The sequence below is a fragment of the Parvularcula maris genome (assembly GCF_024505085.1).
GTDB classification, from domain to species: domain Bacteria; phylum Pseudomonadota; class Alphaproteobacteria; order Caulobacterales; family Parvularculaceae; genus Parvularcula; species Parvularcula maris.
On record NZ_JANIBC010000004.1, the window covers coordinates 77,612 to 134,661 of the forward strand.

General features: G+C 65.3%; 50 protein-coding genes and 1 tRNA gene (2 of these 51 running past the window's edge). 34 read left to right on the forward strand and 17 right to left on the reverse strand.

The window, feature by feature from the left end; translation table 11 throughout:
• Nucleotides 1–1,653, forward strand: partial view of a S9 family peptidase gene (locus NOG11_RS07380; protein WP_256619080.1) — the 3' portion only. Its footprint begins 243 nt before the window's first position; the window shows 1,653 of its 1,896 coding nt (coding positions 244–1,896); its start codon lies beyond the left edge, outside the window; its stop codon occupies nucleotides 1,651–1,653.
• Between the two features lie 20 nt (nucleotides 1,654–1,673).
• Nucleotides 1,674–2,633 (forward strand): NAD-dependent epimerase/dehydratase family protein, encoded by a 960-nt coding sequence (locus tag NOG11_RS07385; protein WP_256619081.1) that lies wholly within the window; start codon nucleotides 1,674–1,676, stop codon nucleotides 2,631–2,633.
• A 217-nt stretch (nucleotides 2,634–2,850) separates the two neighbouring features.
• Here the strand turns inward: NOG11_RS07385 and NOG11_RS07390 are convergent, their stop codons facing one another.
• A complete protein-coding gene (locus NOG11_RS07390; RefSeq protein ID WP_256619082.1) occupies nucleotides 2,851–4,626 on the reverse strand; it encodes an ATP-binding protein in 1,776 nt (591 codons plus the stop codon).
• Nucleotides 4,627–4,810: 184 nt separating this feature from the next.
• On the opposite strand from NOG11_RS07390, the gene clpS reads away from it, so the two are divergent.
• From clpS to clpA, 3 genes are all read left to right on the forward strand, one after another.
• Nucleotides 4,811–5,140: an ATP-dependent Clp protease adapter ClpS gene (gene clpS / locus NOG11_RS07395; RefSeq protein WP_256619083.1), complete on the forward strand. Its 330-nt coding sequence runs from the start codon at nucleotides 4,811–4,813 to the stop codon at nucleotides 5,138–5,140.
• A gap of 2 nt (nucleotides 5,141–5,142) precedes the next feature.
• Complete coding sequence (locus NOG11_RS07400; protein WP_256619084.1) at nucleotides 5,143–5,346, forward strand: hypothetical protein; 204 nt, start codon at nucleotides 5,143–5,145, stop codon at nucleotides 5,344–5,346.
• A gap of 103 nt (nucleotides 5,347–5,449) precedes the next feature.
• A complete protein-coding gene (gene clpA, locus NOG11_RS07405) occupies nucleotides 5,450–7,771 on the forward strand; it encodes an ATP-dependent Clp protease ATP-binding subunit ClpA (RefSeq protein WP_256619085.1) in 2,322 nt (773 codons plus the stop codon).
• On the opposite strand, the gene NOG11_RS07410 is transcribed toward clpA, so the two are convergent.
• Nucleotides 7,768–8,910, reverse strand: coding sequence for a TIR domain-containing protein (locus NOG11_RS07410; protein ID WP_256619086.1), 1,143 nt, complete (start codon nucleotides 8,908–8,910; stop codon nucleotides 7,768–7,770). The genes clpA and NOG11_RS07410 overlap by 4 nt on opposite strands.
• A gap of 466 nt (nucleotides 8,911–9,376) precedes the next feature.
• Between NOG11_RS07410 and NOG11_RS07415 the strand changes: the two genes are divergently transcribed.
• The 6 genes from NOG11_RS07415 to NOG11_RS07440 all read left to right on the forward strand — a co-directional run bounded on the left by NOG11_RS07415 (nucleotide 9,377) and on the right by NOG11_RS07440 (nucleotide 15,033).
• Nucleotides 9,377–9,847, forward strand: a complete 471-nt coding sequence (locus NOG11_RS07415) for an REP-associated tyrosine transposase (RefSeq protein ID WP_256619087.1) — start codon at nucleotides 9,377–9,379, stop codon at nucleotides 9,845–9,847.
• Nucleotides 9,848–10,107: 260 nt separating this feature from the next.
• On the forward strand, nucleotides 10,108–10,557 hold the full coding sequence (gene nrdR / locus NOG11_RS07420) for a transcriptional regulator NrdR (RefSeq protein WP_256619088.1): 450 nt from the start codon (nucleotides 10,108–10,110) through the stop codon (nucleotides 10,555–10,557).
• A complete protein-coding gene (gene nusB / locus NOG11_RS07425) occupies nucleotides 10,554–11,039 on the forward strand; it encodes a transcription antitermination factor NusB (RefSeq protein ID WP_256619089.1) in 486 nt (161 codons plus the stop codon). The genes nrdR and nusB overlap by 4 nt, the downstream gene beginning before the upstream one ends.
• Nucleotides 11,040–11,049: 10 nt before the next feature.
• Nucleotides 11,050–11,970, forward strand: coding sequence for a thiamine-phosphate kinase (thiL, locus tag NOG11_RS07430; protein ID WP_256619090.1), 921 nt, complete (start codon nucleotides 11,050–11,052; stop codon nucleotides 11,968–11,970).
• 45 nt (nucleotides 11,971–12,015) lie between these two features.
• Nucleotides 12,016–12,092 (forward strand) — tRNA-Arg (locus tag NOG11_RS07435).
• Between the two features lie 187 nt (nucleotides 12,093–12,279).
• Complete coding sequence (locus tag NOG11_RS07440) at nucleotides 12,280–15,033, forward strand: phosphoenolpyruvate carboxylase (protein ID WP_256619091.1); 2,754 nt, start codon at nucleotides 12,280–12,282, stop codon at nucleotides 15,031–15,033.
• Between the two features lie 137 nt (nucleotides 15,034–15,170).
• On the opposite strand, the gene cobS is transcribed toward NOG11_RS07440, so the two are convergent.
• Nucleotides 15,171–16,151 (reverse strand): cobaltochelatase subunit CobS, encoded by a 981-nt coding sequence (gene cobS, locus NOG11_RS07445; protein WP_256619092.1) that lies wholly within the window; start codon nucleotides 16,149–16,151, stop codon nucleotides 15,171–15,173.
• An 86-nt stretch (nucleotides 16,152–16,237) separates the two neighbouring features.
• Nucleotides 16,238–17,953: a M28 family metallopeptidase gene (locus tag NOG11_RS07450; protein ID WP_256619093.1), complete on the reverse strand. Its 1,716-nt coding sequence runs from the start codon at nucleotides 17,951–17,953 to the stop codon at nucleotides 16,238–16,240.
• Nucleotides 17,954–18,045: 92 nt separating this feature from the next.
• Between NOG11_RS07450 and NOG11_RS07455 the strand changes: the two genes are divergently transcribed.
• The 5 genes from NOG11_RS07455 to NOG11_RS07475 all read left to right on the forward strand — a co-directional run bounded on the left by NOG11_RS07455 (nucleotide 18,046) and on the right by NOG11_RS07475 (nucleotide 22,832).
• Nucleotides 18,046–19,539 carry a flavin-containing monooxygenase gene (locus NOG11_RS07455; RefSeq protein WP_256619094.1) on the forward strand — a complete coding sequence of 498 codons (1,494 nt, stop codon included), beginning with the start codon at nucleotides 18,046–18,048 and terminating at the stop codon, nucleotides 19,537–19,539.
• Nucleotides 19,536–20,369 (forward strand): SDR family NAD(P)-dependent oxidoreductase, encoded by an 834-nt coding sequence (locus NOG11_RS07460; RefSeq protein ID WP_256619095.1) that lies wholly within the window; start codon nucleotides 19,536–19,538, stop codon nucleotides 20,367–20,369. The genes NOG11_RS07455 and NOG11_RS07460 overlap by 4 nt, the downstream gene beginning before the upstream one ends.
• A 90-nt stretch (nucleotides 20,370–20,459) precedes the next feature.
• A complete protein-coding gene (locus tag NOG11_RS07465; protein WP_256619096.1) occupies nucleotides 20,460–20,888 on the forward strand; it encodes a hypothetical protein in 429 nt (142 codons plus the stop codon).
• A gap of 194 nt (nucleotides 20,889–21,082) precedes the next feature.
• Entirely contained in the window at nucleotides 21,083–21,844 is a 762-nt protein-coding gene (locus NOG11_RS07470; protein WP_256619097.1) for a hypothetical protein, read from the forward strand.
• Between the two features lie 124 nt (nucleotides 21,845–21,968).
• Nucleotides 21,969–22,832, forward strand: coding sequence for a hypothetical protein (locus NOG11_RS07475; protein ID WP_256619098.1), 864 nt, complete (start codon nucleotides 21,969–21,971; stop codon nucleotides 22,830–22,832).
• A gap of 15 nt (nucleotides 22,833–22,847) precedes the next feature.
• Here NOG11_RS07475 and NOG11_RS07480 read toward each other — a convergent pair whose 3' ends face one another.
• The gene (locus NOG11_RS07480) at nucleotides 22,848–25,178 is read right to left on the reverse strand and encodes an ATP-dependent helicase (protein WP_256619099.1); all 2,331 of its coding nucleotides are present in this window, start codon (nucleotides 25,176–25,178) and stop codon (nucleotides 22,848–22,850) included.
• Nucleotides 25,179–25,564: 386 nt separating this feature from the next.
• Here NOG11_RS07480 and dnaE point away from each other — a divergent pair, with 386 nt between their 5' ends.
• Both dnaE and NOG11_RS07490 read left to right on the forward strand, forming a co-directional pair.
• Nucleotides 25,565–29,020, forward strand: a complete 3,456-nt coding sequence (gene dnaE / locus NOG11_RS07485; RefSeq protein WP_256619100.1) for a DNA polymerase III subunit alpha — start codon at nucleotides 25,565–25,567, stop codon at nucleotides 29,018–29,020.
• 75 nt (nucleotides 29,021–29,095) lie between these two features.
• Complete coding sequence (locus tag NOG11_RS07490) at nucleotides 29,096–29,671, forward strand: fasciclin domain-containing protein (protein WP_256619101.1); 576 nt, start codon at nucleotides 29,096–29,098, stop codon at nucleotides 29,669–29,671.
• Between the two features lie 187 nt (nucleotides 29,672–29,858).
• Here the strand turns inward: NOG11_RS07490 and purN are convergent, their stop codons facing one another.
• Nucleotides 29,859–30,470: a phosphoribosylglycinamide formyltransferase gene (purN, locus tag NOG11_RS07495; protein WP_256619102.1), complete on the reverse strand. Its 612-nt coding sequence runs from the start codon at nucleotides 30,468–30,470 to the stop codon at nucleotides 29,859–29,861.
• Nucleotides 30,467–31,459: a phosphoribosylformylglycinamidine cyclo-ligase gene (purM, locus tag NOG11_RS07500; RefSeq protein ID WP_256619103.1), complete on the reverse strand. Its 993-nt coding sequence runs from the start codon at nucleotides 31,457–31,459 to the stop codon at nucleotides 30,467–30,469. The genes purN and purM overlap by 4 nt, the downstream gene beginning before the upstream one ends.
• 297 nt (nucleotides 31,460–31,756) lie before the next feature.
• On the opposite strand from purM, the gene NOG11_RS07505 reads away from it, so the two are divergent.
• The 4 genes from NOG11_RS07505 to NOG11_RS07520 are packed head-to-tail and all read left to right on the forward strand — an operon-like array spanning nucleotide 31,757 to nucleotide 37,539.
• On the forward strand, nucleotides 31,757–33,181 hold the full coding sequence (locus tag NOG11_RS07505) for a DUF2066 domain-containing protein (RefSeq protein WP_256619104.1): 1,425 nt from the start codon (nucleotides 31,757–31,759) through the stop codon (nucleotides 33,179–33,181).
• Nucleotide 33,182: 1 nt separating this feature from the next.
• On the forward strand, nucleotides 33,183–33,818 hold the full coding sequence (locus NOG11_RS07510; RefSeq protein ID WP_256619105.1) for a P-loop NTPase family protein: 636 nt from the start codon (nucleotides 33,183–33,185) through the stop codon (nucleotides 33,816–33,818).
• 36 nt (nucleotides 33,819–33,854) lie between these two features.
• Nucleotides 33,855–36,038 carry an RNA degradosome polyphosphate kinase gene (locus NOG11_RS07515; protein WP_370468246.1) on the forward strand — a complete coding sequence of 728 codons (2,184 nt, stop codon included), beginning with the start codon at nucleotides 33,855–33,857 and terminating at the stop codon, nucleotides 36,036–36,038.
• Between the two features lies 1 nt (nucleotide 36,039).
• Nucleotides 36,040–37,539: a Ppx/GppA family phosphatase gene (locus NOG11_RS07520; protein ID WP_256619107.1), complete on the forward strand. Its 1,500-nt coding sequence runs from the start codon at nucleotides 36,040–36,042 to the stop codon at nucleotides 37,537–37,539.
• On the opposite strand, the gene rnd is transcribed toward NOG11_RS07520, so the two are convergent.
• The 5 genes from rnd to secA form a co-directional block, all read right to left on the reverse strand.
• A complete protein-coding gene (gene rnd / locus NOG11_RS07525; RefSeq protein WP_256619108.1) occupies nucleotides 37,520–38,671 on the reverse strand; it encodes a ribonuclease D in 1,152 nt (383 codons plus the stop codon). The two genes, NOG11_RS07520 and rnd, sit on opposite strands and share 20 nt — an antisense overlap.
• Entirely contained in the window at nucleotides 38,668–39,546 is an 879-nt protein-coding gene (locus NOG11_RS07530) for a 50S ribosomal protein L11 methyltransferase (protein ID WP_256619109.1), read from the reverse strand. Before NOG11_RS07530 ends, rnd begins: the two co-directional genes overlap by 4 nt.
• Nucleotides 39,543–40,811: a tyrosine--tRNA ligase gene (gene tyrS / locus NOG11_RS07535; protein ID WP_256619110.1), complete on the reverse strand. Its 1,269-nt coding sequence runs from the start codon at nucleotides 40,809–40,811 to the stop codon at nucleotides 39,543–39,545. Before tyrS ends, NOG11_RS07530 begins: the two co-directional genes overlap by 4 nt.
• An 89-nt stretch (nucleotides 40,812–40,900) precedes the next feature.
• On the reverse strand, nucleotides 40,901–41,989 hold the full coding sequence (locus tag NOG11_RS07540; RefSeq protein WP_256619111.1) for a hypothetical protein: 1,089 nt from the start codon (nucleotides 41,987–41,989) through the stop codon (nucleotides 40,901–40,903).
• Between the two features lie 92 nt (nucleotides 41,990–42,081).
• Entirely contained in the window at nucleotides 42,082–45,039 is a 2,958-nt protein-coding gene (gene secA, locus NOG11_RS07545; protein WP_256619112.1) for a preprotein translocase subunit SecA, read from the reverse strand.
• Nucleotides 45,040–45,388: 349 nt separating this feature from the next.
• On the opposite strand from secA, the gene NOG11_RS07550 reads away from it, so the two are divergent.
• The gene (locus NOG11_RS07550) at nucleotides 45,389–46,411 is read left to right on the forward strand and encodes a peptidylprolyl isomerase (RefSeq protein ID WP_256619114.1); all 1,023 of its coding nucleotides are present in this window, start codon (nucleotides 45,389–45,391) and stop codon (nucleotides 46,409–46,411) included.
• Nucleotides 46,412–46,424: 13 nt separating this feature from the next.
• A complete protein-coding gene (locus NOG11_RS07555; RefSeq protein ID WP_256619115.1) occupies nucleotides 46,425–46,808 on the forward strand; it encodes a (deoxy)nucleoside triphosphate pyrophosphohydrolase in 384 nt (127 codons plus the stop codon).
• A gap of 219 nt (nucleotides 46,809–47,027) precedes the next feature.
• On the opposite strand, the gene NOG11_RS07560 is transcribed toward NOG11_RS07555, so the two are convergent.
• Nucleotides 47,028–47,891, reverse strand: a complete 864-nt coding sequence (locus NOG11_RS07560) for a class I SAM-dependent methyltransferase (protein ID WP_256619116.1) — start codon at nucleotides 47,889–47,891, stop codon at nucleotides 47,028–47,030.
• An 87-nt stretch (nucleotides 47,892–47,978) separates the two neighbouring features.
• Between NOG11_RS07560 and NOG11_RS07565 the strand changes: the two genes are divergently transcribed.
• The 4 genes from NOG11_RS07565 to NOG11_RS07580 all read left to right on the forward strand — a co-directional run bounded on the left by NOG11_RS07565 (nucleotide 47,979) and on the right by NOG11_RS07580 (nucleotide 50,525).
• Entirely contained in the window at nucleotides 47,979–48,707 is a 729-nt protein-coding gene (locus tag NOG11_RS07565; RefSeq protein WP_256619117.1) for a ComF family protein, read from the forward strand.
• 285 nt (nucleotides 48,708–48,992) lie between these two features.
• Nucleotides 48,993–49,250 carry a glutaredoxin 3 gene (gene grxC, locus NOG11_RS07570; protein WP_256619118.1) on the forward strand — a complete coding sequence of 86 codons (258 nt, stop codon included), beginning with the start codon at nucleotides 48,993–48,995 and terminating at the stop codon, nucleotides 49,248–49,250.
• A 4-nt stretch (nucleotides 49,251–49,254) separates the two neighbouring features.
• The gene (locus NOG11_RS07575; protein ID WP_256619119.1) at nucleotides 49,255–50,079 is read left to right on the forward strand and encodes a carbon-nitrogen hydrolase family protein; all 825 of its coding nucleotides are present in this window, start codon (nucleotides 49,255–49,257) and stop codon (nucleotides 50,077–50,079) included.
• Entirely contained in the window at nucleotides 50,076–50,525 is a 450-nt protein-coding gene (locus NOG11_RS07580; protein WP_256619120.1) for a DUF1178 family protein, read from the forward strand. Before NOG11_RS07575 ends, NOG11_RS07580 begins: the two co-directional genes overlap by 4 nt.
• A gap of 10 nt (nucleotides 50,526–50,535) precedes the next feature.
• Here the strand turns inward: NOG11_RS07580 and NOG11_RS07585 are convergent, their stop codons facing one another.
• Nucleotides 50,536–50,973 (reverse strand): tRNA (cytidine(34)-2'-O)-methyltransferase, encoded by a 438-nt coding sequence (locus NOG11_RS07585; RefSeq protein WP_256619121.1) that lies wholly within the window; start codon nucleotides 50,971–50,973, stop codon nucleotides 50,536–50,538.
• 118 nt (nucleotides 50,974–51,091) lie between these two features.
• On the opposite strand from NOG11_RS07585, the gene petA reads away from it, so the two are divergent.
• Genes petA through NOG11_RS07600 form a run of 3 tightly spaced genes read left to right on the forward strand, consistent with a single transcriptional unit; the run spans nucleotide 51,092 to nucleotide 54,005 of the window.
• Nucleotides 51,092–51,724: a ubiquinol-cytochrome c reductase iron-sulfur subunit gene (gene petA / locus NOG11_RS07590; protein WP_256619122.1), complete on the forward strand. Its 633-nt coding sequence runs from the start codon at nucleotides 51,092–51,094 to the stop codon at nucleotides 51,722–51,724.
• Nucleotides 51,725–51,729: 5 nt separating this feature from the next.
• Nucleotides 51,730–53,046 (forward strand): cytochrome b, encoded by a 1,317-nt coding sequence (locus tag NOG11_RS07595; protein WP_256619123.1) that lies wholly within the window; start codon nucleotides 51,730–51,732, stop codon nucleotides 53,044–53,046.
• 5 nt (nucleotides 53,047–53,051) lie between these two features.
• Nucleotides 53,052–54,005: a cytochrome c1 gene (locus NOG11_RS07600; protein ID WP_256619124.1), complete on the forward strand. Its 954-nt coding sequence runs from the start codon at nucleotides 53,052–53,054 to the stop codon at nucleotides 54,003–54,005.
• Nucleotides 54,006–54,258: 253 nt separating this feature from the next.
• On the opposite strand, the gene NOG11_RS07605 is transcribed toward NOG11_RS07600, so the two are convergent.
• Nucleotides 54,259–54,813 carry a hypothetical protein gene (locus tag NOG11_RS07605; RefSeq protein WP_256619126.1) on the reverse strand — a complete coding sequence of 185 codons (555 nt, stop codon included), beginning with the start codon at nucleotides 54,811–54,813 and terminating at the stop codon, nucleotides 54,259–54,261.
• 73 nt (nucleotides 54,814–54,886) lie between these two features.
• A complete protein-coding gene (locus NOG11_RS07610) occupies nucleotides 54,887–55,402 on the reverse strand; it encodes a phosphoribosyltransferase (RefSeq protein ID WP_256619127.1) in 516 nt (171 codons plus the stop codon).
• 114 nt (nucleotides 55,403–55,516) lie between these two features.
• Here NOG11_RS07610 and NOG11_RS07615 point away from each other — a divergent pair, with 114 nt between their 5' ends.
• On the forward strand, nucleotides 55,517–55,921 hold the full coding sequence (locus NOG11_RS07615; protein WP_256619128.1) for a hypothetical protein: 405 nt from the start codon (nucleotides 55,517–55,519) through the stop codon (nucleotides 55,919–55,921).
• A gap of 28 nt (nucleotides 55,922–55,949) precedes the next feature.
• Here the strand turns inward: NOG11_RS07615 and NOG11_RS07620 are convergent, their stop codons facing one another.
• Nucleotides 55,950–56,165, reverse strand: a complete 216-nt coding sequence (locus NOG11_RS07620) for a hypothetical protein (RefSeq protein WP_256619129.1) — start codon at nucleotides 56,163–56,165, stop codon at nucleotides 55,950–55,952.
• A 69-nt stretch (nucleotides 56,166–56,234) separates the two neighbouring features.
• Between NOG11_RS07620 and NOG11_RS07625 the strand changes: the two genes are divergently transcribed.
• Both NOG11_RS07625 and guaA read left to right on the forward strand, forming a co-directional pair.
• Nucleotides 56,235–56,621, forward strand: a complete 387-nt coding sequence (locus NOG11_RS07625; protein WP_256619130.1) for a VOC family protein — start codon at nucleotides 56,235–56,237, stop codon at nucleotides 56,619–56,621.
• 30 nt (nucleotides 56,622–56,651) lie between these two features.
• On the forward strand, nucleotides 56,652–57,050 hold the start of the coding sequence (gene guaA / locus NOG11_RS07630) for a glutamine-hydrolyzing GMP synthase (RefSeq protein ID WP_256619131.1). Its footprint extends 1,173 nt past the window's final position; the window shows 399 of its 1,572 coding nt (coding positions 1–399); the start codon lies at nucleotides 56,652–56,654; its stop codon lies beyond the right edge, outside the window.

A 57,050-nucleotide genomic window follows, 5' to 3' on the forward strand; every position in this document is an offset into this window, starting at 1 on the left:
TCGGAGACGAACGCCGCCTTCGCGGTGGGTTTCATGCCCGATGGCGAGGGCTTCCTCTATACCGCCGATGAGGGCGGGGACGAGCTCAACCACCTTTATCTCGGCAGCCCTGAGGGTGAGCCCACGGACCTGACGCCGGGGGGGAACCTCAAGGCCTCCTTCGCCGGTTGGACGGGCGAGCAGGATGCCTTCTTCGTCACCACCAACGAGCGCGACCCCCAGGCCTTCGATCTCTACCGCTACGATGCGGAGAGCCTGGAGCGGGAGCTCGTCTTCACCAATGAGGGCGGCTATGGCATCGCCGCCATCAGCCGCGACGGCTCAATGGCGGCCCTGACCAAGGACCGCAGCTCCGCCGATAACGACATCTTCCTCGTCGAGCTCGGCGAGGGGGCGGAGCCCCGGCTCGTCACCGAGCACGAGGGCAACGTCGCCCACCAGGTCTACGACTTCACGCCGGAAGGGGACGGCCTCGTCTTCGGCTCGGACGAGCGCAGGGAGTACACCGCCGCCTACACTTACGACATCGCCTCCGGTGAGACGGCGCCCCTTATCGAGGCGGAGTGGGACGTCTCCTACCTCTTCTACTCGCCCAGCGGCCGCTACCGGGTGCACGGCGTCAATGCCGACGCCTCCACCGAGGTCACCGTCTACGACCGCGAGCGTGACCGCGAGGTGCGGATGCCGAGGGGGCTGCCCCAAGGCGACCTCGCTCAGCTCCGCTTCTCCCCCGACGAGAAGAAGCTCGCGCTGATGGTCGCGGGCAGCACCTCGCCGTCCAACCTCTACGTCGCCCCCTTCGGCAGGCGCCGGGCCTCCTTCGACCAGCTCACCGATGCCCTCGGCGGCAAGATCGAGCCCGAGCATCTGGTCGAGGCGGAGGTGATCCGCTTCGAGAGCTATGATGGCCTCGAGATCCCCTCGATCCAGTACAAGCCCAAGGGCGCGAGCGCCGAGAACCCCGTCCCGGCTGCGGTCCTGGTCCATGGCGGGCCAGGCGGGCAGAGCCGCACCGGCTACTCGGCGATGGTGCAGCATATGGTCAATAACGGCTACGCCGTCCTCGCCGTGAACAACCGCGGCTCCTCGGGCTACGGCAAGACCTTCTTCCACCTGGACGACCAGAAGCACGGCGATGTGGACCTCAAGGATATCGTCGCCTCGCGCGGCTACCTCGAAAGCCTCGACTGGATCGACGGAGAGAACATCGCTGTCGTGGGCGGCTCCTATGGCGGCTACATGACCATGGCCGCGCTGGCCTTCGAGCCGGAAGCCTTCGACGCTGGCATCAACATCTTCGGCGTGACCAACTGGGTGAGGACGCTGGAGAGCATTCCGCCCTGGTGGGGCAGCTTCCGCGACGCGCTCTATGACGAGATGGGCGACCCCGCGACCGATGCCGAGCGCCACCGCGCGATCTCGCCCCTCTTCCACGCCGATAAAGTGACCAAGCCGGTCCTCATCGTCCAGGGCGCCAACGACCCCCGCGTGCTGCAGGTCGAGAGTGACGAGATGTTCGAGGAGCTGCGCAAGAACGACGTGCCCGTCGAATACGTACTCTTCGACGATGAGGGCCACGGTTTCAGGAAGCGCGAGAACCGGATCGAGGCATCGAACGCCTATGTCAGCTTCCTGGACGAGTACCTGAAATAGCCGCCGGTAAGGGCCTGCCCGTGAAGCTCCTCGTCACCGGCTCGTCGGGCTGGCTCTGCCGCTATCTGATCCCTCAGCTCCGCGCCGCGGGGCACGAGACGATTGGCCTCGACCCGGCACCGGGGCCGCTGACCGATGTCGAGGGTAGCGCTGCGGACCGCCCGCTCGTGGCGCGGCTCTTCGAGGAGCAACGCTTCGGCGGCGTTATCCATACCGGTGCGCTGCACAAGCCCGACATCGCCCGCTATCCGCAGCAGGGCTTCATCGACACCAACATCACCGGCACACTGAACCTTCTCGAGGAGGCCACGGCCCGCCCCGGCTGCCGATTCGTCTTCACCTCCACCACGTCTCTGATGATCAGCCGCGCCATCCGCGAGGAGCGGGGGGAGGGGGCGGTCTGGCTCAACGAGACCCATGGGCCGCTGGAGCCGCGTAACATCTACGGCGTCACCAAGCTCGCGGCCGAGCACCTCTGCCGCCAGCACCATGAGGAGCGGGGCCTGCCCGTCATCATCCTGCGCACCTCGCGCTTCTTCCCCGAGGACGACGACACGCTCGGGCAGCTCGACCAGGAGAACCTCAAAGCCAACGAGATGCTGCACCGGCGGGCCACGGTCGAAGATATGGCGCGGGCGCATCTCGCCGCACTCGACAAAGCAGAGGAGCGGGGCTTCGGCCTCTACCTCGTCACCGCCCCGCCCCCCTTCGAACGCGGTGAGGCTAGCGAGCTGAAGCGCGATGCGGAGGCGGTCATCGCCCGGCACTTCCCCGACGCCCAAACGCTCTACCGGGGCAGGGGCTGGTCGCTGCCGCGCAGCATTGGCCGCGTCTATGACGGCAGCCTGATCGAGCGGGAGCTGGGCTTTACCTACGAGACCCGCTTCGAGGACGTGCTGGAGGCGCTGCGAGAGGGAAGGCCGAGTCCGGTGGCGAACGATCCGAGCTATGTGTCGCCTCTGGTAGATGGTGATGTCTAGGTTCGAATTGAGGGCTGAGGTTGGTTCAGCGCTCACCTCTCCCGTTCACGGGAGAGGTCAAAGGCTTGCTCAGCAAGGCTTTGGGTGAGGGTCTCGGCGAAGCCGTTCTTCAACGCTTACTATCAAGACCTGCGCTCAGAACCCCCTCACCCTCGGTCCCTCTCCCGCGGGCGGGAGAGGGAGGCGGTACTTGCCAAACCTGCGAACTGAAACGCCCTTATGAAACCCGCTGCCCCGCCAAACCATCTTCCCGCGTCGCCAGCGCCCTGCCGATCACCTCGGCTAGCCTGTCCGCCCGGACGGGTTTCGAGACGAAGCCGTTCATCCCGGCGGCCAGAAGCGCTGCCTCCTCGCCCTCCATCGCGTCGGCGGTGGCGGCGATGATGGGCACCTCCGCCCACGGCTCGCCGCTGGCACGGATGGCGGCGGCGGCTTCGATGCCGTTCATCTCCGGCATGTGCTTGTCCATCAGCACCACATCGGCGCCGAAGGCCCGAAGGGCAGCCAATGCCTCACGGCCGTTCTCGGCGAAGCGGGTCCGCGCGCCCATCAGCTTCAGCATCTCGCCGATGACCAGGCGGTTGACCTCGTTGTCCTCCACCACCAGCACGTCGAGACCCCTTAGCGCTTCTCGGTCGAAACCGGCGCCGCTTCTCTTCGCCTCGGGCTCGGTCTCGCTGAGCGGCAGCATGAGGACGAAGGTGCTCCCTTCCGGACCGGTACGTTTGAGGTGGATCTCCCCGCCCAGAAGATTGGCGAGCTGGCGCGAGATCGGCAGCCCGAGCCCTGTGCCGCCGAAGCGCCGCTCGACGCCGCGTTCGGCCTGCTCGAAGGGCTCGAAGATCGCCTCGGCCCGTTCGGGCGGGATGCCGCAGCCGCAATCCCTCACCTCGATCCAGACCCAGCCGGGGCGGGCCTCCAGACCATCGGCGCGGATGCTGACCTCGCCTACCTCGGAGAACTTGACGGCGTTGGAGACGAGGTTGGTCACGATCTGGCGGATGCGCAGCTCGTCACCCGTCACCCAGTCCGGCAGGTGCTCGCCCAGCGTCACGCCCAGGCGCAGGCGCTTGGCGACGGCGTTGCCCGCGAAGGTCTCCCGCACCCCGCGCAGCAGGGCGTGAAGCGAGAGGGGACGGCTCTCCGCCGTCACCCGGTTCGCCTCGAGCTTGGAGAGGTTCAGGATGTCGTCGACAATGCCGAGAAGATGGCTTCCCGCATCGTCGATGGTGGTCAGAAGCTCGCGCTGCCTCGGGCTCAGCGGCTCGCTTCCCTCGCGCAGCAGCACCTCGGTCAGGCCCAGGACGCCGTTCATGGGCGTGCGCAGCTCGTGGCTCATGGCGGCGAGGAAGTCGGACTTCGCCGCCTCGGCCCGCTTGGCCCGGCGGTTGGCCGCTTCGGACTGCTCCAGCGCGGTCTTCGCGGCGAGGCTGACGGCGCAGGCGACGAAGGTGGCCAAGAGGAGCGCGAACACCGCCTGGGTCACCCGCAGCTCCTGCAGCATGCTGAGGCCTGAAAGGAGGCCCGGACTGCCCGGCACGGCGTTCTCGGCCAGGATGAAGATGGCCAGGAGGTTGAAGGGGAGGAGGAAGATGCCTGCCCGCCAGCCGCCGATGAAGCAGATGATCATCGGGCTGATGACGATGTAGGGCAGGAGAGACGTATCGATGCCCGTATTGTCGGGAAGGGCCGGACCGACAATGCCCGCCAGCATGATGAAGGCGAAGAAGACGGCGTAGGACCGATGGCTGCGCAGCCAGCGCAGGCTCACCACCCCGGCTATGCAGATACCGCTGAGGACGAAGCTCGGCAGGTGGTAGAACGACCAGCCGCCGAAGGTGTAGAAGCTCATCGCGACGTTCATCGCCTGCAGCACGGCGAAGCATCCGACGACGCTGTAGCTCGCCCTGAGCTGCAGCACCTCCCAGCCCGTCTTTCGGTCCTCGATGCGCATGAAGCGCTCGAAGGCCCGCCATGCCCTGACGATCGTCACCTTGCCCTGTCCCTCTTTTGTGGGACGCTAGGCGAAAAGGCCTCCTAGGCCGTTAAGAGCGGCTCACTGCCGGAAGATGTGTCGTGCGACCACGTTACCCCATAGGCGACTTGCGCTAAGCGGCTAAAAACCCATCTACTACCATCCAACCGACAATCTGGCATCGAAGAAGACGCGCGCATCCATGAGTACAGAACGCGACGACGAACGCGGGGGCGGCCCCGGCATCGGCACGATCACCAAGGCCGAGCCGAAGACGAAGAAGCCGAACCTCTACAAGGTGATCCTGCTGAACGACGACTACACCCCGCAGGAGTTCGTGGTGTGGCTGCTGGAGGCTGTGTTCCAGAAGGACCGAGAGGCGGCGACCCGCATCATGCTGCATGTCCACCAGACGGGCGTCGGCATCTGCGGCGTCTACACCTTCGAGGTTGCCGAAACGAAAGTGGCGCAGGTGCTTGAACTCGCCCGCCGCAACGAACACCCTCTTCAATGCACGATGGAGAAGGAGTGAGCGTGAAGTCGCTGGACGAACGGGTTGGAGACTATGCGGAGAAGCTGTCCTTGGGCCTGCTGCTCGCAGCCTTTGTCAGTCCCGTTCCGGCTTACGCGCGGGCGATCTTCCTGATCGCCTCTCTTTTTGCGGCCTGCGCGATGGTGGTGATCACGCAGAACCAGGCCGTCAGCAGCACTACAGGAGGTAGTCATGACAGGACCTGAAGCCGTCTTCCTCGTCGCGCTGGCTATGGCCGGAAACGCGGCGCTCTACCTCTACGTCCGGCGCTGGCAGCGCCGCCAGCAACACGAACCGAAGGAGTAGCCCATGGCCAGTTTTGCATCAGGTCTCGAACGGGCCATCCATCAGGCGATCGCCATGGCGACCGAGCGCCGTCAGGAGCTTGCCACCCTCGAACACCTCCTCTTTGCCCTCACCGAGGACGATGACGCGAAGGCGCTTCTCTCCGCCTGCGCGGTGGACATCGCCGAGCTGCGCGAGACGTTGACCGAATATATCGAGGACGACCTCGCAAACCTGGTGGTCGAGGAGCTGGAGGAGGCCAAGCCGACCACCTCCTTCCACCGGGTCGTGCAGCGTGCCCTCATCCACGTCGAGACGAGCGGCCGCGCGGAAGTCACCGGCGCCAACATCATCGTCGCCATCTTCGCCGAGCGCGAGAGCCATGCCGCCTACTTCCTGCAGCAGCAGGGCATGACCCGCTACGACGCGGTCAACTACATCTCCCACGGCCTCTCCAAGAACGGCCAGTCCGCCCCCAAGACCCCCCGCGGCACGGATGAGGACGACGACGCCCAGGCCAAGCAAGGCCCCGAGGCGCTGGAGGCCTACTGCGTCAACCTCAACGACAAGGCGCGGAAGGGCGATGTCGATCCCCTGATCGGCCGCCACAAGGAGGTCGAGCGGGCGATCCAGATCCTCTGCCGCAGGCGGAAGAACAACCCGCTCTTCGTCGGTGACCCCGGCGTCGGCAAGACCGCCATCGCCGAAGGGCTCGCCCGTCAGATCGTCGATGAGGAAGTGCCCGAGGTCCTGGCCGAGGCGACCATCTTCTCCCTCGACATGGGCGCGCTTCTCGCCGGCACCCGCTACCGGGGCGACTTCGAAGAGCGGCTCAAGGCCGTCATCAAGGAGTGCGAGGCGCACCACCACGCCATCCTCTTCATCGACGAGATCCACACCATCATCGGCGCCGGTGCCACCTCGGGCGGCGCCATGGATGCATCGAACCTCCTCAAGCCCGCCCTCCAGCAGGGCACGCTCAAATGCATGGGCTCGACCACCTTCAAGGAGTACAAGCAGCACTTCGAGAAGGACCGCGCCCTCTCCCGCCGCTTCCAGAAGATCGACGTGATGGAGCCCTCCGTGCCCGACACGATCGAGATCCTGCGCGGCCTCAGGCCCGCCTTCGAGAAGCACCACGGCCTCACCTACTCCGACGAGGCGATCAAGACCGCCGTGGAGCTGGCCGCGAAATACATGACCGACCGCAAGCTGCCGGACAAGGCCATCGACGTCATCGACGAGGCGGGCGCGCGGCAGATGCTGTTCGCGGAAGAAGACCGCGCCAAGGAGATCGGCGTCGCTCAGGTCGAGGAGATCGTCGCCGTCATGGCTCGCATCCCGCCCAAATCCGTCTCCAAGTCGGACACGGAGCGTCTCAGGAACCTCGGCGGCGACATCAAGCGTGTGGTCTTTGGCCAGGACGATGCCATCGACGCGCTGTCGGCGGCCATCAAGCTCAGCCGCGCAGGGCTCCGCGAGCCCGACAAGCCCATCGGCAACTACCTCTTCGCTGGCCCCACGGGCGTCGGCAAAACGGAAGTCGCCAAGCAGCTCGCCAAGATGATGGGCGTGGAGCTTCTCCGCTTCGACATGTCCGAATATATGGAGCGGCACACCGTCAGCCGTCTGATCGGTGCGCCTCCCGGCTATGTCGGCTTCGACCAGGGCGGCGGGCTTCTCACCGACGCGGTGGACCAGAACCCTCACGCCGTGGTGCTGCTCGACGAGATCGAGAAGGCCCACCCGGAGATCTTCAACATCCTCCTCCAGGTGATGGACAACGGTCAGCTCACGGACAGCCACGGCAAGAAGATCGACTTCCGCAACGTGGTCCTCATCATGACCACCAACGCGGGCGCCGCCGATGCGGGCCGTCAGGAGATCGGCTTCGGCCGGGGGCGGGCCAACTCCGAGCAGGAGACGGCCATCAACCGCCTCTTCACGCCGGAGTTCAGGAACCGTCTGGACGCGGTCATTCCGTTTGCGGGGCTTTCCAAGCCGATCATCGACCGCATCGTGGCCAAGTTCGTCCTCCAGCTCGAAGCGCAGCTTGCGGACAGAAACGTCACCTTCGAGCTCACCGACGAGGCCACACGCTGGCTCTCCGAACGCGGCTTCGACGAGGACATGGGCGCCCGCCCCCTGGCCCGCACCATCCAGGAACACGTCAAGAAACCCATCGCCGACGAGATCCTCTTCGGCTCCCTACGCTTCGGCGGCGTGGTCAGGGTGTCGCTCGAAGGCGAGAAGCTCGCCTTCGAATACATCCCCGAAGACCCGGCACGGGTCGAGCCCGGTGCGGAGGGTCAGGAAGAGGATGGTGAGAAGGAGCGGGTTGGTTAGCTTTGTTCTTCGACAGAGAAGAGAGCCTCTTCGGGGTTTTGTAGCGCGGAGAGGACGTTCTCTGTCACCTTATCGATGAGTTTCTCCCCCCAGAACGGGTCCTTCATGTCATAATGGATGCAGCGTATATGTTTGAGATCAAAAGGCACGTCTTCGTCATTCGAGGAAACTAGTACCACTGGCTTTCGAAGCGCATGTGCTAGCCCTAGTTCATAAAACACATTTGGATTTCGTGAAGTGAGTTCAGCGATCAAAACTTTCGATTCCACAATTCCACGGTAAATTTGATCAATGATCTTGCCGGTGCCAAAGATATCTGCGTCAGCTCTAATCGGAGTCAGCCCTGCCTGTTTAACGGCAGGTTTATATACAGCTTCATAGTATGTGCCTAAATGACCTCCAAAAGGCATCATTACAAAACAAGTATCGGAACTATTTGGGGTTACTGCCTTTCGAAGCCGGCGTTCCTCCTTCGATGCTACATGTGTTGTGCTGGTTCGATTTTCGCTGACGTCTAGAAGTCGTATTTTTCCGCCAGTCTCGTCCAATAGCTCAGCTAACCGGAGAGTGGAGAAGAATATTTCTGAAAATTCTTCTGTTTTATGCTCTAGTATACCGTACGTATCCATCAGCTTGTTGGCGAAGAACTTGCGTTCAGGAATAAGCTCACCGCGATAGTGCGAGTAGACGTCGGAGATTTCTGGAGCTGTTTGAACAGATGTTCGCAGTCCACTGATCTCATCTTCTCGAGTCTGAGGTCGAAGTATCTGACGAGCGAGATCTGTTAGAGCAACAATACCGGGTCCATCTTCTTTCAGTAAGCCGTACTTTTTTGCCGATCCGACAAGTACCTTAAATGGTCCGTTGCAGCCAACTCCCATATACCGCGCAGCATCCTCTACCGAGCAAGGCTGACCGGCATTCTGTTCTAAAATTGATCGAGGTATTCGAAGTGCCTGTTCGAGGGTATCCCTCGGATATTTGGATGGGTTCTTCTTAGTCACTCGTTTGGAATCGGATGCTGGCTTCTTTCTCGTCGCGGTTTTCCGTTCGCTCTTGCCAGAATCAATTTCAAGTTCGTCTCGGAGCTGTTCATTCTTTTTTTGTTCGTCATCCATCTCGGTAAACAAGTCCATCATTCTGGTTCCGCGAATCGGTCACTCGCTTGGCTTATGCCGAAGCCGCTCGAAGGTCTTCGCTGTTGTATTTACTGGTGTTCGGTGGGCGCTACAACCTGCCGTAGCAAACCTAAGGCGCGAGGAGCGCAATACACCGCTGTCCTGGTTGATGGTGCATGGCGGCATCGCCTTCATGCACCTGACGGTCCGCCTTTCCGCGTAGGGCGGTCAGCCCCGTAGGAACTGGCCGCGTTGCTGCGGTGGCGGCTTGGCGCTGGTAGCCTTTCGGTTTCGCGGCGGAGGGTCTGGTTCCGTAGGGTGGACGCTGGCAGGCGGCCACCCTGCGGCGGTGGTGCTTGGTGAGGTGGCCGCTGCTCGCGTCCACCCTACGGGTTGGCGCCTTTGGCTAGGTGGCCGCCTCCTGCGTCCACCCTACGGGCTGCGTTCTTTGTTTGTTCGTTGGGTGCCGGTCAGCTACGCCCCTCCCATGCAACGCTACAGGCGCATCTTTGCCGAGGGCGGGACCTTTGCCTTCACGGTCTGCCTGAAGGACCGCCGCTCCGGCCTCCTGACTGAACGGATGGATGATCTGCGCGCGGCCTTCCGGGCCATGCTGTCGGTTCATCCCGTCCGGATCGAGGCGATGTGCGTCATGCCGGACCATCTGCATACGGTGTGGCGGCTGCCGGAGGGCGATGCGGACTACCCGCTTCGCTGGCAGCTTATCAAACGCCGCTTCGCGGGCCGTATCGGCGCGAAGGTTTGGCAACGCCGCTACTGGGAGCACACCATCCGCTCGGAGAAGGACCTGACGAACCACATCAATTACGTCCACTACAACCCGGTGAAGCATGGGCACGCGCGCGACATGGACGACTGGCCGCACTCCTCCTGGCACCGATGGAAGGTGGAGAGCGGTCACACCTGGGAGATGCCGCCGGAGGGGTTGCACCTGTAGGGTGGACGCGAGCAGCGGCCACCTTGCGGCGGCCGGTCCAGGGAAGGTGGCCGCCTGCCGGCGTCCACCCTACGAACTTATCCCCCGGCCTCCACGCTCTAGGGGCCACGGCCGACCTTAGAATAGACAAACACCCGAGCCGTGGCCACGCCCGCGCGCTTCCTGCCCTTTTGAGCCGCCTTCCCGCCGGGGAAGCGCGGGTTCTCGTGCTGGCTCCGCCGCACCTTTCCAATTCCCCCCCGCTCCCCTATCTGCCCTCCATGAGGTGCCCATTCTGCCAGAGCGACGACACGCAAGTGAAGGACAGCCGCCCCGCCGATGACGGCACGGCCATCCGGCGCAGGCGTCTCTGCGGCTCCTGCGAGGCGCGCTTCACCACCTTCGAGCGGGTGCAGCTTCGCGAGCTGACCGTGCTGAAAAGCTCGGGCCGCAAGGCGGCCTTCGACCGGGACAAGGTGACCCGCTCGATCCAGATCGCCACCCGCAAGCGCGACATCGACCAGGACACGATCGAGCGCACGGTCAGCCAGATCGTGCGCAGCCTCGAGCAGTCCGGCGAGACGGAGATCGAGAGCCGCGCCATCGGCGCCGCCGTCATGTCCGCCCTCAGGGATATCGATGACGTGGCCTTCGTCCGCTACGCCAGCGTCTACAAGAACTTCACCGAGGCCTCCGACTTCGAAGGCTTCCTACGCGAACTGAGCAAGTGAACCAGAAAACCGATACCTACGCCAAAAGCCGCCGTGAGCAGCGCACCCTCGCCCGCCTCGGCGCGGTGCAGGCCCTCTACCAGATGGAGCATTCGGGCCAGGGGGTCGACGCGATCGTGCGCGAGTTCCAGCACCACCGCCTGGGCTCCGAGCTCGACGGCGAGGCGATCCGCGAGGCCGATGACGAGTTCTTCGCCGACCTCGTGCGCGGGGTGATCGACGCGCAAAAGCCGATCGATCCGCTCATCAACCGGAACCTGCGCGAGGGCTGGAGCCTCAAGCGCCTGGACGCCACCGCCCGCGCCGTGCTGCGCTGCGCCGCCTATGAGCTTGTGCGCCGCCCGGACATCCCCGCGCCCGTGGTGATCGACGAGTATGTGGAGATCGCCAACGACTTCTTCGGTGAGGGCGAGCAGGAGCCGCGCTTCATCAACGCCGTGCTCGAAGCCTCGGCAAGGCAGGCGCGGCCCGACGAGTTCTAGGCCCCGGCTCGTGGACGAGTTCGGCCTCATCGCCCGCTACTTCGCCCCGCTTGCGGGGGAGGGGGCGGAGGGCCTGACCGACGACGCGGCCGAGCTAGGCGGCATGCTGATGACCAAGGACGTGCTGGTCGAGGGCGTGCACTTCCTGAAGACCGACCCGTTGGACCTCGTCGCGCGGAAGGCTCTGCGGGTGAACCGCTCGGACCTCATCGCCAAAGGCGCGCGGCCCGAAACCTATGCCCTCGGCCTGGTCTGGCCCCAGGATACGCAGGAGAGCGACATCGCCGCCTTCTCAACGGGCCTGTGGGCGGAGCAGAAGGAGTGCGGCCTCGCCCTCCTCGGCGGCGACACGACCAGGGGCGCGCAGACGGTCGTCAGTGTCACGATGTTCGGCAGGCCCCTAGGACCGCGCATCACGCGCGCAGGGGGCGAGCCGGGGCAGGGCCTCTACGTCACCGGCAACATCGGCGACGGCCTTCTAGGACTGGAAGCCGCAAAGGGTAGTCCGTCAGCGGATGATGAAGAAGCCATGCCCTACCGCCTGCCGTCCGTTCCTTCGGGGGCGGAGGAGCTGGTAGCCCGCTTCGCCAGCGCCAGCCTGGACGTCTCCGACGGGCTGGTCGCGGATGCCAGACACATGGCTGAGGCTTCGAAGCTACGGCTGGTCATCGACGTCGACCGCGTGCCTTTCTCCGCAGCCGGAATGGAGGCACGCCGCGCGGGCAGGCTCGCCGAGCTCCTAGGCGGCGGGGACGACTACCAGACCCTGTTCCTCAGCGGGGCTGAGGAGAAGGAGCTGCAGCAGGAGGCCCATCGGCTCGGGCTGCGTCTCAGCCATATCGGCCGGGCTGAAGAAGGAGAGGGTGTGGGTCTCCTCATGCGCGGCACTCCCTGGAAGGCCGACATCAAGGGGTACAACCACTTCGCCTGACCCCCTTGTTGCGCCTGACCGAAAGCTCGCTAAAAGAACCCCAGCGGTCCCGTAGCTCATCAGGATAGAGCGACAGATTCCTAATCTGTAGGTAGTAGGTTCGAGTCCTACCGGGATCACCATTTTCTTTGGCACTACCGCTCGCTCGCGCTCGCTACTTGAGTGCGTGTTCCGGCTCGGGGTTGCCCCCCTCGCCTTCACCGTCCGATCCCTTTCGGCAGCATGGCCGCCTCACGCAGAACTGACCCCGCCCCCCTCCCTTATGCTATCATGGCGCGGCACAAGGTTCTCTGACCGAAGGGGACCCCTATGACCGAACGTGCCGACAAGCTGCTCCGCCCGCTACGCACGGAGCTGGAGCGCCTGCGCAGCAAGCTCGACCGCGACCCGCTGGCGAACCCCGTGCGGCGCCTGTCCTTCGAGCTGAGCCAGGACATCGAGGCGGGCAAGCTGTCCCTGGACGACACCCAGGCCATGATCGAGGCGCTGGCCTGCGAGGCGGCGTCGGCGCGCAAGGACCGGGGGGTAGCCTACCTCGCCGAGGCGGGATCGCTGGGAGAGGTCGCTGCCCGGATCGCCGGTGCCGCTTCATCGGCCGAGGAGCTGGAGAAGCAGCTAGCAAGACCGGTCGAGACCATCGTCTTCACCGGCCACCCCACCTTCGCCATGAGGCGGAAGGGGGGCAGGGCGCTGCGCGGCGAGGCCCCTATCGAAGAGGCGACCGGCATCCGTGCCGGGATCACCCTGGCCGAAGAGCATGAGGAGGCGCGCAACACCCTCAGCCGGGCTGCTGATGCTGTAGTGGCCTGCGGCGAGGCCATTGTCGAAGCCGCCGAGCAGAAGTTCGGCAGCGCCGACTTTATCCCCGCGCCGCTTGGGCTGGCTACATGGGTGGGGTACGACCTCGACGGGCGGCAGGACATTGGCTGGCCACAGATCATCCGCCACCGCCTGACCGAGAAGGTGGAGGCGCTGGAGGACTACGAACGAAGGCTCTCGGCCCTGGACGGCAAGGCCGATCTGAGTGGCCCGCTCGCGACGTTGCGCGGCGCGGTCGCGCGGGCGAAGGTCGAGCTGGCACTATTCTCCGACGACGAGATGCTCCGTACGCCCGAAGGGCTTGCCGGGGCCGCCAACCAGCTGACCGGGGAGAGCGAGGGAAGGCTGACCAGCACGGCGTCCTTGATCGAGGAGCTCCGCCGTATCGCCAGCGCGGCAGAGGGTACGGGCAAACGTAAGCTCCTCGCCATTGCGGGGCTGATGAAAGTGCGCGGCCTCGGGCTGGGCGAGATACACTTCCGCCTCAATGCCTCGCAGATCAGAAACGCCTCCCGCGCCCTCATCCCGATCAGCCGCGATGCGGATCTTTTCGGCCATGCGGCTCTCGGGCAGGTGGGCGAGGCGATCGCCGACGTATCGCCGCTCTCGGTGAATTTCGGCACGCTGGCGTCGGAGACATCCTCCGCCCGCCGCATCGCGATCCTCGCCAAGCAGATCCTCAAGCATATCGACGAGGATACACCCATCCGCCTGCTGATCGCCGAGTGCGAGAACCCCGTCACCGTGCTGACGGCCATCTGGCTGGCCAAGCGCTACGGCGCGGAAGACCGGCTCGACATCTGCCCGCTGTTTGAGACGGCGAGGAGCTTCGAGCGCTCCCGCCGCATCCTCTCGGTCCTTTTCGCCCAAGAGGCTTACCGCGACCAGGTACGGAATCGGGGCCGCATCTCCATCGAGGCCGGTTTCTCCGATGCCGGACGGTTCATGGGGCAGCTCCCCGCCACCCTCGCCATTGAGAGGCTGCAGATCCAGCTTGCCGAAGAGATGCAGCACCACGGCCTGGAAGGGCTGGAGGCGGTCATCTTCAACACCCACGGCGAGAGCATGGGGCGGGGCGGACACCCCGCCTCGATCATCGACCGTAGCCGCTACGCCATGACGCCCTTCGCCCGCCACCGCTTTGCCGAGGCCGGCATCCCACTCTCGCACGAGATCAGCTTCCAGGGCGGCGACGGCTATGCCTGGTTCGCCTCGCCCGAGGCGGCGGAGGCGGTCGTGGCGGGGCTTCTGGCGGGACGCGAGGTGCCGGGCGGCGCTGCGGATGATCCGTTCTATGACAATTACGAGGCAAGCCTCGACTTCTACAACACCATTCGTTCGGAGCAGATGGACCTCTTCGGTGAGGAGGCCATGGTGGCCGTTGCGATGGGTCCGGGCCTCTCGCTCCTACCTCCTGCGGGCTCGCGCAAGACCAAGCGCCAGTTTGAGCGCTCTGGCGAGGAGGAGCGCAGCCTGCGCCAGATCAGGGCCATCTCCCACAATGGCAGCCTGCAGCAGATCGGCTACACGGCGAACATCCATGGCGGAGTCGGCGAGGCCATCGGCATGGAGCCTGAAGCCTATACGGAGCTTTTTCGAAACTCTGACCGCTTCCGTAGGCTGATGAGCCTCGTGGCTCGCTCCGCCGAGCTGTCGGACATGAAGACGCTGATCGCCTATATGAAGCTCTATGACGGCAGCTTATGGGCGACGCGGCCGATCTCCGGGCTCGAGCCGCAGCTCGAGAAGGCCTGCGGCGATCTGGCGGCGCATCTCGTCGGTGACCGGCGCTATTTCGCCGCGCTGGAGCTCGCCGCCCGCCTGCGACCCGGCGCCATCGCGCTGAAGCGGGGCCTCAAGGAGATGGGCTTCGAGCGGACGGGCCCGGCGCCCCTCAATCTCGATCTTCTTCACGCGCTGCGGTTGGCGTTGATGCAGCACATGTTCCTCCTCGGTGCACGCTTGCCGGTGTTCGCCAGGGCAGGGGGTTTCTCCCGTCGGGAGGTCCTGGCTGAGATCCTGGCCCTCGACGTGCCCCGCGCCGTGGCGCAGCTCCGCGAGGGTTTCCCTCAGCGTACCGACCGTGACTATGCGGATCTTTTCGAGGAACAGGCCGACCACGACGACGGCGAGACTGGCTACGCCGCCATCGAGCTGGACACCATCGCGCCGCTCGAGCGGGCCTTCCAGCAGTGCCGGGAGATCAGCCTGGCGGTGGCCCACCACTTTGGGGCGCATGGGTAGATGCTGGCTCCCCCTCCCCCTTCCATGGGGAGGTGCCCGAAGGGCGGAGGGGGACTTTCAAGAAGCGCCTTCGCCAGTTGCTGCTCCCCTCTGACCCCTACGGGGCCACCTCCCCTGAAGGGGAGGAAGCGGCAGCCTCACGCCACATCAATCAGATGGCTGGCCTCGGGCAGGTCCTCACCGAATGCACGCTGGTAGAACTCCGCGACGAGGGGCCGCTCCAGCTCGTCGCACTTGTTGAGGAACGTGACCCTGAAAGCATAGCCGATATCGCCGAAGATTTCCGCGTTCTGAGCCCAGGTGATCACCGTCCGGGGGCTCATCACAGTGGAGATGTCGCCCGCCATCAGCGCGTTTCGGGTCATGTCGGCGACGCGGACCATGGCATCCAGCGTCCTGCGGCCCTCCGCGGACTGATAGCCCTCGAGCTTGGCGGCGACGATCTCGGTCTCCTCGTCGTGGTCGAGATAGTTCAGCGTGGTGACGATCGACCAGCGGTCCATCTGGCCCTGGTTGATCTGCTGGGTGCCGTGATAGAGGCCGGTGGTGTCGCCGAGGCCGATCGTGTTGGTGGTGGCGAACAAGCGGAAGCTCGGATGAGGCTTCAGCACCTTGTTCTGGTCGAGCAGCGTCAGCTTGCCTTCGGCCTCGAGCACCCGCTGGATGACGAACATCACGTCCGGGCGGCCCGCATCGTACTCGTCGAACACCAGGGCGACCGGACGCTGGAAGGCCCAGGGCAAAATGCCCTCTTTGAAGGAGGTGATCTGCTTGCCGTCCTCGACCACGATGGCGTCCTTGCCGATCATGTCGATGCGGCTGACATGGCTGTCGAGGTTGATCCGCACACAGGGCCAGTTGAGCCGCGCGGCCACCTGCTCGATATGGGTGGACTTGCCCGTGCCGTGATAGCCCTGGACCATCACCCGGCGGTTATGCGCGAAGCCCGCCAGGATCGAGAGCGTGGTCTGCGGGTCGAAGCGGTAGGTGGGGTCCACCTCCGGCACGTGCTCCCCGCCCTCGCGAAAGGCGGGAACCACCATGTTGGACTTGATGCCAAAGACTTCCGCCGCGGAAACCTCGGTGTCCGGCTGGCGGGCGGGATCGACGTCGCTCATGCGCACTCCTTCGTTACGCCCCGTCTTTCAGGCCCGCACCGGAATGTCCAGTGCGGCAGAAAGAGCGGGGCGGGAGGGGCGGGAAGCTACCGCCCGGCGGCTGCGAGCTGCTCGTCCCGGATGGAGCGGAACTCGTTGCCCTCGTACCAGTTGGGATCGTCACCCGACTGGTCGAGGTCGAAGCCTACGGCCGCGAGAATTTCCAGAAGCTGCACCATGCCGGAGAGGTCCCAGTCCTCCGAGTACTCGTCCGAGGGGTTGTGGTAGGGACCGGTGGTGTAGGCGCTGGCGAGCTGCTCGCCTGCCTGGATACCGCCTTCCTTCAGGTCCGTGCCGCCGTCCACATAGAGCATCGGCACGCCGCGCTTGGCGAACTCGATATGGTCTGAGCGGTAGAAATAGCCGTTCTGCGGCGAGGGGTCGGGGGAGAGGGTCACGCCCTCCCGGCCCGCGACCTCGGTAAGCACGTCCTCCAGCTCCGAAGCGCCGAAGCCCACCACGGTGAGATCGTTGCTCTCACCCGCGGGCAGCACGGCGTCGATATTGAGACCGCCCACCATGCTGGCGAGGGGCACGGGCGGCGAGGAGGCGAAGGCTTTGGAGCCGAGGAGCCCGGACTCCTCCGCCGTGACGGCTAGGAACAGGTGCGAGCGCTTCGGCTGAACGCCGCTATTCGCCCAGGCCTCAGCGATGGCGAGAAGCGCCGCCGTGCCGGTCGCGTTGTCCACCGCGCCGTTATAGATGCCGTCCTCGCCTGCGTCGATCAGGGCCTGATCCATGCCGAGATGGTCCCAGTGGGCGGTGTAGAGGATGTACTCGTCCGGCGCCTCGGTGCCGCGCAGCACGCCTGCGACATTGGCGCTTTCGGTCTCCTCCAGGGTTTGGGCGAGATCGGCAGAGAAGGTGACGCCCTCCATGGCGACGGGCTCGAACCCCGCCTGGGTGGCGGCTTCCTCAAGCTCCGCGAAGTCGAGACCCGCCTCGTCGAACATGGCCTCAGCCACCTCGAGCGTCACCCAGCCTTCGAGCGCCACGGGCTGGGTCTCGTCGGGGTTTCTCGGCAGGTTAAGCTGCGGGCCTGACCAGGAGCCCTCGACCACGCCCCAGCCGTAAGCGGCTGGCTCGGTCTGGTGGATGATGATGGCGGCCTCGGCGCCCTGGCGGGCGGCCTCCTCATATTTGTAGGTCCAGCGGCCGTAATAGGTCATGGCGTTGCCGCCGAAATCCTCGCCTTGCTGGCGGAAGCCGGGGTCGTTGATGAGCATCACCACGGTCTTGCCCGCAGCGTCGATGCCCTCGTAGTCGTTCCAGCCATACTCGGGCGCGACGACGCCGTGACCGACAAAGACCACCTCGCTGCCTTCGATGGAGAGGGAGGTGTCGTCGCGCTTGGTCCAGAAGACGGCCTCCGGGCCGTACTCCAGCGGGCGCTCGCCGCTCGGCAAGGTGAAGCCGACCGACGAGGCTTCAGGGTCCAGGGTGCGGCTGACCAGGGTCACCATATGCTCGTAGCTGCCCTCCAGGGGCTCGAGCCCGGCCTCGGCCATCGCTTCGGCGAGGTAGCTGCGGGTCTTCATGCCGCCGGGGGTGCCGGGCGCACGGCCCTCGAAGCTGTCGTCGGAGAGCGTCGCGATATGCTCGCGCAGCACGGCCTCCTCGATGACCAGGGGCGAAGCAGCGGCTTCAACGGCAGTCTCCGGCGCCGCCTCATCGGCAGGGCGCTCGTCTGTCGCCGCTTCGTTCTCGCTACCGCACGCGGCCAGCGCCATAATCGTTATGCCTAGAAGCAGCTTTGTCTTCATCGTGATTCCTGCTGATATACTTCGCTGAGAAGGCTGATAATCGCGTGCGCGGGCTCAACGCAAGCCGGGCGCACCGTCCCAGGGAGGCAGGCATGGAAGAACAAGCGCTCACCGACGTCGTGGTCATCGGCGCCGGGCTTTCCGGCATCGGCGCCGCGAGCCGCCTCAAGATCCACCTGCCCCACCTCTCGGTCCGTATTCTCGAGGCGAGGGACGCGATCGGCGGGACCTGGGACCTCTTCCGCTACCCCGGCATCCGCTCGGACAGCGACATGTACACCCTCGGCTACCCCTTCAGGCCCTGGCACCTGCCCAAGGCGCTGACCGACGGCCCCTCGATCAAGAGCTACATCGAGGGCACCGCCGAGGAGTACGGCCTGACGGACAAAATCGAGTTCCGCTCGAAAGTGACCGAGATCAGCTTCAACTCCGAAGAAGCGCTCTGGACTGCCAAGGTCAAGCGCGAGGACGGCAGCACCGACATTGTCCGCTCCCGCTTCATCGTCTCGGGCGTCGGCTATTACGACTATGAGCGCGGCCACGTGCCGATGATGGGCGGCGAGGAGGATTTCGCGGGTGAGATCTTGGAGCCCCAGTTCTGGCCCGAAGACCTCGACTATACCGGCAAGAAGGTCGCCGTGATCGGCTCGGGCGCCACCGCCGTCACCATCGTGCCCGCCATGGCCGAGGGCGGGGCGGAGATGGTGACGATGATCCAGCGCTCGCCCACCTATATCGCCTCGCTACCCGCCAAGGACCCGTGGTTCGACACGGTCAGCAAGGTGCTGCCCCAGAAGGCCACATACAAGTTCTTCCGCCTCAAGCGCCTCGCCATGGGCACGCTCACCTACCAGCTCTCGCGCCGCTACCCCCAGTGGATGAAGAAGCAGATCCGTAAGGCCACGGAAGAAGCGCTAGGCGGCAAGCTGCCGGTCGAGCCGCACTTCACCCCTGCGTACAACCCCTGGGACCAGCGCTTCTGTCTCGTGCCGGACAACGACCTCTTCGAGGCGATCAAAGAAGACAAGGCTACCGTCGTCACCGGCGGCATCGACCGCTTCGTGCCCGATGGCATCCGTATGGAGAGCGGCGAGGTGATCGAGGCCGACATCGTGGTCAAGGCTACCGGCCTGAAACTCAAGCCGCTGTCGGGCATGAAGGTGTTCGTGGACGGGGAGAGCCGTCCGTTCTCGGAGAGCTTCATCTATAAGGGCTTCATGTTCACCGGCATGCCGAACTTTGCTGGCATGTTCGGCTACACCAATGCCTCCTGGACCCTGAAGACCGATCTTGCCGCTCGCTACTTCTGTAGGCTGATCAAACTGATGGAGGAGAAGGGCGCGGACATCATCGTGCCCGATTACGGCACGCGCCGTCCCGAAGAGTTTCCCGCCATCGACCTCAACTCCGGCTATGTGAACCGGGGCATCGAGCTCTTTCCCAAGCAGGGCGGGGCGAGACCCTGGCGCAACCATCAGAGCTACTTCTCCGACTATGTCGACACCAAGTTCGCGAGGCTCGATGACGGGGTCATGCAGTTCAAGGAGAAAGAGGTTCGTCCGGCGCTTCTGGAAGCCGCCGAATGAGCTCTCGAGGCGCTGCCGTCATCACCGGGGCGGGCAGCGGCATCGGCCGCGCCCTAGCCCAGCTCTGCGCGAGCCGCGGCTACGACCTCGTGCTCTACGACATCAACGGCGAGGAGCTCGAGACGTGCGCTGAAGAAGCCAGGCGCCAGGGCGGCAGGGTCTCCTCCCGCGTGCTCGACGTTCGCGACGAAAGCGCCATCGCGCAAGCCGCCGAGGAGGTGTCGCAGGAGCACGGCTCGGTCGCGCTCCTCTTCAACAATGCAGGCGTGGCGCTCGGCGGACGGTTCGAGGACACGACCCCCGAGGACTATCGGTGGCTGATGGAGATCAACCTCTTCGGCGTCGTCAACATGACCAGGAGCTTCCTGCCGCTTCTTCGAAAGCATCAGCCCAGCGCCAGGATCGTCAATATCAGCTCCATCTTCGGCATCATCGCACCGGCAGGCCAGACGGCTTATTCTGCGGCGAAGTTCGGTGTGCGGGGCTTCTCCGAAGCGCTGCGGCACGAGCTCGAAGATACCTCCGTGGGCGTCACGGTGGTTCATCCCGGCGGGGTCGCCACCAACATCGCCAAGCGCGCCAAGCTCTCACCAGGCATCACCGAGGCGGAGCACAAAGAGGCGTTAAAGCGTGCGGAGAAGTCCCTCGTCATGCCGCCGCCCCGCGCCGCCGAGATCATCCTGGACGGTGCGGAAGCAGGTAAGAAGCGGGTGCTGGTGGGCAACGACGCTCGCTTCGCGGCGCTGGTGCAGCAGCTTCTGCCGGTGGGCTACTGGGACGTTCTCAAGCGGAATGCGGGTTTGAGGCTACCTAAAAGGGAGGAGAGCTGAGCTCCGACCCTCAGCCTTTCCCAGAACTCATCCGCGGGCTGAGACTATATACCGGCCCGGCGCGAACAGAAGGGTGAAAGGAGTTCAGCCATGAACCTCAAGACCTTCTCCGCCCTCATCGCCCTAGGTGCCGGTGCGGCTTTCCTGCCGCAGACCGCATCCGCCCAACTCGCGACACCCGCCGCCCCTGCGAACCAGCTCGCCGGCGGCGACCTGATCATCGAGACGCTGGTGGACGACAAGGGCCGCGCCTTCGCGGTCTACAAGGCAGACGGCAAGATCCTTGGGAAGGAGCGGATCGGGAGCGTCAAAGGCGACCGCTTCTTCCCCCGCCGGAACTCGCGTTTCTATGGTAGCGTGCACGGCTTCGACCACGGTTTCATCGGTGCCAAGGGCCTCCACGGGCGCAAGTTCTACGGCCATCGCGGCTTCTACGGCCACCGCGGTTTCAGCCGACGCGGGTTTCGAAGCCGAGGCTTCGGAGGCAGAGGTTTCGGGGGTCGCGGCTTCAGGCACTAACCTGAAGTCCTCGGATCCAAGTAACCGCAAGCATCGGCGGGGCCGAACCCATCGAGTTCGGCCCCATCGGCAGTCCGCGTCGAGCAACTACCTATGATTGCAACGGCTTATGCTGTGACGTTACCAGTTCCTCATGGTTCCCTTTTGCGATAGGTGCTAGGGTTTGATGCACAGGGGGATGGAAGGAGGTCGCTATGACCATGAAGACTGTCCTGATCCTTGCCTGTGCGGCGGCGATGTCGCTCGGGGCGTTCTCTGGGTCCGCCGAGGCCCGTCACCGTGACGGCGGTGTCGATCTCGTGCTTCGCATCGGCTCCGGCACGATCGTTCCGAGCCTCTGGTACAATAACGGCTACGGCTACTACCACCAACGCTACCACCCGCGCTCGCGCTTCAGGCACGGCTTGCAGACCCGCACACGGATCACCCGCGGCGGCTTCGTCGAGAGGATCTATATCAGCCGAGGACGGATCATCGATACCGAGATCGTCGGCAGGGTGGACCGCTACGGTAACAGCCGCTTTTTCCGCAACGACCGCCGCTTCGCAGGGCACCGCGGCAGAAACCTCTGGTACTACAATGATTGGTACGATGACAGTTTCCGCAGGTCCGGGCGCCATAGCCGTGACCGCTGGGCCTATGACGACCGCCGTGACCGCCGCCGCGACCGCTACGATGACCGGCGCGACCGCCGGGACGACCGTTGGGACAGGCGCGACGACCGTAGAGACGATCGCTGGGACAATCGCGACGATCGCCGTGATGACCGCAGGGACAGCCGCCGCGACCGTAGAGACGGCGAGGTAAGGGGCCGGGTCATGCCTTCGGACGACACGCTCGACCGGCGCCTCGAAGGAGGCCGAAGGGGCCGAGCCGAAATCCTCGAGAACGAGGAAGACTTCCGGGCAAGGAACAAAGGCGACGGCGTCACCGGTCGTGTTGTGTACCCCGACTAGAAACGTCTTCGCCTTTAAGGGGAGCGGCGGCGCGGAAGGGTCTCCCCGCGCCGCCGCCTCTTGAGCCTTTGCGGAACCATCATCCTACGAGACCGTTGGCCTTCCAGAAACGACGGAGATTGCCGTGCTGGAAGTCCTGTTCCTTCTGATAGGCGGCAACCCAAGGGGTTTGTGCGGGTTGGCTGACCTTCTTCCCAGCGCCGAACAGGCGCCGTTCGTTCAGACGTTCTCTATAGGAAATCTAATAGACGGCTCGCCCAGCCCTTATATCCGTGCGGAGATCGACGGGCAACCTGCGTTCTTCCTCCTTGACACGGCAGAGCATATCTCCTTCGTCTATCCCGAGGCGGTAAGTCGCTCGCAGGATGAACCGCTGCCCTCGCGCGATGATGTTGACTACTGCTCCGTGGTCAGTAGCCAGCGAGCAGAAGTAAGTTTTGCCGGAGACGAAGCGAGAGAGCTACCGATCGCCGTCGAAGGGTGCGGCACCGAACAACGCTATCAGCACGGCATTTCCGGCCACTACTCCGTAGGCAGTCTCGGGGTTTGTGGGTGTGCAGTGCTGAACCTGAAAGCGCAGACCCTGACCCGGATGAGCGAGCCTGACGCCTGCTCCGCATGGGAGCCGTTTCACGCGATGCAGATGTCGCAGTTCAACGAGGGGTCGGAAGCTGTTCACATCGACGCCTCGTTCGGCGGCCATACTGTAACGACGGTCGCCGCCACCGGGCTTATCTATCAGCAGATTCCGACAGAGCTGTTCGACCTGTTGTTGAGCGAAGGCAAGCTAAACAGCGTTCGAGTTCGCGAAAACGGTCTTCGATCAGCGAAGGGACCCATCGAGTTCAAACTCGGTAGCTATACCACGACGCTGCCTGGGGTCAGGGAGTCAGACGACGAGATGGCGAAGATCGGCATGGAGATCCTCCAAGGCAGCACCATCATGTTCCGCCACGACGGCATGGTCGGTATCCGGTTTGCAGACTGAGGGTCAGTGCTCAACCTATGCCGCGCTGAGGAAGCTGGCGATCACCTTCTTGTTGCCGACCTCGTCGAACTCCACCTCGAGCTTGTTACCCTCGGATCGCATGACCGTCCCTAGGCCGAACTTCTTGTGGCTGACGCGCTCGCCCTTGCAGAAGGTCTCGTCGCCGGGGGCGGAGGAGGCGACCAGGCGCGCTGTCCCTTCGATGGACGGATCGGCGTTGCGCTTGCGTCCATGCTGGCGGGCGCGCTTCCAGCCGGGGGTCTCGTAGCGCGAGGAGGTCTCCTCGAGCACGAGGTCGGCAAAGCGCGACTGGGCGGGCATTTCTTTCGCCGAGACGCCGTAAAGGCCGGGTTCGGAAAGAACGTCAACCTGATCCTCCGGCAGCTCGTCGACGAAGCGGGAGGGGAGGGCGTTCTGCCATCGTCCGTAGACCTGCCTGTTGGCAGCAAAAGAGATCCGGCAGCTCTCCCGCGCGCGGGTGATGCCGACATAGGCGAGGCGCCGCTCCTCCTCGAGCCCCGCATTACCGCTTTCATCGAGGCTGCGTTTGGAAGGGAAGATCTCCTCCTCCCAGCCGGGCAGGAAGACCACCGGGAACTCCAGGCCCTTGGCGGCATGAAGCGTCATCAGCCAGACCTGTCCGTCCTCGGAGTCGCTCGTCCGCTCGGCCACGAGGCTGACATGGTCGAGATAGCCCTCCAGCGTCTCGAACTCGGAGGCCGCGTTGACGAGCTCTTTCAAGTTTTCGAGCTTCGAAGGAGCGGAGACATTCTTCGAGTTCTTCCAGTAGTCCGTATAGCCTGACTCCTCCAGCACCATCTCGGCGAGGGGGGCGGGGGCAGTCTTCTCCGCCTCCTCACGCCAGCGCTCCAGGCTTGCGAGGAAAGCCATCATGGCGGTCTTCGCCTTGCCCTTCAGCTCGTTCGTCTCCAGCATGAGCTGGCCGGCGGCTGCGAGCGACATGCCGTTCTGGCGTGCGATGACGCTGAGCTGGGTCAGGGTCTTGTCGCCGAAACCACGGCGCGGCTTGTTGATGATGCGGCTGAAGCTGAGATCGTCGGCGACGTTCCGCACCAGGCGCAAATAAGCGAGCGCGTCCCGCGTCTCCTCCCGCTCATAGAAGCGAGGCCCCCCGACCACCTGGTAGGGGATGCCGTTGGTGTTGAAGCGCTCCTCGAAGGCGCGCATCTGGAACGAGGCGCGCACCAGGATCGCCATATGCGAGAGAGAGCGGCCCTTCATCTGCTCCGCCTCGATGTCCTCGGCAATGGTCCGGGCCTCTTCTTCGCCGTCCCAGACGCCGCGCAGCTTGATCAGCTCGCCGCCGTCCTGATCGGTGAACAGCGTCTTGCCCAGGCGGCCCTGATTGTTGTCGATGACGGCGCTGGCCGCCGCCAGGATCGGCGCGGTGGAGCGGTAGTTCTGCTCCAGGCGGATCACTTTCGCGCCGGGGAAATCCTTCTCGAAGCGGAGGATGTTCTCGACCTCCGCGCCGCGCCAGCCATAGATCGACTGGTCGTCATCCCCCACCACGCAGAGGTTCGGCACCTCGCCGTCACCGCCCTTGGCGAGAAGCCTGAGCCAGAGATACTGCGCCACGTTCGTGTCCTGATACTCGTCCACCAGCATGTATCGGAAGCGGCGGTGGTACTCCGCCTGCACCTCTGGCTCGCGCCGGAAGATCGAGATGTTGTGCACCAGGAGGTCGCCGAAATCGGCGGCGTTGAGGGTCATCAGCCGCTCCTGGTACTCCCGGTAGAGAGCAATGCCCTTGCCGTCGGCGAACAGGTCCGCCTCGTGCGGGGGCAGGTCCGAGGGCGTCTGCCCCTTGTTCTTCCAGCCGTCGATGACGGCGGCAAGGCCGCGCCCGGTCCAGCGCTTCTCGTCGAGGCCCGCCGCCTCGATCACCTGCTTGCAGAGACGGATCTGATCGTCCGTGTCGATGATGGTGAAGCTCGGCTTGAGCCCGACGATCTCGGCGTGACGGCGGAGGATGTTGGCCGCGACTGAGTGGAAGGTGCCGGTCCAGCGCAGGCCCTCCAACTCCCCGCCGACGAGCTTGCCGATCCGCTCCTTCATCTCGCGCGCGGCCTTGTTGGTGAAGGTGACGGCGAGGATCTCCCAGGGCTTGGCCCGCTGGGACGCAAGGATATGAGCGATGCGCGTCGTTAGCGCCTTGGTCTTGCCCGTACCGGCCCCCGCCAGCATCAGGACAGGTCCTTCGGTGGTCAGCACCGCCTCGCGCTGCGCCTCGTTCAGCCCTTCGAGGTAGCTCTCCTCGCTGACATCGATCCGGTGCTCTTTCGGGGCGGCGCCGCTCATGGCGCGCTGGGATAGGGAAGCCATGGTGCTCCTATAACGGATTCAGAACGCTTCGGGAACGCAGCATCGGCAAACTTCCGCTCCTGTCCCAGGCTGAACCAGGCGTTGTGGATAACTTCCCACACGACCGGAACACCGCAAGAACACTGGTGGTTTGCCCTTGCTGAGAAGCATCGAGCCAGCCTCGGGAGGGCCTGTTCTGCTGTTTGCTCTTGTTTTGTTCTCGTGTGTCTGCGAACGAGGGGAGAACAAAGAGGGTTTGAACGATGAATATGATCAAGGACTGCGCTGGTTTTGCAACGCTTCTCGTGCTCCTCGCCGCGGCCGTAGCGGTGGTCGGCTAGAACCATCTCTCGGGTGTGGAGAAGGAGCCTGCCACGCGAGGGAGGGAATCGCCTAGCGTCTGGGCGATGCCTGCTTCCTTCATCCATCTCCACACCCACTCCGCCTACTCCCTCGCCGAGGGGGCGATCCCGACGAAGGAGCTGACCAAGCTCTGCGAGCGGACGCAGATGCCTGCTCTGGCCGTCACCGATACGAACAACCTCTTCGGCGCGCTGGAGGCGGCGGAGCTGCTCTCGGCGGGCGGGGTGCAGGCGATCACCGGGATCGAGCTGGCGCTCTGCGACGAGGAGGGACCGCTCGACCCCCGCGGCAAGCAGCGCGAGCCTTCGAAGCTGGTCCTGCTTGCTCAGAACGAGGTCGGCTATCTGAGGCTGATGGAGCTGGCTTCCGACAGCTTCACCAAGCCCGCCATCGACAGCACCCCCTGCGTGGCGCTGAGCGAGGTTTGCAAGAGGACGGACGGCATCATCTGCCTCACCGGCGGACCTGAGGGGCCGATCGACCAGGGTTTACGCCGAGGCGACGAGAAGGGTGCCGACGAGGTGCTTCGCATGCTGATGGAGGCGTTCGAGGGGCGCCTCTATATCGAGCTTCAGCGCCACCCTAGCGCCAGCCGCACGGACCGGGAAGGTCGCTACCCGGAGGAGGACACGCTGCTCGAAAGAGCGTATGCGAACGACCTTCCTATCGTTGCTACCAACAACGTCTATTTCGGCGCGGCGGGCGACCATAAGGCTCACGAGGCGCTGCTCTGTATCGCCGAAGGCAGCTATATCAGCCAGGACGACCGGCGCTCCGTTCCGGCCGACTGCTGGTTCAAGCCGGAGGACGAGATGCTCGCCCTCTTCGCCGATCTGCCGGAAGCCACGGCCAACACGGTGGAGATCGCCCGGCGCTGCGCCTACCGCCCGCGCATGCGCGACCCGCTGCTCCCTTCCTTCGCAGGCGACTTCGACGGCGAGGTGGCGGCGCTTGAGAAGATGGCCACGGAGGGGCTGGAGAAGCGCCTATCGGTCATCGAACCGGCTGCTCCGCGCGAGGACTACGAGAAGCGCCTCCGCCACGAGCTCGACGTCATCAAGGGCATGGGCTTTCCCGGCTACTTCCTGATCGTCGCCGACTTCATTCAGTGGGCGAAGGCTGAGGACATTCCCGTGGGGCCGGGCAGGGGCTCGGGCGCGGGCAGTCTCGTGGCCTATGCGCTGACGATCACCGACCTTGACCCGCTTCGCTACAACCTCCTCTTCGAGCGGTTCCTCAACCCCGAGCGTGTGTCGATGCCGGACTTCGACATCGATTTCTGCCAGGACCGTCGCGACGAAGTGATCCGCTACGTTCAGCGCAAGTACGGTCACGACCGCGTCGCGCAGATCATCACCTTCGGTAAGCTTCAGGCGCGCGCCGTCCTGCGCGATGTGGGCCGGGTGCTGCAGATGCCGTTCGGCCAGGTGGACCGGCTCTGCAAGATGGTGCCGAACAACCCGGCGAACCCTGTGACCCTGAAGGAGGCGATCGACGGTGACCCCCGCTTCGCCGAGGAGCGCAAGGGCGACCCGCAGGTGGGCACGCTGCTCGACACGGCACTTAAGCTTGAGGGCCTCTACCGCCACGCCTCGACCCACGCGGCGGGGGTCGTGATCGGCGACCGGCCGCTGCAGGAGATCGTCCCCCTCTATCTCGATCCGCGCGCGGACATGCCCGCGACCCAGTTCAACATGAAGTGGGTCGAGCCCGCGGGCCTCGTGAAGTTCGACTTCCTCGGCCTGAAGACCCTGACGGTCATCCGCCGGGCGCTCGATAACCTCGGCCGAGAGGGGTGCGAACTCGACATCGACCGTATCGACCTCAGGGACGAAGCGACCTTCGCCATGCTCACCCGCGGCGAGGCGACCGGCGTGTTCCAGCTTGAAAGCTCAGGCATGCGCTCGGCGCTCAAGGGCATGAAGCCGGACAGCATCGAGGACATCATCGCCCTCGTCTCGCTCTACCGGCCGGGGCCGATGGACAACATCCCCACCTACAACGCCCGGAAGGCGGGAGAGGAGGAGCCCGACTACCTCCACCCCAAGCTCGAGGGCATCCTCAAGGAGACCTTCGGCGTCATCATCTACCAGGAACAGGTGATGCAGATCGCTCAGGTGCTCTCCGGCTACTCGCTCGGTGAAGCCGACCTTCTTCGCCGGGCCATGGGCAAGAAGAAGAAGGAGGAGATGGACAAGCAGAAGGCCCGCTTCATCGACGGGGCCAAGGCGAACGGCGTCGATCCGAACAAGGCGGCGTCGATCTTCGAGCTGGTCGCCAAGTTCGCGGGCTACGGCTTCAACAAGTCCCACGCGGCGGCCTATGCCTGGATCGCCTACCAGACGGCCTATCTCAAGGCCCACCACCCGGCCGCCTTCCTGGCCGCGTCCATGTCCCTCGACCTCGGCAACACGGACAAGCTCGCCGTCTTCTTCGGCGAGGCGAAGCGGGCCGGGATCACCGTGCACCCGCCCTCGATCAACCGATCCGGCGCCGATTTCGAGGCGAGGGGCGGCGAGGTCTTCTACGCGCTCGGCGCCATCAAGAATGTTGGCTTCGAGGCGATGAAGCACATCGTCCAGGTGAGAGAGGCAGGCGGCCCCTTCACCAGCCTCTTCGACTTTGCCGAACGGGTGGACGGCCGTCAGGTGGGCAAGCGCGCCATCGAGCAGCTCGCCCGCGCGGGCGCCTTCGACGAGGTGCACAAGAACCGAGCGGAAGCCCTGGCGGCGGCGGACCTTCTCTGCCGCTACTCGGCAGCCCAGGCCGAGGAGCGCCAGTCCGCGCAAGGCGGTCTTTTCGGCGGCGGGGGCGAGCAGGACATCATCAGACCCAAGCTTTCCTCGAAGACGGCCTGGGACGTCTCCGAAGCCTTGGAGGAGGAGCGTCAGGCGGTCGGCTTCTACCTCTCCGGACACCCCCTCTCGGCTTTCGAAGAAACGCTCACAGCCCAGGGTATAGGTCCTGCCGGAACGCTCTTCGCCGACGGGGCGGAGCTGCCGCGGCAGACGCTCCTTGCGGGGGTGGTCCGCGAGATCACCCAGCGCCGGTCCAAATCCGGCAAGCCCTTCGCCTGGATCGCCATGTCCGACGAGAGCTGCGAGTACGAGGTGACGGCCTTCTCCGAGGTGCTGGAGCGCTACCGCGACCTTCTCGTTCCCGGCACGCCGCTCCTGGTCTCGGTAAGCTGCGACGATAGCGGCGGGGGCGTCCGGCTGACCGCGGAAAGCTTGCGCAAGCTGAACCGGGAGGGGCCGAAGACCGAGGCCGGCCCCCTCTCGATCTTCGTCTCCGAAGGCGCGGCGCTTCCCGCCATCCGCTCCAGCCTCAAGGCCTGCCGCAGCGAGGAGACCGACATGCCGCCGACTCTCGTCCTTCCCTTGCATGACGAGGGCTACGAGGTGCTGATCAGCCTTCCGCCCGAGTTCCGCGCAGGCGAGAAGAGCCGCGGCCCTCTCCAGCTCATCAAGGGTGTGGGCGGGGTGCGCCAGGCGAGCTAGGTTCCGCACCCTCGGCAGGGGCGAATGGAACCACAGCCCCGCGTCATCTGTCCGGCTGGGCAAAGGAGTTCCACCATGCCCCTCATCCGACCGCTAGGCCTCGGTGCCGCCCTTCTGCTCCTCGCAGCTTGCGGAGGAGAGCCCGAAGCGCCCGGGGATGCCGCGACCGAAGCGTCTGACGAGGTCACGGAGGATGCAGCCCAGACCGCGGCGGACGAGGAGGCCACGCTTCTCTCCCTCATCGAAGAGGAGCCGCGCTTCTCCGTGCTGCGCGAGGTGCTCGAGGCGGCGGACCTCCTATCCACCTTCGAGAACCAAGGTCCCCTCACCCTCTTCGCGCCGAGCAACGACGCGTTCGCCGCCCTTCCGGCCGGGTACTCGGTGGAGGTGCTCAGCGCGCCCGAGAACCGGGAGCTGCTGAAACAGATCCTCGCCTATCATGTGGTGTCGGGTCGGCTTCCCGCCTCCGACATCGTAGGCAAAAGCGGCACGGCGGACACGCTGGCTGGCAGCGGCCTCTCCTATGACGGGACGGGCACGGTGCCGACCATCGGCACGGCGCCGGGCGAGGCGGTGGTGACCATCCCCGATCTCGAAGCCTCGAACGGGGTGATCCACGTCATCGACAAGGTCCTGCTGCCCCCTGCCTGACCCAGCCCGAAAAGGCGCCCACTGACCGATTGGCCACCGTATCTGGGTGTTGGTAAAGCCCCTTCAAATTGGAACAATGACTGGGGCACACCTACGCGGCCTTCGCCCTCTCCCGAAGGGAGAGGTGCCCGTCATACTCGCTAGGGTGCGTACTGTGAACAAGATACGACGTGGCTACCAAGTGCGATCAGCGCACGGACAGCAGCACCCCATCCTCGGCCAGCACGGTCGGCTCGCCGCCCAGGGCGCGTGCTACCGCGAGGGGGTAGAGGCGATGCTCCGCCTTCTGAATACGGGCGGAAAGGGTTTCGGCGGCATCTCCTGCGAGAAGCGGCACGGCGGCCTGACCGATGATCGGTCCCGCATCGAGATCGGCCGTCACGTAGTGGACCGTGCAGCCGGAAAGCGCCGTTCCGGCCGCGATGGCCTGCTCCTGCACGTGCAGGCCGATGAAGCTGGGCAGCAGGGAGGGGTGGATATTGACCATGCGCCCTTCCCATTTCGAGACGAAGCCCGGCGTCAGTACACGCATGAAACCGGCAAGGCAGACAAAGTCCGCTTCTGCGGCGCTGAGAGCGTTTGAAAGGTCCGCCTCGAACGCATCGCGGCTTCGCCCCTTACTGGGGACCGTCGCCGTGGGTACGCCCAGCTCCTCGGCCACATCTAGACCGGCGGCGCCCTCTTTATTGGACAGTACGAGGACGATCTCGCCAGGGAAAACCCCTGCGCGGTGCGCCTTGACCAGCACCTCCATGTTCGAGCCGCGCCCTGAGATCAGGATGGCGATGCGGGCAGTCATGCCTTGGTCAGCGTTCCGAGGCGGAACGAACCGGTCAGCTCCGAAAGAAGGCTATCTGCCTCGGCTTCGGCGACGATGAGCACCATGCCGACACCGCAGTTGAATACCGTCCTCCCTTCCTGGTCGCTGAGCGACCCCGCTTCCTGCAGCCACGAGAAGAGGGGCGGCAGAAGGAGATCGCCGTCGCTTATAGCAGCCTCAAGACCGGCGGGGAGAACGCGGGGCAGGTTCTCAACGAGGCCGCCGCCGGTGATATGCGACAGGCCCTTCAGCACGCCTCGGCGGAAGAGCGGCACCAGCTCCTCCGTATAGATACGGGTAGGCGCCAGAAGCGCGTCGGCGAAGGTGCCGCCCCAGGGGGTCTCGTCCGTGAGGGCTACTCCCTGCTCGGCCATCAGCTTGCGGATCAGGCTGAAGCCGTTGGCATGGGGGCCGGAGGAGGGGAGGGCGATGAGAACGTCGCCTTCCGCCATCTCCTCCATCCGCGGAAGAAGCCGCCCGCGCTCGGCGGCACCGACGCAGAAGCCCGCGAGATCGAAATGACCCTGGCCGTAGAGGCCCGGCATCTCCGCCGTCTCGCCGCCGATCAGGGCCGCGCCCGCCTGGCGGCAGCCCTCGGCGATGCTCTCGATGACGGCAGCCGCGACATCGCCTTCGAGGTGGCCGGTGGCGAAGTAGTCGAGAAAGAAGAGCGGCTCCGCCCCCTGCACCAGCACGTCGTTGGCGCACATGGCGACGAGGTCGATGCCGATGCCCTCATAGCGCTCCGCCTCGATGGCGAGGAGAAGCTTGGTGCCCACCCCGTCCGTGCCGGAGACCAGCACCGGATCCTCGAAGCCCGCCGCCTTGAGATCGAACAGCCCGCCAAAGCCCCCCAAGGAGCCGTCGGCGCCGGGGCGTCGCGTGGCTTTGGCGAAGGGCGCAATGCGCCTGACGAGGGCGTTGCCGGCGTCGATATCGACCCCGGCTTTCTTATAGGCATCGGTCATGGCCCCCGTTAGGCAAGATCGAGGGATCGGGGAAGGGGGTAGGCTCCTGTCGCAGATGCGAGCGCAGAGCCGTAGAGCAGTCCTGGCTTCCAAGAACTCGGCGTAGGGTGGACGCTGGCAGGCGACCACCTTTCCTGAGACAGCGAGCTCGCAAGGTAGCCGCCTTCCGGCGTCTACCCTACGGTGCAGCGGCTGCCCCTTGCCAAACTGGAAGATTCCGCAGCGTTCTTAGCGGTCGCCAGCTTCGCCCTCCGCGTGCTAGGGGTGGGGGAGGTGCAGGAATCTCAGGGACCCATCATGCTGCGTATCGTGCTCATTGCGGCGCTTTTCGTTCTTTCGGGCAGGGCGTTGGCCCAGGATGTCTTCACCGTGGCCGAAGTGCCCGTGTCGGCAGAGGCCGAGTCGGCTGCCGAGGCGCAGGCGCTCGCGCGGGAGCAGGGGCGGCGCCGGGCGCTGGACCTTCTCTTCAGGCGTCTGGTGGCCGAGGAGGACTGGATCTACCTGCCCAACCTTGCCGCCGGGACCGAGGCCAAGGGCGGCGCCGATCAATACGACATCTACAGCGAGGACGGCTTCGCCGCCGACCCCCGCCGCGCCATCGCCATCCCGCCCGAGCGCATCGACGATCTCGAGCAGGAGACGACGCCTTTCAACGAGAAGTCCTCGGGCACGTCCTACCGCGCCCGCATCACCTACCGCTTCAAGGCGGACGCCATCCGCAACATCCTGCGCTCGGCCAGGCTGCCTTACTCGGAGGAGCAGGCGCGGGAGGTGCTGATCCTGCCCGTGCTGGTGACGGAGAACGACACCTATCTCTGGGAGGCGAAGAACCCCTGGGCGCGGGCCTGGCTGCAGCGGCCGCTGACCAACGAGCTGACGCCCATGATGCTGCCCAGGGGCGACGTCATCGACGTGCAGGCGATCACCGCCGACGAGGCGAAGGAGCTCAATGCGGCTTCCTTACGCGCCTTCGCCGAGCGCTACGGCCAGGGGCAGGTCTATCTGGCGCTCGGTCGCCTCAGCCAGGAGGGCGAGCAGTTCCGCTTCTACGTCCAGCTCATCGACGCCACGCCTCCCGACATCACGGTGGAGGGCACCGGCCCCTCGGCCATCGGCGAGCAGGTGACGGACCTTTTCTTCCGCGGCGACGCCGACGACTTCCCGGCCCTTGCTCGCCGCGCGGTGGAGAGCACTGTGCAGCGCCACGCCAATACGTGGAAGCGGCGCACGCTGGTCGATTACGGCCTGCAGCGCGAGTTCCAGCTCACTGCCTGGTTCGACGGCCAGCAGGCCTGGGCGCATATCCAGGACGCCGTGCGCAAGACGGCCCTGACCCTCGACTACGAGACCCAGGCCTTCAACCGTGAGAACGCCATCATGCGGCTCACCGTGGTCGGCTCGGAGCAGCAGTTTGAGCTGGCCATGCAGGAGCGGGACCTGATCGTCTGGCAGGACACCACCGAGCGCTGGCATATCGCCGAGACCGCCCTGGCGCAGCAGCTTCAGGGGCGCCTCGGCCCCCTCACCACCGAGATCGACCAGGAGGCCAGCAAGCGCCGCGGCCTTGGCCGCTTCTTCCGCCGTGGGCGTGACCGCGACGGCGGGGTCGAGGAGGTAGAGCTCGATCCCATCGGGGCCGAGGAGAGTGCTGGGGACGGCGACGAGGAGGACGTGCCCGAGCTGCCCGACGATCTGTTCGGCGATGGCGGCGAGGGGCGCTGACTTGTCCGGCGGAGGCCAGCCGGCCCTGCCGTTCTCGCCGCGCATCACCGAGCCCACCCCCTACTGCCCTACGGCCTCGCAAGGGGACGCAGCAGAGATGCTGCCTCGCCTGATCAGGGCCGCGACGACGCCTCGCGGCTTGACGGCGATCCTGCTGCGCGGGCCGCAAGGCTCGGGCAAGAGCCGGATGCTGGAGGAGCTGGCCCTCTCGGAGGGGCTGGAGTTCGAGGCGCTGCCTGCCCACGACACGCCGCCCATGGAGCTGTTCGGCGAGATCAACCGCTGCGCCGCCGCCAGTCAGGCGCTGATCATCGAGAGCCGCGAGGAGACCGGGCGGCTGTTCAGCTTCGAGGACGTGCCGCCGGACCTTCACTCGCGCCTAGCCTCGCTGCCGGAACTGAGCATCGACCGGCCCAGCGAGGAGGAGCTGTCGGCGGCCCTCGCGGCGGACCTCATGCTGCACGGGCAGAGCCTCAAGCCAAGGGACCTGGCCGCCGCAGCGCGCCAGATGCCGCGCAACTTCGCCGCCGTGCGGCTCTTCTGCCGAGCTCTTGATAGGGTTCCTGCCTTGGGAACATCCGCTCAGCGGTTGAGTTGGGCTATGGAACGTGCCCAACAGCTACTCGGGGCGAGCTGAACTGCCGACGCTCGCCGATGGGGAACGGAGACGAGCGTGAGCGTGAGCGAAGCAAGCACCGACACAAACGGCGAGGACGGCGAGCCGACGATCGGCCCGTCCGATCCTGACCGCTTCATCAACCGGGAGCTGTCCTGGCTCGATTTCAACGACCGGGTGCTGGAGGAGGCCGACAATGAGCGCCACCCCCTTCTGGAGCGGCTGCGCTTCCTGTCGATCTCAGCCAGCAATCTCGACGAGTTCTTCATGGTGCGGGTCGCAGGGCTGGTCGGTCAGGTGAGGGCCGGGGTGACAAGCCTCAGCCAGGAGGGGAACTCACCGAGAAAGCAGCTCCGCCTCATCAACGAGCGGGCCAGCGCCTTGATGAAGCGGCAGCAGAAGACCTGGGCGGTGCTGCGCGGCAAGCTGGCCGAGGAGGGCATCACCCTTTGCGACACGGATGACCTCTCGGCCGAGGAGGAGGCTTGGCTCGAGAAGGAGTTCCTGACCAACATCTTCCCCGTGCTGACGCCGCTCGCGCTTGACCCGGCGCATCCCTTTCCGTTCATCCCTAATCTCGGCTTCGTGCTCTGCTACCGTCTCAAGGGTCCCGATGACGAGCTGACTGCGCTTCTGCCGGTGCCCAGCAAGGTGCGCCGCTTCATCCGCCTGCCGAGCAGCGGCGAGGCGGGGGGAGGTCCCGCGCGCATCCGCTATGTCAGTCTCGAGAAGACCATCTCGCACTTCCTCCACCACGTCTTCCCCTCACGGAAGATCGTCTCCTGCGGCGCCTTCCGTATCATCAGGGACAGCGATGTGGAGGTCGAGGAGGAAGCTGAGGACCTGGTGCAGCAGTTCGAGACCATGCTCAGAAGGCGCCGCCGGGGCGACGTGATCCGCCTCACCATGGACCACGACATGCCTTTCCTGCTGCGCGACCTGATCGGCGCGAAGCTCGACGTTCACCCCAACGACGTGGTGCCGGTGGAGGGGCTCCTGGGTCTCGTCCAGACGGCGGAGATGATCCCCTCGGACAGGCCCGACCTTCTCTTTCCGCCCTTCGAGGCGCGCTTTCCCGAGCGCATCCGCGAGCACAATATGGACTGCTTCTCGGCGATCAGAAGCAAGGACATCGTCGTCCACCATCCGTATGAGGATTTCGACGTCGTGGTGCAGTTCCTCAAGCAGGCCGCCGCCGATCCCGATGTCATCGCCATCAAGCAGACGCTCTACCGAACCTCTAAGGGATCGCCCATCGTCGCGGCCCTGATCGAGGCGGCGGAGAGCGGCAAGAACGTCACCGCCTTGGTCGAGCTGAAGGCCCGCTTCGATGAGGAGGCCAATATCCAGTGGGCGCGGGCGCTGGAGCGTGCGGGGGTCAACGTCGTCTACGGCTTCGTCGACTACAAGACCCACGCCAAGCTCTCCTATGTGGTGAGGCGCGAGGGCAACGGAACCAAGTCCTACGTACACGTAGGAACGGGCAACTACCATCAGATCACGGCGAAAATCTACACCGACATCGCCCTTTTCACCACCGACGAGGCGATCGCGCGGGATACGGCGCGGGTGTTCAACTACGTGACAGGCTACGCGGCGCCAAGCGAGTTCGAGCGCCTCTCCGTCTCGCCCATCAACATGCGCCAGGACATCGAAGGGCTGATCGACCGGGAGATCGCCTTCGCCAAGGATGGCCGGGGCGGGGCCATCTGGGCCAAGATGAACTCGCTAGTGGACGGCAAGCTGATCGACCGGCTCTACGAGGCCAGCTCGGCCGGGGTGCAGATCGACCTCATCGTGCGCGGCATCTGCTGCCTGAGGCCGGGTGTCGAGGGGCTGTCCGAGAACATCCGGGTCAAGAGCGTCGTCGGGCGCTATCTCGAGCACTCGCGCATCTTCTGCTTCGGTAATGGCGGGCCTCTGCCATCGGACCAGGCGAAGGTGTTCATCAGCTCCGCCGACTGGATGCCTCGCAACCTGAACCGCCGGGTCGAGGTGCTCTGTCCCGTGACGAACGAGACGACCCACAACCAGATCCTCGACCAGATCATGGTGGCGACCCTCAAGGACAACATGCAGAGCTGGACCCTGGGTCCCGATGGCTCCTACAGCCGCGTGGAGGCACCGGACGAGGAGAGCCAGTTCAACGTCCACAACTACTTCATGACCAACCCCTCCCTCTCCGGGCGGGGGACGGCGCTCAAGGAGCAGTCGCCGCGCGAGCTTTCGGTGAGGAGCTGATATGGTGGAGTACCCGCGAAGAGCCGTCGTCGATATCGGATCGAACTCCGTCCGCCTCGTGATCTTCTCCGGCCCGCCGCGGGTGCCCATCGCCATCACCAACGAGAAAGCGCTCTGCGGTCTCGGCGACCGCGACCCGAAGACGGGGGAGCTTCGCGAAGAAGCGATGGAGCGGGCACTGGCGACGCTGCGCCGCTTCCGCGCCGTCATCGAGAGCGAGGAGCCGGAGACCCAGGACGTCTTCGCCACCGCCGCCGTGCGGGATGCACCCAACGGCAAACGCTTCCTTCAAGAGATCAAGGAGATCGGCTTCAACCCGCGACTGATCGCGGGGGAGGAGGAGGCAAGGCTAGCGGGGCTCGGCATCCTGTGTTCCGCGCCCGAGATCAAGCGCGAGCGCATGCCCGCCATTGGCGGCGACCTCGGCGGGGGCAGCCTGGAGCTCAGCCTTCTCGGCGGCCCTGGCGAGGAGGTCGATCATATGGCCAGCCTGCCCATCGGGTCGCTCAAGATGCAGACCGATTTCGGCGACGACCTGAAGGCCGGCTACAAGGCCGTACAGGAACATTTTGCCACCCTGCCCTGGATCGCGGAGAGCCGGACGCCGCAGATCTACGTGGTCGGCGGCTCCTGGCGCGCCATCGCTAGGGTAGCCATGGCCCGCTCCGAGTACCCCGTGCCCATGCTCGACCATTTCACTATGGAGACCGAGCATGCGCTGGAGGTCTGCGGCTTCGTCGAGGAGAGCGACGCGGAGGACCTAGGCGAGATTAGCGGTGTGCAGAAGAAGCGCGCGCCGGTCCTGCCGATGGCGGCCATGGTGCTGCGGACGCTGATCGAGACCGCCCATCCCGAACGGGTGGTGGTCAGCTCCTGCGGGGTGAGGGAGGGGCTTCTCTTCGACCGTCTTCCGGCTCGCCTGCGCGCCCAGGAGCCGATCATCGCCATGGCCGAGGACCTCGCCGAGCGACTGGCAGGCGGGCGGAGGCCCGACGGCAGGGCGGTGAGCAACCTCGTCGACCCGCTCTTCTTCGACGGACCGACGCTGCAGCGACTACGTTTCGCCGCGGCGTTGATGATCCGTTCGGGGAACATGGTACACCCCGACCGCCGGGCCGAGCATGCCGCCGCGACCATCATGGCGACGCCCTTCCTAGGCATCGACCACAAGGAGCGCGCCATGCTGGCCCTGATGATGAAGGCGCGTTTCAACGGCAGCATCGGCAAGTCCGATGGGACGATCCCGCTGGAGATCTTGGACGAGGAGCAGATCACCTACTCGGTACGGGTTGGATACGCCCACCGTCTGGCGGCTGCTCTGCGTACGCCGCTTTACAACCGGAAGAGCGGCTTCGCCCTCAGCCGCGACGCGGATGTGATCGAGCTCAGCGTCGAGGACCATGTCCGCGACCTGGTGGTAGAGACCGGGCTCAAGGACCTCGAGCGGATGGCGTCCTCCTTCGATGCGGAGGCGAAGATCGTTACGGCGTCTTCTGCGTGATCGACACCCTGCCGCGCTCCAGGCCTAGGAACAGCTCGCCTCGCTTGAGCTGCAGCGCGACATCGCCGAACACCTCCCGCCGCCAGCCGTGAAGGGCGGGCACGTCGGCCTCGTCGCTGCGGGCGATGGCGTCGAGGTCGCTAGCCGAGGCGAGAAGCTTCGGCGCGACGTTGTGGACCTCGCACTGACGCTTGAGGAGGACGCGGAGAAGGTCGACCACGTCGGGCGGCGCCTGCTCGCGCTGGCGTTCTCCCAGGGAGGGGAGATCCTCGCGGGGTATCTCCATCCCGGCCTTGACCGCCGCCAGCATGCCCTTGGCCACGGAGGAACGCTCGAACCCGTTGGGTACGGAGCGCAGACGGCCTAGCTCCTCGGACGTGGTAGGCCGCGCTCGGGCGACCTCGAACAGGGTGTCGTCCTTGACGAGCCTGGCGCGGGGCTGGTTGCGCTCCTGGGCTTCGCGCTCACGCCACTTCGCCAGCTCGATCAGCGGGCCGAGCTCTTTCGGTTTGACGTTGCGCAGCTTGAGCCGCTTCCAGGCATCCTCCGGGTACACGCGGTAGAGGTCGGGGTCGCCGAGCGCCTGCATCTCCTCTTCGACCCATCCCCAGCGCCCGCTCTCCTCGAGCTTAGCCTTCAGCTTGGTGTAGACATCGCGCAGGTGTGTGACGTCGCCGAGCGCGTAGGTGAGCTGTTTCTCCGATAACGGACGGCGTGACCAGTCGGTGAAGCGGCTGCCCTTGTCCACCTGCTGCCCTGTCAGATCACGGACGAGCGGCTCGTAGCCAATCTGGTCGCCATAGCCGAACACCATGGCTGCGACCTGGGTGTCGAAGAGGGGGGTCGGCACCTCGCCGAAAAGATGGACGAAGATCTCGATATCCTGCCGCGCGGCGTGGAAGATCTTGAGGACCGCTTGATCGGCGAGAAGCTTGGCGAAAGGCGTGAGGTCCACCCCCTCGGCCAAGGGGTCGATGATGACGGCATCGTCCGGGGTAGCCGCCTGGATCAGGCAGAGCTGGGAGTAGTAGGTCTTCTCGCGAAGGAACTCAGTATCCACCGTGACGAAGGGGGCGTCGTGGGCGGCCTTGCAGAACTCGGCGATCTCTTCGGTTTTGGTCAGAACTTTCAAGCGGTGGTTCCCTTGGTCATGACCAGTGTCGGCCAGCGGGGTGTGCCCCCCGTCTTGTGGAGGGTGAAGCCGAGCTCCTGGTAGGTGCTCAACACGCCTTGCATCTGTTCATCCAGGAGGCCCGCGAGGATGATCGTGCCGCCATCAGCTGTCACTTGCTGGATGTCCGGCGCCAGCTCCTTAAGCGGTCCTGCGAGGATGTTGGCGAAGACGAGGTGGTAGGGAGCGCTAGCGCGGATCAGCTCATGGTCCGTACCCGCCGCAACACCGAACGTGATGCCGGAGGCTTCGTTGATCCCTGCGTTCTCTTCGGCGATTTGGGTCGAACGCTCGTCGATGTCGGTGGCGATGATCTCGGCGCCCGCGAACATTTTCCGCAAGGCGATGGCCAGGACGCCGGAGCCTGTGCCGATGTCGAGCACCCTGCCGGGCGTGGTTTCAAGATCGCCCAACACGTCCAGGCACCCGGCTGTGGTCGGATGATGCCCGGTGCCGAAGGCCTGGTTGGCTTCGATCTGCAGCTTGATGCCGTCCTCGCTGGCTACCTTGTCCGCATCGTGACTGCCGTAGAGGACGAAGGGTCCGGCACGGACGACGCCCAACCCTTCTAGAGCATGGGCGACCCAGTCGCGGTCGGGTAGCTCTTCCTCCTCATGGGGCGGCGTGCCTTTGGGGAGCAGCTCCAGCGTGCCAGCGGAGATAGGCTCCTCGGTATAGGCGAGGAGCGCCCAGTTGCCGTCGGTGGTACGCTCCGTATCGGGATTGTCCTTCACTAGCGAGGTAGCCGCGACGGCCGGGTCGGCGATCTCAGTCAGCACCTCTTCAATGGCTTGCAAGAGAGGCAGCTCGGCCCGCCATGCGGTACGGTAGGTCATGGCGCGACCCTTAGGAGGCCGTGTTTCTTCTTGCCGATGGAGAGCTTGATGACCTCGCCATCGAGATCCTCGGTGGTCAGCGGGCGCTCTTCCTTAAGGGCCTGGCCGTTGATCTTCAGGGCACCGGCTTTGATGTGGCGGCGGCCCTCGCCGTTGCTGGCGATGAGGCCTAAGGCCTGGAACGGGACGAAGAGGGGGAGGCCCGCCTCTAAGTCCGAACGGCTTGCCTCCGTGCTCGGAAGATCGGCTGCCGTGCCGCCCGCCTCGAAGGTGGTGCGCGCCGTCTCGGCCGCCCGTTCGGCCTCGTCCCGGCCGTGAAGGAGGGCTGTGGCCTCGGTGGCCAGCACCTTCTTCGCCTCGTTGATCTCGCTGCCTTCGAGGCCAGAGAGGCGCTGCACCTCGTCCATCGGCAGCAGGGTGAAGCGGCGTAGCATGCCGGCTACGTCGGCATCCTCCGTGTTGCGCCAGAACTGCCAGTACTCGTAGGGCGAGGTGCGTTCGGCGTTGAGCCAGACCGCGCCGTTCTCGGTCTTGCCCATCTTTTTACCCGACGAGGTGGTGACGAGCGGCGTGGTCAGGCCGAAACCTTGTGCTTCAGTGCCTTCGCTGGCGGCAACCCGGCGGATCAGCTCGGTCCCGTTGACGATGTTCCCCCACTGATCGCTCCCGCCCATCTGCAGCGTGCAGCCGTAGCGGCGCTGCAGCTCCAGGAAGTCATAGGCCTGCATCAGCATGTAGTTGAACTCGAGGAAGGTCAGCGGCTGCTCACGGTCGAGGCGCAGCTTGACCGAGTCGAAGGTCAGCATACGGTTGATCGTGAAGTGGACACCGTAATCTCTGAGGAAGGGGATGTAAGAGAGCTCCGACAGCCAGTCGTCGTTGTTGACCATCATCGCATCCTGCGGCCCCTCGCCAAAGGTGAGGAAGGGCTCGAAAGCCCGGCGGATACCGGCGATGTTCGCTTCGATGTCGGCGGGCGACAGGAGCTTGCGCTGCGTGTCCTTGCCGGAGGGGTCACCAACCTTGGTGGTGCCGCCGCCCATCAGGACGATGGGGCGGTGGCCCGTGCGCTGCAGATGGTGCAGCATCATGATCTGGGTCAGGCTGCCCACATGCAGGCTGTCGGCGGTGGCGTCGAAGCCGATATAGGCGGCGACCGGACCGTTCAGGAGCGCCTCGTCCAGAGCACCTGGATCGGTGATCTGGTGGATGAAGCCGCGCTCTTCGAGCGTGTTCAGGAAGTCGGACTGGAAAGACTGCGCCATCGGGGGTGTTTGCCCGCCCTTGTCCTGCGCGGCAAGGGCGGCATGCTCGTTGGCTCAGGAGATGCCTAGCCTTCCCCGCCTCGTTCGAGTTACTGGCCTGCTTCGGTGGGCCGGAGGTCGCCTCGAAGCTCCAGCAGCTCGCGGCAGTGTGCCGCCGCCGCGTCGATCAGGCCGTCGGTGATCGTCGCGTCGGTCTCGTAGAGCTCGTCCACATGGAGCCAGAGAAGACGTCCCATGACAGAGGGGAGGGGGCGGCCATACCAGCTATCCGCCGCGCCGAGCGGCTGGCCGAGGCCGTACTTGGCGAAGGCTGCGTTGCCCCAGGCGACGGCGAGCGGCTCCTCCAAGAGGTCGTAGGGCCGGATGAGCTTGGCAGGGCACCGGTCGAGGAAGCGCTTGGTGAGGGCCACTTTCTGCTGGCTCGGCTGGTGGGCGCTCAGATAGTGAACGGCCTCGTGCATCGCTATCTCCGCCCAGGACTCGCCGGAGTGGGCCGTCGGGTGGGACCGTATGAAGAAAGTTCTGCCGCTGATATCGGCCGAGGTACGGTCGATCGGCGGCCACCATACGTAAAGAGCATTGAACTCTAGGGTCTCGTCGACGCGGTAGAAAGCGGCGAGCCGCTCCAGATAGGGCGGTGTACCAGGGCTGTTCAGGACGGCATCGAGCCTCGCTGCGTCCTTGGCGAAGGCTTTGCTCTCCTCAAGAAGCTGACGCCAGTGCGGCTGGAAATGGCGGTAGAAACCTCGGAGCATGTGGGCGTCGTCGGCGCCCATGATGGTCTCCAGGGTCGATAGAGCCTCCTCGATGGTCTGTGCGCCCAGAAAATGCTCGGCCAACGGATCGGCCTGGCGGGAGACCGAGCTGCGAGCCGTGAAGATGCCGTCCTTCGCGAGCCTTTCTTTGCGGTTGCCCTGCGCCGGGTCGCTGTAGGTGCGGCGGCGATAGTCGGCGTAGGCCTCGGCTTGCCGCTGGTCCTCATCGCTCCATCCGAAGCGTTCCTCCCAAGCCTCGCGGTACTCCGGCTCGTTGAAACCCGGCCACCACAGGCTCGTCTGATCCATGAGCGAGAAGAGATCGGCCGGTGCGTGGTATCCGGCCCGAAGGGTGACCTCCGCTCGGGCGTCCTGGCTCCAAGCCAAGGTCAGGAGTAGGAAGAGAACGACGCGTTTCGCCATAGCGGGAACCTCTCGCGGTCATCTGACGCGGTAGATGGCCTTCAAAGAGACTATGAAAGCCATCTACCGCTGACAAAGGAAGGGACTTTCTCCTACTCGGCCGCCTGCCCGCTGGCCACCGTTTCTGCATCAGGGCGGCCGTGGCAGTGCTTGAACTTCTTGCCCGAGCCGCAGGGGCAGGGGGCGTTGCGGCTGACCCGGCCCCAGGTCGTGGGATCGTCGGCCTTCACCTCACGGCTCATACGCTGGGCACGGAGGGTGTTGGAGCCCGCGGCCTGGCCGTAGCCTCTACGCGGTGCTTCCGGCCCGCCGTGACCGGCATCGTTCTCGCCGGTGGTGGCGTCGATATGCACTTCCTTGAGCTTGGAGGGGTCGAGTTGGCCGCGTTTCTGCAGCTCGGCGATGAGGCGCTTGGCCTCTTCGATGTCCACCTTAGGGGCCTGGGGCTGCTGGATCTGCACATGGAAGAGCGACCGGGTCACGTCGCGGCGGAGGCCGTCGAGGAGGTTCTGGAAGAGGGCGAAGGCCTCGGTCTTGAACTCGTTCAGCGGGTCGCGTTGGCCGACGCCGCGAAGACCCACGACCGAGCGCAGGTGGTCGAGCTGCTGCAAATGCTCGCGCCACTCGCGGTCGATGGTCTGTAGGAGGATGGCCTTCTCGACCTTGCGGGCGTTGTCCTCACCGAACTCGGCGAGCTGCGCCTGCCATTTCTCGTCGGCGGCCTTGCGCACGCGCTCGGCGATCTCCTGATCGGCCACGCCCTCTTCCTGCGCCCAGTCGCCGACGGGCAGGTCGAGACCAAAGACGGTTTGGACCTCTTCCTTGAGGCCCTCCGTGTCCCACTGCTCGGCATAGGAGCGCTCGGGGATGTACTCGGCGACCATATCGTCGATGATGGTCTCGCGCATATCCGTGACGATCTCGCCCACATCGTTCGCATCCATGAACTCGATGCGCTGCTCGAAGATCGCCTTACGCTGATCGTTCATCACGTCGTCATATTTCAGGACGTTCTTGCGGATGTCGAAGTTGCGCTGCTCGATTTTCTTCTGGGCGTTCTCGACGGCCTTGGTGAACCAGGGGTGCTCGATCGACTCGTCCTGCTTGATCCCGAAGCGCTTGAGCATCTTCTCCATGCCCGAGCCGAAGATGCGCATCAGATCGTCTTCGAGGGAGAGGTAGAACTTGGTGGTGCCGGGGTCGCCCTGACGGCCCGAACGGCCGCGGAGCTGGTTGTCGATCCGGCGGCTTTCGTGGCGCTCCGTACCGAGAACGTAGAGCCCGCCCGCATCCAGCGCCTTCTGCTTCTGCTCCTTGATCTTGGCCTCGATCTCGGCCCGCTTGCGAGCGATCGTCTCGGCGTCGTCCTCCTCGGTGAGGTGGGTCATGATCTCCATGTCCACCGAGCCGCCGAGCTGAATGTCCGTACCCCGGCCAGCCATGTTGGTGGCGATGGTCACCGCACCCGGAATACCGGCCTGGGCGACGATCTCCGCCTCCTGCTCGTGGAAGCGGGCGTTGAGGACGTTGTGCGGCACCGGCACGGGGCGCCTCGCCAGACCTTCGATCTCGTCGGCAAGGGCGTTGAGCTCGCCCTTCTCATCGACCTTTTTGTCCTTCAACTCGCCCGCCTGCTTACGAAGGTCGGCCGCGACCTCCTTCCAGAACTTCTTGTCACTGAGGAAGTGGGAAAGGACCTCGGACTTCTCGATCGACACCGTGCCGACCAGCACCGGCTGGTCACGCAAATGGCAGCGGGCGATCTCCTTGGCGATGGCGCGGTACTTCTCCTTCGCCGACATGTAGAGCTCGTCGTCGAAGTCCTCGCGCGCGATGGGGCGGTTGGTGGGGATCTCGTAGACGCTGAGCTCGTAGATGTCCTGGAACTCGCCTTCCTCCGTAATCGCCGTACCGGTCATGCCGGAGAGCTTCTTGTAGAGGCGGAAGTAGTTCTGGAAGGTGATCGACGCCATGGTGACGTTCTCGGGCTTGATCTCCGCGCCCTCCTTCGCCTCCACTGCCTGGTGCAGGCCGTCGGACCAGCGGCGGCCCTCCATCATGCGGCCCGTGAACTCGTCGATGATGACGACCTTGTTGTCTTTGACGATATAGTCCTTGTCCCGCGTGAACATCTTGTGCGCTCTTAGAGCGTTCTGGACGTGGTGGACGACGGCGACGTTCTCCGCCTCGTAGAGGCTGCCGCCTTCCAGGAGATCGGCCTCCTCCAGAAGCTCCTCGATGCGCTCATTGCCCTCATCCGTGAGGGTGACCGAGCGCTTCTTCTCGTCGATCTCGTAGTGCTCGTCGGTAAGCTGCGGCATCAGCTTGTCGATGGCGATGTAGAGCTCGGACTTGTCGTCCGTCGGTCCGCTGATGATCAGCGGCGTCCGCGCCTCGTCGATGAGGATCGAGTCCACCTCGTCGACGATGGCGTAGGCGTGTCCGCGCTGGACCATCTGGTCCTTGGACTGCTTCATGTTATCGCGAAGATAGTCGAAGCCGAGCTCGTTATTGGTGGCGTAGGTGATGTCGCAGGCATAGGCCTCGCGCCGCTCCTCATCGCCGAGCTCGTTGTAGATGACGCCGGTGGTCATGCCGAGCTGGGCGAAGACCTTGCCCATCCACTCCGCGTCCCGCTTGGCGAGGTAGTCGTTGACGGTGACCACGTGCACGCCCTCGCCGGTCAGGGCGTTGAGGAAGGCGGGGAGGGTGGCGACCAGGGTCTTGCCCTCGCCGGTCTTCATCTCGGCGATGTTGCCGCCGTGGAGCACCATGCCGCCGACGAGCTGCACGTCGTAGGGGCGCAGGCCCAGCGCCCGGTCGGCGCCCTCACGCACTAGGGCGAAGGCCTCGTTCATCAGGTCGCCGAGCTTCTCGCCGTCCTGGTAGCGCTGCTTCAGCTCGTTCGTCTTCTCGATCAGCCCATCGTCGGAGAGGGCGGCCATCTCGTCTGCCAGCTCGCCGATCTTCTTGGCGCGCTTGGTCATCGGCTTCAGACGCCGCTCATTGGCGGAGCCGAACAGACGCTGCGCGATGGATGTCTTTGCCATGGTGGGTCTTGCCTCGTGAACTCTGTCTTTGTCGTCCGGCGGGGCGCCATGCACGCGGCGGACCATGGCAGGCACGATCCTCCGCGGCGGCGGCCGCCACCCGGAATGGGTGCAGATAGGTAGAGGGCCGCCTCGCTGTCAAATGATCAGGGGTTTGTCCGGGCAAGTTCGCCCGGCATCGGGCCAGTCAGGGAAGAACGGAACTGTTACCTGCCGATCACGCTCGCGTGGAGTCTGCAAAAATCGGGGGGTGGAGGGCAGGTCTGGCACTTGTTTCGCACTGGAGAATTCGTCACTGGCGGAAGCAAAGGTAAACCGGCAGTTAACGAGCTCAACGAGGAGAGCGAACATGACCAAAGGACAAGCCGTGTCCCAGGCCAGTTCCCGCGCGCCGCAGGGTTTCCGTTTCTATGGTTCGGTGGCCAAGGCCGCCGCGTTACAGTTCAGCCCGCAAGTTGCGCTGCGCTCGATCTTCTGCGCAGCCCTCGTGGTCGCCGCGGCCGCCGAGGCCGTCCGCTTCGGCGTGGTCGAGCGTCCGCTCTCGGTCTATGCGACCCATAACGAGATCGACCCGGTGGTGGCCAAGGTGGGACACGAGGTCCTGCGCGTCTCCGACGCCATGGCCCACGCTCTTTATACCGGCGTCCAGCCCGAAAGCGCCGCCGACCTGCCCGCCCTGATGGCTTCCGGCATGGTCGACGAGGCCGTGGACCACCTCACCCTGGCGCAGATGGCCCGCGAAGAGGGCCTGGACCGGGCCTTGGAGATCCGCGCCGCCGTGGCCCTGGCCGAGCGTGAGATTCTAGCAGAGGCCTTCCTCGAGCAGATCGCCAACCGCGCCGCCTCCGAAGAGCGCGTCCGCGCTGCCTATGAGGCCGAGTACCGGAACCTCGAGAACACCACCGTGCTGCGCCTCTCCGAGATCGTCGTGGCCACTAGGGAAGAGGCGCTGGCTCTTCGCGACCGTCTGCCCCGCGCGAGCTTCTCCGCGCTGGCTTCGAAGAAGTCGCTGGTCAAGGAGACCGCAGCGCAGGGCGGATCGCTCGGCGACCAGCTCATGGGCGACCTTTCCGCTGCGCTGCGCAGTGCTGTCCAAGACCTTGCCATTGGCGGGGTGACCGAACCGCTGGAGACCGAACAGGGCTGGGCCATCTACAAGCTCTCCAGCCGTCGGGCGGTGCGCATGCCCCCCTTCGAGGAGCGGCGCGAGGAGATCGCCCGTACCTTGCGCGAAGAAGCCGTGGCCGACGCCCTGGCCCGCACCCGCGGCGCCGTCCAGGCGCAGATCCGCTCGGCCGAAGCGATCCTCGGCGACGTCGCCCCGAACAGCGCACCGGTCGCCACCCTCGCCGCTGCGCGCATCGCCAACTAGGCTTCATCCCGGCGTGCTGATCGTCAGCGCCTGCGCCCTGATCGACCGGGCGGGGCAGGTGCTTCTTTCGAAAAGACCCGAAGGCCGCGCCCATGCGGGTCTCTGGGAGTTTCCCGGCGGCAAGGCCGAGCCCGGAGAAGAACCTCGGACGGCGCTGATCCGCGAGCTGGGTGAGGAGCTCGGCATCTCCACCGAAGAGAGCTGCCTCGCACCGCTCACCTTCGAAGGCGAGGGGGAGCTGCTCCTGCTTCTCTATGTGTGCCGCAAGTACAAAGGCATCCCAGCACCGCTGGAGGGTCAGACCCTCCGATGGTTCGATCCGGGAGAGCTTCTGGATCAGGACCTGGTGCCGCTGGACAGGCCCTTGGCGGCAGCGGTGCGGGATTTGCTTTCCTAGGGACCTACCTCTCCCGCTCGCGGGAGAGGTCGAAATCTATCTGATTTCTGGTGAGGGGATCGGCGAAGCCGTAGCGTTTGTGGCTTGCTGCTGCCGCAGCCTCATCGGTTCGAAAAGGTCTCTCGGACCTTCGAGTTTGCTGTGCAAACCATCTCCGAAGCCCCCTCACCCTCGGTCCCTCTCCCCACCGGGGAGAGAGAGGCGGTGCTTGCGATGCTTCTATTCAGAAGACCCCATTCTTCCGATCGCCTCGGCCATCGACATCTCCGCGCTGCCCGGCTTGAGCGGCTTGGGCTGGCTGGCATCCGGCGCCCAGCCGGTGAGGACGCCGAGTTCGAACAGGGTCTCCTCCCCCTCAAGACGCGACAGCGCCGAGGCGAGCACGTCCCGGCGCAGGGGCGGCGAGGGCCTTGTCAGCGCCAGGGTCTCGCCCATGCCCCGAAGGTCGCGAAGGAGGGTCGCCGGCGAGCGGTAGCGCACTTTGACCGGCTGCAGATCCACCACGGGAAGCGCGAAGCCCGCCCGTTGCAGGAGCGCCCCCGCATCCTTGATGGCGACGAAGGGAGACACCCTCGCCGCAACCCCGCCGGTCAGCTCCGCCTCGGCATCGCGCAGGGCCTGGCGCAGACCCAGAAGGGTGCGCTCGGCGGGAAAGACCGCGATGAACAGGCCGTCGGGCTTCAGCACCCTTCTGGCCTCCAATAGAGCGCCCGGCAGGTCGTCCACCGCGTGGAGGCTCATCAGCGAGACCACGAGTTCGAAGCTGCCGTCCCCGAAGGGCAGGGCAGTTGCCGGCGCTTCGATCGGCTCGTCGGCACCCCTTGCCGTCAGAAACGCAGCGCTCTCTCCAGCAGAGGTGATCGCGCCAACCTGCGCCCCCTCGGTCAGCCGCTCCGCCAGAAGCGGCCCCCCAGGCCCGTAGAAGAGCGCCTTCGGGAAGGGCTTCAGCACCGTCTCCAGCCGGTCGAGGGCGTCTTCCGCCGCCCTGACATGCAGGAAGTCGTGCTCAGGGAAGTTGCGCGCGGCGCGTTCGAGCCGCAGCTTGCGGCGGGCGGCGGAGAAGATGGAAGGCGGCTGTTGCAAGGTTCAGGTTCCGGCGGTGTTCAGCCTGCTATGTGGCAGCTTACGGGGAGAGGGAAAGGGCGCAGCCTGCCGCGGCGCCTCGCCTCCATGCTGTTCCCGCCGCGCTGCCCGCTGACTGGCGACAAGGTAGAGGAGCCAGGACGCTTCTCTGCCGCCGGGTGGGGGAAGCTGTCCCTCCTAGCGCCGCCCTGGTGCGAGGCCTGCGGCGCTACGGCGGTCGAAGAAGCGCCGCTCTGCGCCTCCTGCGCCGCGCCGGAGCGCTACAGCCGCAACCTGACGGGCAGGGGCAGGCTCGATGCGGTGCGCTCGGCCATGCGCTACTCGGAGGCTTCGGCGGGGCTGGTGCTGGAGCTCAAATACGCCGACCGGCACGATATCGCCGCGACCCTGGCAAGGCCCATGGCGCCGCTTCTGAAGACCATGGCGACACCCCAGCGCGCCATGCTCGTGCCGGTGCCGTTGCATCCGAAGCGCCTAGCCGAGCGGCGCTACAACCAGGCGCTTCTCCTGGCCGCGGCGATTGCAAGGCACACCGGTCACGCCGTCGCCTCGGCAGTCCTCCGCCGCAAGACGGCCACCAGCCCGCAGAAGGGTTTGAGCGTCGAGGGCCGCTACCGCAACGTCGCCAGCGCCTTTGCGGCCAACGGAAGCGTCACGGGACAAGACATCGTGCTCGTCGACGACGTACTCACCTCAGGCGCTACACTGATCGGCTGCGCCAAGGCGCTGAGGCGGGCAGGCGCGCGTTCTGTCAGGGCCGTGACCGCTGCGAGGGTTTTCCCCGGAACCGAAGGCGCACAGATGGAGTTGCCATAGGCTCTAGTGGAGTGTTTTTTGCGGTTTTGATCGGGTCCATCGGCGCTTACCGGCTAGGAGCAGCGAACCCTAGCGTACTTCCTGTACGCGGGTTTGCTGCGACGACGTCGGGTGACGCCGATGGGCCGACCCAAAGGGCGAGCGACCCAGCGCCGCCGGACGTCGTCGCGAAGGCTTGCGGTAGATGGCTACCGCTGCGCCTCCGCTCCTTGCCGGACAGCGCTGGGACCGCTCGTCAAAACCGCAAAAAACACTGCACTAGAGCCTAGATAAGGAGACAGCGTGATGCCGAAGGTCGAGATATACACCAAAGTGATGTGCCCCTACTGCGTGCGGGCCAAGGCGCTGCTCGACCAGAAGGGCGTGACCTATGAGGAGATCATCGCCGCGAGCGACCCGGAGCGAAAGCAGGAGATGATGCAGCGCTCGGGCGGCCGGGCCACCTACCCGCAGATCTTCATCGGCGACGAGCATATCGGCGGCTGCGACGATCTTCTGTCGCTCGAACGCCGGGGCAAGCTCGACGCCAAGCTAGCGGCCTAGCGCCGTGAGGGCCGCCGTCGTCCAGATGCGCTCCTCCATCGACCGGGAGCGCAACCTCGCCGAGGCCGAGGAGCTGATACGCGAGGCCGCCTCCCAAGGCGCCGAGTTCATCTCCACGCCGGAGATGACCACCGTCCTCGACCAGGACCGTAAGCGCCTCATGAAGACGCTGGAGGCCCGCGACCCCGACCCGGAAGGCTTCTTCTGCAAGCTCTCGGCGGAGCTTGGCGTGCTGCTGCATATCGGCTCCATGCCGCTCTACTCCCAGAACCCGGAGCGCCTGCGCAACCGCTCGCTTCTTATCGACGGCGGCGAGCTGGTCGCGACCTACGACAAGGTCCACCTCTTCGACGCGGACCTCCCCGACGGCGAGAGCTGGCGCGAGAGCGCGCTTTACGAACACGGGGAGGAGGCGGTGCTGGCCCATGCGCGGGGCGTGGCCTTCGGCCTGACGGTCTGTTTCGACCTGCGCTTCGGCACGCTGTACCGCGACCTCGGCCAGGCGGGCGCGCAGGTCCTCACCGTACCTTCGGCCTTCACCACCTCCACCGGTAAGGCCCACTGGCACGTGCTCCTAAGGGCGCGGGCCATCGAGACCGGCTCCTATGTGGTGGCCGCGGCGCAAGGCGGAGAGCATGAGGACGGGCGACGCACCTTCGGCCACAGCCTCATCGTCAGCCCGTGGGGCGATGTCATCGCCGAGGTGGATCACGACCGGCCTGGCGTGGCGCTTGCGGAAATGGATATGCAGAACGTTGCCGACATGCGTCAGCGTCTCCCCTCGCTCAAGCTTGAACGACACCCGGAACTGCGCATTTATGGGGCGTGATTAAGTACACCTTGCAATGCGCCTCGGACCACCGCTTCGAAGGCTGGTTCGGCTCCAGCGCCGATTTCGACGCCCAGAAAGAGGGCGGCGACCTATCCTGTCCGGTCTGCGGCTCCAGTGAGGTCGAGAAGGCTCTCATGGCCCCCGCCATCCTCAAGGGCGGCAGACCCTCCAGCCGCAAGGACGAGGCCGTCGCCTCCATCGCCAAGGAGTGGAACGAGGCTGCCGCGAAGGCGAAGTCCTATGTCGAGAAGAACTTCGAGCATGTCGGCAAGCGCTTCCCCGAAGAGGCCCGCGCCCAGCACTACGGCGAGAAGGAGGCCAAACCCATCTACGGCGAAGCGAGCCGCGAGGAGGTCGCCTCCCTGAAGGAAGAGGGCGTCACCGTAGCCCCGGTCCCAGAGCCCGTACCAACGGCGGACGAGACGAAGAAGAAGCTGAACTAGCCTTCGCCTCTCACCATCCGGTCTGGCGCCGCAGCTCGCTTAGGGTCACCGCCGCCGCCACGCCCACATTGAGGCTCCTCGCGCCGGGGGCGAGGGGGATGCGGATGCGGGCGTCGGCGGCTTCGTGGATATGCGGCGGCACCCCGGCGCTCTCCTGGCCCATCAGGACGATGTCGTCAGCGGTGAAGGTCTCCTCGTAGAGGCTGGCCGAGCCTCTGGTGGTCATCAGGACGAGCCGTCCTGGCACGTCGCGCCTGAACGCATCCCAGTCCACATGCCGCACCAGGGTAGTCTGGTAGTCGAGCGCCGCCTTGCCGATCTCCCGCTCTCGCCAGGGGAAGCCGCAGGGCTCGATCACGTGCAGCTCCGCCCCGAAGCAGGCGGCGCTCCTGATGATCGCTCCTAAGTTTGCGGCAATCTCTGGCTGGTAGAGGGCCAGCTTCGGCATGTCGCGCGACCTCCTTACGCATGGATAAATCGGCCTCAAACGGCCATGTCTGCACTGGACCTGAAGGACGCTGCGTGGCAAGCGCGCGAGGAATCTTCATAGAACGAATCTGTCTGAGATGAGCACGACACACGAATATCCGAACGATCAGGGCGAGATCATCAACGAGCACCGCCCCAAGGGCGACTGGGTCGAGCCCGCAGGCGATCCGACCAAGCGCGACTTCATCCACCTGGTCGCGGGCGGCGCCGCTGCGGCTGCCGGCGTCGGCATCGTCATCCCGCTGGTGGCGCAGCTCGCCCCCGATGCCGCCGTGCGCGCCCTGGCCACGAAGGAGGTGAGCCTTGCAGGCGTCGAGCCGGGTCAGGCGGTCAAGACCATCTGGCAGGGCAAGCCCGTCTTCATCCGCCGCCTGACCGAGCAGGAAGTCGCCACCGATGACGGCGTCAGCCTCGGCGATCTCAAGGACGCCGACGCCCGCAACGACAATATCGGTTCCGCTGACGCGACCGCCGAGAACCGCGTGCAGCAGGGCGGCTTCGTGGTCGTCCTCGGCGTCTGCACCCACCTTGGCTGCGTGCCGCTCGGCACCGATACCGGCGAGAACCGCGGCGACTATGGCGGCTGGTTCTGCCCCTGTCACGGCAGCCACTACGACAGCCTCGGCCGCATCCGTAAGGGTCCGGCGCCGTCCAACCTGCCGGTGCCGCCGCTGGAGTTCATCTCCGACACCACCATCCGTCTGGGGTAAGCCTTATGTCACACCAAAGCACCTACAACCCAGGAACCGGGATCGAGCGCTGGATCGACAAGCGCCTTCCCGTCGTCCGCCTGGGCTATGACAGCTTCGTCGACTTCCCGACGCCCAAGAACCTGAACTACTGGTACACCTTCGGCGGCATCCTCGCGATCTGCCTCATGGTTCAGATCGTCACCGGCGTCGTCCTGGCGATGCACTACACCGCCCATACCGACTACGCCTTCCAGTCCGTTGAGATGATCATGCGCGACGTGAACTATGGCTGGCTGATGCGCTACGTGCACGCCAACGGCGCGTCGATGTTCTTCATCGCGGTCTACGCTCACATCGCACGCGGGCTCTACTACGGCTCCTATAAAGAGCCGCGCGAGATCCTGTGGATCCTCGGCGTCATTATCTTCCTCCTGATGATGGGCACGGCCTTTATGGGCTATGTGCTTCCCTGGGGTCAGATGAGCTTCTGGGGCGCGACAGTGATCACCTCGCTCGCGGGTGCGGTGCCGGTCATCGGCGAGCCGATCAAGACGCTGCTGTGGGGCGGCTTCGCGGTCGACAACCCGACGCTCAACCGCTTCTACGCGCTGCACTATCTGATGCCGTTCCTGATCGCGGGCGCCGTGATCCTGCACATCTGGGCGCTGCACGTACCGGGCAACAACAACCCGTCGGGCGTCGAGGTGAAGGACGTGAAGAAGGACACTGTTCCCTTCCACCCCTACTACACGGTGAAGGACGGCTTCGCGATCATCGTCTTCCTGCTGCTGTTCGCGGCCTTCGTGTTCTACATGCCGAACACGCTCGGCCACCCGGACAACTATATCGAGGCCGACCCGCTCGTGACCCCGGCGCATATCGTGCCTGAGTGGTACTTCCTGCCGTTCTACGCGATGCTGCGGGCGATCGACTTCAACTTCCTCTTCATCAACTCGAAGCTCGGCGGCGTGCTGGTGATGCTGGGGTCGATCCTGATCTGGCTGGTCATTCCCTGGCTCGACCGGTCCAAGGTGCGCTCCATGCGCTACCGGCCGATCGCCAAGCAGTTCTTCTTCATCCTGGCGTTCGCCTTCTTCGGCCTGGGCTGGCTGGGCGCACAGCCTGCCGAAGGGGTCTATGTGGTCGCGGCGAAGATCCTGACCCTCTACTACTTCGCCTACTTCCTGGTGATCCTGCCGGTGCTGTCGGTCACCGAGAAACCGCTGCCCCTGCCGCGTTCGATCGCCGAGGCGGTGCTCAGCGACAAGGCGAAGAAGGGCAAGGCGAGAAGCCCGGCCCCTGTGACGGCGGGCGGTGCACAACCGGCCCCGGCGGAGTGAGTAGCATGACGATCAAGCGTATCCTCGGCGCGGCGGCCATCGCCGCCGCCGCCATCCCCGGCGCCGCCTTCGCGGCCGGTGCCGTCAAGGCGTACAAATCCCCCGAATGGTACTGGGACGGCCCCTTCGGCCGCTACGACGCTGCCGCCATGCAGCGCGGTTTCCAGGTCTACCGGGAGGTCTGCGCTTCCTGCCACTCGATGAAGCTGATCGCCTTCCGCCATCTTGGCGAGGCAGGCGCTCCGTTCCACCTCGAGGAGTGCCCGGCGGAGCTCGGTCTGCCTGACAGCGTGGACTGCTCCGACCCAGCGCAGAACCCGATCATCCGTAGCCTGGCGGCGGAGTACACCATCACCGATGGTCCCGACGAAGCAGGCGACATGTTCGAGCGTCCGGGCCTTCCCGCGGACTACTTCCCCTCTCCCTTCGCCAACCCCCAGCAGGCTGCGGCGGCAAACGGCGGCGCCTACCCCCCCGACCAGAGCCTGATCGTCAAAGGCAGGGTCGACGGTGCGAACTACATCTACAGCCTGCTGACGGGCTATCCCGACGAGCCGCTGAACACGATCGAGGTTCCGGCGGGTCAGTACTACAACCCCTACTATCCCGGCGACACGCTCAGCCTGATGAAGGAGGAGTACCTCCACGACGGCCATATCGACGAAGAGGCCGTGCGCCGTGACGAGGATCCCAAATACGTCTCCTCGGACGGGCATGTCTATGGCGGCGCCTTCAAGATGGCCGCTCCGCTGTCGGACGGCATCGTCACCTATGAGGACGGCACGCCAGAGACCGTCGAGCAGTATGCCAAGGACGTGGTCTCGTTCCTTCAGTGGGCGTCGGAGCCGAAGCTCGAGGAGCGCAAGGGCATGGGCACCTATGTGATGGCCTATCTCTTCATCTTTGCCGCGGTGACCTACGGCTCCTACCGCCAGATCTGGAAAAGCGTCGAGCACTGATCGTACGTGATACGGGCGGTATGAAGGCGGGCTTCGGCCCGCCTTTTTGTTTGGCGTTTGTAGATAGAACGGGATGGTAGGTGCTGATGGCCACTCCCCCTCAGCCTGCCGGCAGCTCCCCCTCTAGAGGGGGAGCGACATAGGGGGGAAACCTCAGTTCTGCTTCCCTCCACCACCCCGTGGGGGAGGTGCCCGAAGGGCGGAGGGGGCAGCAAACGCTTGAAAAGGGCGCAAGCGCCTTCTGGGCGCAGTTTTAGTACGAGCCGCAGAGCACTTCGGGCGAGGCCATGACCGGGGTGGTGGTCCTGGCGATGCGGCCCTTGCGGTCGGCGGCGCTGGCGGTGAGCTTCACCGTGCTCTGACCGTCTCTCGAACCTGCCACGGGCATGACCGCGAAGCGGACTTTCTTGACGCCCAGTCCGAAGCCGAGCCCGCGATAGCGGCGGCTGGCCACCTCTGCGTACTGACCGTCAACGACCGTCGTGCGCACGTTCCAGTCATCCGGCACCTCCGTCAGCGAGCCGCCGAACACCGTGACCTCGGTGCTGCCGACGCCGAAGCGGTCCACGAACTGAGCCTCGACGACAGCCGGAAAGCCTCCCGGTACGGGGTAGATATCGCCCTCACGGACCCGTCCGTAAGCGCAGGTGACCGCTCGCGCGACCCGCTCTTCGGGTTCCGAATGGCTCACCACCTCGCCCTCATGGGTGATGCGCACCAGCGGGGGAAGACCGTTATCCTCAGGCAGGTGATGGGCGCAGGCAGAGAGGAGCAGCGCTCCACCCAACAGCAATCCGCAGCGTCTCATGACCGGCTCCTTCCGCATCGGTGGGGGTCAACGAGCAAGAAACATGCCGACCGGCTGCAACCACGTCTCCTCGTCAGTCCAGACGCCCGATCGAGGGCACACCCCTCGACCGGCCTGCATCGTCCATGCCGTAGCCCACGAGGAAGGCGTCGCCCGGCGCATCGAACAGGGTGAAGTCGGCTTGGACTTCGACGGCCCGCTCCTTCTCCTTGCGGACCGCCACCGCCACGGCCGGGCGTGCCGCCCCCTGCTGCTGCAGCATGGCCTTGGCGCGGGCGAGGCTGCGGCCCGAATCGAGCACGTCGTCCACGAGAAGCACCGTGCGCCCCTCCATGGGCAGGGTGAAGTCCTTCACCACACGCACCAGCCCCGAGCTCTCCCGCCCCAGCCCGTAGGAGGCGAGCTGCACGAAATCGACCTCCGGGTCGGCGCCTACCTCTTGTAGGGCGCGCAGCAGATCGGCGCCGAAGATGAAGCCCCCCGTCAGGACCGGGACCAGCACGAAGTCGTCGCCGAGCTCGGTCAGGATCTCCGCTGCCAGCTCACGGGTGCGGGCGGCGATCTCCTCGGCGGTGAACAAGGTACGCAAGGGGCACGCTCCATGGGCTGCTTTCCGGGACTGGTCGTCTCCACGCGAAACTCTTAGCCTGATTTGCGCAGTCTAGGGGAGGGAAGAGTGGTAACCGAAGGGCACAAACCCAGCGTGGTTTTCTGGGTCGTCGGCGTGCTGGCGCTGTTGTGGAACGGGTTCGGGCTTCTGGACCTCGTCATGACCATGACGAACAACGAGGCCTATCTTGCCGACTACCCGCCGGAGCTTCTGGCCTACTGGCGGGACATGCCGTTCTGGCGAGACATTCTTTGGATCGTCGGGGTCGGCACGGCGGTCATCGCGGCGATCCTGTTCCTCCTCAGGAACAAGCTGGCCGCGCCGCTCTACGCGGTCGCGCCGATCTCGATGGTCATCGGCCTGGCCCATGACGCGGCGGCTGGCGGGATCGCGCTGATGGGTACCGGCGGGCTGATCGGAAGCCTCGCCATCCTCGCCGTCTCCACCGCGCTCTGGTGGTATGCCCGGCGCCAGGCGAGGAAGGGCGTGCTTCGCTAACCGACCAGGAGAGGATCACACCTGTCCGTCAGCTATCGCGTCGGTAGCTCGGATCCTTCTCCTCGCGCGCCTTCTCCGCATGGTCCTTCTCATGGGGTTTGCCGGCGAGCTTCTTCGCCTCCGAGCCGTCTTCCTCGGGTGAGCGCTGCTGGCCATAGGGGCCGTAGCTCTTGGTCTTTCCGTCCGGAAGCTTGTGGGCCTCTTCGTTGCGGTCGGTCTCGCGTTTGTCGCCTCTGATCGGCATGGTGGCCTCCTTCGTCTCTAGCGAGGAAACACAAAACGGCGCGAAGGCGTTCGGCGAGAGGAGGCCGGGATGGACCTGAACCAAGTCACCCTCAACGTGACGGATTTCAGCGAGGCCGTGGCCTTCTACGAGACCCTGGGCCTGAAGCTCATCGTCTCCTCGCGAGGCGAGTACGCCCGCTTCGAGCTGCCCAGCGGCAGCTCGACCCTTTCTCTGCACCTGTCCGAGGAGCGCACCACAAACGGGCCGATGATCTATTTCGAGTGCGACGACCTCGATGCTCGCGTCGAGGCGCTGAAGGGGAAGGGCATAAGCTTCGAGACGGAGCCGACCGACCAGCCCTGGCGCTGGCGCGAGGTGCGGCTGAGAGACCCTTCGGGCAACCGCCTCTGCCTGTTCCACGCAGGCCTTGAGCGCCGCTTCCCGCCCTGGCGTATCGAGCGGAAGCACCGTTGATCGGTCCCGCGAGCCTCGCTAGAGGCCCGCATGGACCAGACCCACACCGCCCCCCAGCACGAGCGCATCCTGATCGTCGATTTCGGCAGCCAGGTGACCCAGCTCATAGCGCGGCGCCTGCGCGAGGACGGGATCTACTGCGAGATCCACCCCTACACCAAGACCGACGAGGCTTTCCTCGCTGACTACGCGCCTAAGGGGATCATCCTCTCCGGCGGTCCGCACTCGGTGACTAGCGCCGACCGGCCCAACGTCTCGAACCTCCTCGGGTACGGAGTGCCGGTCCTGGGCATCTGCTACGGCCAGCAAGTCATGGTGAAGGAGCTCGGCGGTGAGGTCGAAGTCTCCGGTGAGCGCGAGTTCGGCCGGGCCGAGGTCAAGGCCACCGCGAGCTCGCCGCTCTTCCAGACCGTCTGGGCCGAGGGCGGC

Excerpts from the sequence above, each read along its gene's own strand:
- clpS (WP_256619083.1), top strand. The coding sequence starts at position 4,811 with ATGAGTACAGAACGCGACGACGAACGCGGGGGCGGCCCCGGCATCGGC.
- clpA (WP_256619085.1), top strand. The coding sequence starts at position 5,450 with ATGGCCAGTTTTGCATCAGGTCTCGAACGGGCCATCCATCAGGCGATC.
- NOG11_RS07410 (WP_256619086.1), bottom strand. The coding sequence starts at position 8,910 with ATGATGGACTTGTTTACCGAGATGGATGACGAACAAAAAAAGAATGAA.
- NOG11_RS07415 (WP_256619087.1), top strand. The coding sequence starts at position 9,377 with ATGCAACGCTACAGGCGCATCTTTGCCGAGGGCGGGACCTTTGCCTTC.
- nrdR (WP_256619088.1), top strand. The coding sequence starts at position 10,108 with ATGAGGTGCCCATTCTGCCAGAGCGACGACACGCAAGTGAAGGACAGC.
- NOG11_RS07440 (WP_256619091.1), top strand. The coding sequence starts at position 12,280 with ATGACCGAACGTGCCGACAAGCTGCTCCGCCCGCTACGCACGGAGCTG.
- cobS (WP_256619092.1), bottom strand. The coding sequence starts at position 16,151 with ATGAGCGACGTCGATCCCGCCCGCCAGCCGGACACCGAGGTTTCCGCG.
- NOG11_RS07450 (WP_256619093.1), bottom strand. The coding sequence starts at position 17,953 with ATGAAGACAAAGCTGCTTCTAGGCATAACGATTATGGCGCTGGCCGCG.
- NOG11_RS07455 (WP_256619094.1), top strand. The coding sequence starts at position 18,046 with ATGGAAGAACAAGCGCTCACCGACGTCGTGGTCATCGGCGCCGGGCTT.
- NOG11_RS07460 (WP_256619095.1), top strand. The coding sequence starts at position 19,536 with ATGAGCTCTCGAGGCGCTGCCGTCATCACCGGGGCGGGCAGCGGCATC.
- NOG11_RS07465 (WP_256619096.1), top strand. The coding sequence starts at position 20,460 with ATGAACCTCAAGACCTTCTCCGCCCTCATCGCCCTAGGTGCCGGTGCG.
- NOG11_RS07470 (WP_256619097.1), top strand. The coding sequence starts at position 21,083 with ATGACCATGAAGACTGTCCTGATCCTTGCCTGTGCGGCGGCGATGTCG.
- NOG11_RS07480 (WP_256619099.1), bottom strand. The coding sequence starts at position 25,178 with ATGGCTTCCCTATCCCAGCGCGCCATGAGCGGCGCCGCCCCGAAAGAG.
- dnaE (WP_256619100.1), top strand. The coding sequence starts at position 25,565 with ATGCCTGCTTCCTTCATCCATCTCCACACCCACTCCGCCTACTCCCTC.
- NOG11_RS07490 (WP_256619101.1), top strand. The coding sequence starts at position 29,096 with ATGCCCCTCATCCGACCGCTAGGCCTCGGTGCCGCCCTTCTGCTCCTC.
- purN (WP_256619102.1), bottom strand. The coding sequence starts at position 30,470 with ATGACTGCCCGCATCGCCATCCTGATCTCAGGGCGCGGCTCGAACATG.
- purM (WP_256619103.1), bottom strand. The coding sequence starts at position 31,459 with ATGACCGATGCCTATAAGAAAGCCGGGGTCGATATCGACGCCGGCAAC.
- NOG11_RS07505 (WP_256619104.1), top strand. The coding sequence starts at position 31,757 with ATGCTGCGTATCGTGCTCATTGCGGCGCTTTTCGTTCTTTCGGGCAGG.
- NOG11_RS07520 (WP_256619107.1), top strand. The coding sequence starts at position 36,040 with ATGGTGGAGTACCCGCGAAGAGCCGTCGTCGATATCGGATCGAACTCC.
- NOG11_RS07530 (WP_256619109.1), bottom strand. The coding sequence starts at position 39,546 with ATGACCTACCGTACCGCATGGCGGGCCGAGCTGCCTCTCTTGCAAGCC.
- tyrS (WP_256619110.1), bottom strand. The coding sequence starts at position 40,811 with ATGGCGCAGTCTTTCCAGTCCGACTTCCTGAACACGCTCGAAGAGCGC.
- NOG11_RS07540 (WP_256619111.1), bottom strand. The coding sequence starts at position 41,989 with ATGGCGAAACGCGTCGTTCTCTTCCTACTCCTGACCTTGGCTTGGAGC.
- secA (WP_256619112.1), bottom strand. The coding sequence starts at position 45,039 with ATGGCAAAGACATCCATCGCGCAGCGTCTGTTCGGCTCCGCCAATGAG.
- NOG11_RS07550 (WP_256619114.1), top strand. The coding sequence starts at position 45,389 with ATGACCAAAGGACAAGCCGTGTCCCAGGCCAGTTCCCGCGCGCCGCAG.
- NOG11_RS07565 (WP_256619117.1), top strand. The coding sequence starts at position 47,979 with ATGCTGTTCCCGCCGCGCTGCCCGCTGACTGGCGACAAGGTAGAGGAG.
- grxC (WP_256619118.1), top strand. The coding sequence starts at position 48,993 with ATGCCGAAGGTCGAGATATACACCAAAGTGATGTGCCCCTACTGCGTG.
- NOG11_RS07585 (WP_256619121.1), bottom strand. The coding sequence starts at position 50,973 with ATGCCGAAGCTGGCCCTCTACCAGCCAGAGATTGCCGCAAACTTAGGA.
- petA (WP_256619122.1), top strand. The coding sequence starts at position 51,092 with ATGAGCACGACACACGAATATCCGAACGATCAGGGCGAGATCATCAAC.
- NOG11_RS07595 (WP_256619123.1), top strand. The coding sequence starts at position 51,730 with ATGTCACACCAAAGCACCTACAACCCAGGAACCGGGATCGAGCGCTGG.
- NOG11_RS07600 (WP_256619124.1), top strand. The coding sequence starts at position 53,052 with ATGACGATCAAGCGTATCCTCGGCGCGGCGGCCATCGCCGCCGCCGCC.
- NOG11_RS07605 (WP_256619126.1), bottom strand. The coding sequence starts at position 54,813 with ATGAGACGCTGCGGATTGCTGTTGGGTGGAGCGCTGCTCCTCTCTGCC.
- NOG11_RS07620 (WP_256619129.1), bottom strand. The coding sequence starts at position 56,165 with ATGCCGATCAGAGGCGACAAACGCGAGACCGACCGCAACGAAGAGGCC.
- NOG11_RS07625 (WP_256619130.1), top strand. The coding sequence starts at position 56,235 with ATGGACCTGAACCAAGTCACCCTCAACGTGACGGATTTCAGCGAGGCC.